General features: G+C 70.7%; 45 protein-coding genes and 1 pseudogene (2 of these 46 cut by a window edge). 21 read left to right on the forward strand and 25 right to left on the reverse strand.

What is annotated here, in order from left to right; genetic code table 11:
* Positions 1-766, reverse strand: the 5' portion of a protein-coding gene (locus IE263_RS26810) for a FecCD family ABC transporter permease (RefSeq protein ID WP_189940345.1). It extends 341 nt beyond the left edge of the window; the window shows 766 of its 1,107 coding nt (coding positions 1-766); it begins with the start codon at positions 764-766; its stop codon lies off the left edge, out of view.
* A gap of 117 nt (positions 767-883) precedes the next feature.
* On the opposite strand from IE263_RS26810, the gene IE263_RS26815 reads away from it, so the two are divergent.
* A complete protein-coding gene (locus IE263_RS26815; RefSeq protein WP_189940346.1) occupies positions 884-1,528 on the forward strand; it encodes a PhzF family phenazine biosynthesis protein in 645 nt (214 codons plus the stop codon).
* A gap of 66 nt (positions 1,529-1,594) precedes the next feature.
* Here IE263_RS26815 and IE263_RS26820 read toward each other — a convergent pair whose 3' ends face one another.
* Both IE263_RS26820 and map read right to left on the reverse strand, forming a co-directional pair.
* Complete coding sequence (locus IE263_RS26820) at positions 1,595-2,242, reverse strand: biliverdin-producing heme oxygenase (protein WP_189940347.1); 648 nt, start codon at positions 2,240-2,242, stop codon at positions 1,595-1,597.
* Between the two features lie 208 nt (positions 2,243-2,450).
* On the reverse strand, positions 2,451-3,308 hold the full coding sequence (map, locus tag IE263_RS26825; protein WP_189940348.1) for a type I methionyl aminopeptidase: 858 nt from the start codon (positions 3,306-3,308) through the stop codon (positions 2,451-2,453).
* Positions 3,309-3,366: 58 nt separating this feature from the next.
* Here map and IE263_RS26830 point away from each other — a divergent pair, with 58 nt between their 5' ends.
* Positions 3,367-3,600: a hypothetical protein gene (locus IE263_RS26830; RefSeq protein ID WP_189940349.1), complete on the forward strand. Its 234-nt coding sequence runs from the start codon at positions 3,367-3,369 to the stop codon at positions 3,598-3,600.
* Positions 3,601-3,608: 8 nt separating this feature from the next.
* Here the strand turns inward: IE263_RS26830 and IE263_RS26835 are convergent, their stop codons facing one another.
* Complete coding sequence (locus IE263_RS26835) at positions 3,609-4,208, reverse strand: hypothetical protein (RefSeq protein WP_189940350.1); 600 nt, start codon at positions 4,206-4,208, stop codon at positions 3,609-3,611.
* A gap of 127 nt (positions 4,209-4,335) precedes the next feature.
* On the opposite strand from IE263_RS26835, the gene npdG reads away from it, so the two are divergent.
* Both npdG and IE263_RS26845 read left to right on the forward strand, forming a co-directional pair.
* Complete coding sequence (gene npdG / locus IE263_RS26840) at positions 4,336-5,052, forward strand: NADPH-dependent F420 reductase (protein WP_189940351.1); 717 nt, start codon at positions 4,336-4,338, stop codon at positions 5,050-5,052.
* A 4-nt stretch (positions 5,053-5,056) separates the two neighbouring features.
* Positions 5,057-5,296: a hypothetical protein gene (locus IE263_RS26845; protein ID WP_229911180.1), complete on the forward strand. Its 240-nt coding sequence runs from the start codon at positions 5,057-5,059 to the stop codon at positions 5,294-5,296.
* Here IE263_RS26845 and IE263_RS26850 read toward each other — a convergent pair.
* Positions 5,286-6,083, reverse strand: a complete 798-nt coding sequence (locus IE263_RS26850; RefSeq protein WP_189940353.1) for a site-2 protease family protein — start codon at positions 6,081-6,083, stop codon at positions 5,286-5,288. The two genes, IE263_RS26845 and IE263_RS26850, sit on opposite strands and share 11 nt — an antisense overlap.
* A gap of 388 nt (positions 6,084-6,471) precedes the next feature.
* Between IE263_RS26850 and IE263_RS26855 the strand changes: the two genes are divergently transcribed.
* Positions 6,472-10,083, forward strand: coding sequence for an AfsR/SARP family transcriptional regulator (locus IE263_RS26855; RefSeq protein ID WP_189940354.1), 3,612 nt, complete (start codon positions 6,472-6,474; stop codon positions 10,081-10,083).
* An 8-nt stretch (positions 10,084-10,091) separates the two neighbouring features.
* On the opposite strand, the gene IE263_RS26860 is transcribed toward IE263_RS26855, so the two are convergent.
* From IE263_RS26860 to panB, 3 genes are all read right to left on the reverse strand, one after another.
* Positions 10,092-10,916: an ABC transporter permease gene (locus IE263_RS26860; protein WP_189940355.1), complete on the reverse strand. Its 825-nt coding sequence runs from the start codon at positions 10,914-10,916 to the stop codon at positions 10,092-10,094.
* Positions 10,913-11,938 carry an ATP-binding cassette domain-containing protein gene (locus IE263_RS26865; protein ID WP_189940356.1) on the reverse strand — a complete coding sequence of 342 codons (1,026 nt, stop codon included), beginning with the start codon at positions 11,936-11,938 and terminating at the stop codon, positions 10,913-10,915. Before IE263_RS26865 ends, IE263_RS26860 begins: the two co-directional genes overlap by 4 nt.
* A 246-nt stretch (positions 11,939-12,184) precedes the next feature.
* On the reverse strand, positions 12,185-13,051 hold the full coding sequence (gene panB / locus IE263_RS26870) for a 3-methyl-2-oxobutanoate hydroxymethyltransferase (protein WP_189940357.1): 867 nt from the start codon (positions 13,049-13,051) through the stop codon (positions 12,185-12,187).
* A 168-nt stretch (positions 13,052-13,219) separates the two neighbouring features.
* Between panB and IE263_RS26875 the strand changes: the two genes are divergently transcribed.
* The 4 genes from IE263_RS26875 to IE263_RS26890 all read left to right on the forward strand — a co-directional run bounded on the left by IE263_RS26875 (position 13,220) and on the right by IE263_RS26890 (position 18,086).
* Positions 13,220-14,812 carry an MFS transporter gene (locus IE263_RS26875; RefSeq protein WP_189940358.1) on the forward strand — a complete coding sequence of 531 codons (1,593 nt, stop codon included), beginning with the start codon at positions 13,220-13,222 and terminating at the stop codon, positions 14,810-14,812.
* 63 nt (positions 14,813-14,875) lie between these two features.
* The gene (locus IE263_RS26880; protein ID WP_189940359.1) at positions 14,876-15,544 is read left to right on the forward strand and encodes a TetR/AcrR family transcriptional regulator; all 669 of its coding nucleotides are present in this window, start codon (positions 14,876-14,878) and stop codon (positions 15,542-15,544) included.
* Positions 15,545-15,688: 144 nt separating this feature from the next.
* Positions 15,689-16,747, forward strand: coding sequence for an endonuclease/exonuclease/phosphatase family protein (locus IE263_RS26885; RefSeq protein WP_189940360.1), 1,059 nt, complete (start codon positions 15,689-15,691; stop codon positions 16,745-16,747).
* Positions 16,748-16,844: 97 nt separating this feature from the next.
* Positions 16,845-18,086, forward strand: coding sequence for an MFS transporter (locus IE263_RS26890; protein WP_189940361.1), 1,242 nt, complete (start codon positions 16,845-16,847; stop codon positions 18,084-18,086).
* An 81-nt stretch (positions 18,087-18,167) separates the two neighbouring features.
* On the opposite strand, the gene IE263_RS26895 is transcribed toward IE263_RS26890, so the two are convergent.
* On the reverse strand, positions 18,168-18,839 hold the full coding sequence (locus IE263_RS26895) for a response regulator (protein WP_189940362.1): 672 nt from the start codon (positions 18,837-18,839) through the stop codon (positions 18,168-18,170).
* Positions 18,836-19,975, reverse strand: coding sequence for a sensor histidine kinase (locus IE263_RS26900; RefSeq protein WP_189940363.1), 1,140 nt, complete (start codon positions 19,973-19,975; stop codon positions 18,836-18,838). Before IE263_RS26900 ends, IE263_RS26895 begins: the two co-directional genes overlap by 4 nt.
* A 228-nt stretch (positions 19,976-20,203) precedes the next feature.
* On the opposite strand from IE263_RS26900, the gene IE263_RS26905 reads away from it, so the two are divergent.
* Complete coding sequence (locus tag IE263_RS26905) at positions 20,204-20,800, forward strand: hypothetical protein (protein ID WP_189940364.1); 597 nt, start codon at positions 20,204-20,206, stop codon at positions 20,798-20,800.
* A 236-nt stretch (positions 20,801-21,036) separates the two neighbouring features.
* Here the strand turns inward: IE263_RS26905 and IE263_RS26910 are convergent, their stop codons facing one another.
* The 4 genes from IE263_RS26910 to IE263_RS26925 form a co-directional block, all read right to left on the reverse strand.
* Positions 21,037-23,082, reverse strand: a complete 2,046-nt coding sequence (locus IE263_RS26910) for an NAD(+) synthase (protein WP_189940423.1) — start codon at positions 23,080-23,082, stop codon at positions 21,037-21,039.
* Positions 23,083-23,174: 92 nt separating this feature from the next.
* On the reverse strand, positions 23,175-25,115 hold the full coding sequence (locus IE263_RS26915) for a S53 family peptidase (RefSeq protein ID WP_189940365.1): 1,941 nt from the start codon (positions 25,113-25,115) through the stop codon (positions 23,175-23,177).
* Between the two features lie 185 nt (positions 25,116-25,300).
* Positions 25,301-25,915 carry a DUF305 domain-containing protein gene (locus IE263_RS26920; RefSeq protein ID WP_189940366.1) on the reverse strand — a complete coding sequence of 205 codons (615 nt, stop codon included), beginning with the start codon at positions 25,913-25,915 and terminating at the stop codon, positions 25,301-25,303.
* Positions 25,912-26,571 (reverse strand): thioredoxin-like domain-containing protein, encoded by a 660-nt coding sequence (locus IE263_RS26925; RefSeq protein ID WP_189940367.1) that lies wholly within the window; start codon positions 26,569-26,571, stop codon positions 25,912-25,914. Before IE263_RS26925 ends, IE263_RS26920 begins: the two co-directional genes overlap by 4 nt.
* Before the next feature lie 194 nt (positions 26,572-26,765).
* Between IE263_RS26925 and IE263_RS26930 the strand changes: the two genes are divergently transcribed.
* A complete protein-coding gene (locus tag IE263_RS26930; protein ID WP_189940368.1) occupies positions 26,766-27,200 on the forward strand; it encodes an RrF2 family transcriptional regulator in 435 nt (144 codons plus the stop codon).
* A gap of 63 nt (positions 27,201-27,263) precedes the next feature.
* Positions 27,264-27,788 carry a hypothetical protein gene (locus tag IE263_RS26935; RefSeq protein ID WP_189940369.1) on the forward strand — a complete coding sequence of 175 codons (525 nt, stop codon included), beginning with the start codon at positions 27,264-27,266 and terminating at the stop codon, positions 27,786-27,788.
* A gap of 15 nt (positions 27,789-27,803) precedes the next feature.
* Here the strand turns inward: IE263_RS26935 and IE263_RS26940 are convergent, their stop codons facing one another.
* On the reverse strand, positions 27,804-28,988 hold the full coding sequence (locus IE263_RS26940; protein WP_189940370.1) for a globin domain-containing protein: 1,185 nt from the start codon (positions 28,986-28,988) through the stop codon (positions 27,804-27,806).
* Between the two features lie 320 nt (positions 28,989-29,308).
* Here IE263_RS26940 and glnA2 point away from each other — a divergent pair, with 320 nt between their 5' ends.
* Positions 29,309-30,670 (forward strand): gamma-glutamylpolyamine synthetase GlnA2, encoded by a 1,362-nt coding sequence (gene glnA2, locus IE263_RS26945; RefSeq protein WP_189940371.1) that lies wholly within the window; start codon positions 29,309-29,311, stop codon positions 30,668-30,670.
* A gap of 105 nt (positions 30,671-30,775) precedes the next feature.
* On the opposite strand, the gene IE263_RS48780 is transcribed toward glnA2, so the two are convergent.
* The 7 genes and pseudogenes from IE263_RS48780 to IE263_RS26975 all read right to left on the reverse strand — a co-directional run bounded on the left by IE263_RS48780 (position 30,776) and on the right by IE263_RS26975 (position 37,381).
* Positions 30,776-31,135 carry a M23 family metallopeptidase gene (locus IE263_RS48780; RefSeq protein ID WP_308430731.1) on the reverse strand — a complete coding sequence of 120 codons (360 nt, stop codon included), beginning with the start codon at positions 31,133-31,135 and terminating at the stop codon, positions 30,776-30,778.
* Positions 31,136-31,165: 30 nt separating this feature from the next.
* Positions 31,166-31,408, reverse strand: a pseudogene (locus tag IE263_RS48785) (peptidoglycan-binding protein); the annotation flags it as partial.
* 50 nt (positions 31,409-31,458) lie between these two features.
* The gene (locus IE263_RS26955; protein WP_229911182.1) at positions 31,459-32,151 is read right to left on the reverse strand and encodes a transglycosylase SLT domain-containing protein; all 693 of its coding nucleotides are present in this window, start codon (positions 32,149-32,151) and stop codon (positions 31,459-31,461) included.
* Positions 32,152-32,298: 147 nt separating this feature from the next.
* On the reverse strand, positions 32,299-35,337 hold the full coding sequence (locus tag IE263_RS26960) for a TIR domain-containing protein (protein ID WP_189940373.1): 3,039 nt from the start codon (positions 35,335-35,337) through the stop codon (positions 32,299-32,301).
* Positions 35,334-36,218, reverse strand: a complete 885-nt coding sequence (locus tag IE263_RS26965; RefSeq protein WP_189940374.1) for a DUF4231 domain-containing protein — start codon at positions 36,216-36,218, stop codon at positions 35,334-35,336. Before IE263_RS26965 ends, IE263_RS26960 begins: the two co-directional genes overlap by 4 nt.
* Before the next feature lie 162 nt (positions 36,219-36,380).
* Entirely contained in the window at positions 36,381-36,824 is a 444-nt protein-coding gene (locus IE263_RS26970; protein ID WP_189940375.1) for a VOC family protein, read from the reverse strand.
* 44 nt (positions 36,825-36,868) lie between these two features.
* Entirely contained in the window at positions 36,869-37,381 is a 513-nt protein-coding gene (locus tag IE263_RS26975) for a pyridoxamine 5'-phosphate oxidase family protein (protein WP_189940376.1), read from the reverse strand.
* Positions 37,382-37,543: 162 nt separating this feature from the next.
* Here IE263_RS26975 and IE263_RS26980 point away from each other — a divergent pair, with 162 nt between their 5' ends.
* Complete coding sequence (locus IE263_RS26980) at positions 37,544-40,549, forward strand: bifunctional [glutamine synthetase] adenylyltransferase/[glutamine synthetase]-adenylyl-L-tyrosine phosphorylase (RefSeq protein ID WP_189940377.1); 3,006 nt, start codon at positions 37,544-37,546, stop codon at positions 40,547-40,549.
* Here IE263_RS26980 and IE263_RS26985 read toward each other — a convergent pair.
* Positions 40,546-41,490 carry a DMT family transporter gene (locus IE263_RS26985; protein WP_189940378.1) on the reverse strand — a complete coding sequence of 315 codons (945 nt, stop codon included), beginning with the start codon at positions 41,488-41,490 and terminating at the stop codon, positions 40,546-40,548. The two genes, IE263_RS26980 and IE263_RS26985, sit on opposite strands and share 4 nt — an antisense overlap.
* A 71-nt stretch (positions 41,491-41,561) precedes the next feature.
* Here IE263_RS26985 and IE263_RS26990 point away from each other — a divergent pair, with 71 nt between their 5' ends.
* Positions 41,562-42,443 carry a LysR family transcriptional regulator gene (locus IE263_RS26990; protein WP_189940379.1) on the forward strand — a complete coding sequence of 294 codons (882 nt, stop codon included), beginning with the start codon at positions 41,562-41,564 and terminating at the stop codon, positions 42,441-42,443.
* Between the two features lie 242 nt (positions 42,444-42,685).
* On the opposite strand, the gene IE263_RS26995 is transcribed toward IE263_RS26990, so the two are convergent.
* Together IE263_RS26995 and IE263_RS27000 are read right to left on the reverse strand one after the other, a co-directional pair.
* Positions 42,686-43,543 (reverse strand): phosphatase PAP2 family protein, encoded by an 858-nt coding sequence (locus IE263_RS26995; RefSeq protein ID WP_189940380.1) that lies wholly within the window; start codon positions 43,541-43,543, stop codon positions 42,686-42,688.
* A gap of 131 nt (positions 43,544-43,674) precedes the next feature.
* Entirely contained in the window at positions 43,675-44,709 is a 1,035-nt protein-coding gene (locus IE263_RS27000; RefSeq protein WP_189940381.1) for a LacI family DNA-binding transcriptional regulator, read from the reverse strand.
* A gap of 392 nt (positions 44,710-45,101) precedes the next feature.
* Between IE263_RS27000 and IE263_RS27005 the strand changes: the two genes are divergently transcribed.
* The 6 genes from IE263_RS27005 to pulA all read left to right on the forward strand — a co-directional run.
* Positions 45,102-46,373: an extracellular solute-binding protein gene (locus tag IE263_RS27005; RefSeq protein ID WP_189940382.1), complete on the forward strand. Its 1,272-nt coding sequence runs from the start codon at positions 45,102-45,104 to the stop codon at positions 46,371-46,373.
* Positions 46,374-46,485: 112 nt separating this feature from the next.
* Entirely contained in the window at positions 46,486-47,487 is a 1,002-nt protein-coding gene (locus tag IE263_RS27010; RefSeq protein WP_189940383.1) for a carbohydrate ABC transporter permease, read from the forward strand.
* A 13-nt stretch (positions 47,488-47,500) separates the two neighbouring features.
* On the forward strand, positions 47,501-48,409 hold the full coding sequence (locus IE263_RS27015) for a sugar ABC transporter permease (RefSeq protein WP_189940384.1): 909 nt from the start codon (positions 47,501-47,503) through the stop codon (positions 48,407-48,409).
* A gap of 387 nt (positions 48,410-48,796) precedes the next feature.
* A complete protein-coding gene (locus tag IE263_RS27020; protein WP_189940385.1) occupies positions 48,797-50,491 on the forward strand; it encodes a glycoside hydrolase family 13 protein in 1,695 nt (564 codons plus the stop codon).
* 133 nt (positions 50,492-50,624) lie between these two features.
* Entirely contained in the window at positions 50,625-52,010 is a 1,386-nt protein-coding gene (locus tag IE263_RS27025) for an alpha-amylase (protein WP_189940386.1), read from the forward strand.
* Positions 52,011-52,297: 287 nt separating this feature from the next.
* Positions 52,298-57,671: the 5' portion of a pullulanase-type alpha-1,6-glucosidase gene (pulA, locus tag IE263_RS27030; protein WP_189940387.1), read on the forward strand. It continues 35 nt past the right edge of the window; the window shows 5,374 of its 5,409 coding nt (coding positions 1-5,374); its start codon is at positions 52,298-52,300; the stop codon falls past the right edge of the window.

Here is a 57,671-nt window from a genome sequence, read left to right on the forward strand (position 1 = left end):
GCCGTTCGCCGAGCGCCAGCAGGTCCAGGCGGCGGGAGTACAGCGGTGCCAGCGCGAGCCCGATCGCCGCGCACGGCAGCACCGCGAGCACCTTCGGCCAGGTCGCCTGGGAGAGCGAGCCGAGCTGCCAGAAGGTGATCTGCTGGATCGCCGCCGTGTCCGCGAAGAACAGACAGAGCCCGATCAGCGCCCCCGCGAAGGCGTTCACGGCGATCCCGGTGAGGATCAGCGTCACCACCTCCGTACGGCCGCCGGAGCGCGACATCACGTACACCAGCAGGACCGTGCCGAGCCCGGCGGCGAACGCGAACGCCGAGACCGTCCAGGTGCCGAGGAAGTCGACGCCGAACGCGATCGCGGAGACGGCGCCGACCGCCGCGCCCGAGGAGATGCCGATGACACCCGGCTCGGCCAGGGGATTGCCGAACACGCCCTGCATCAGCGCCCCCGCGCAGCCCAGCGAGGCGCCGACGAGCAGCGCGAGCACGATGCGCGGGAACCGCACGTTCCACAGCACCGACTCGGCGACCCGGTCCAACTCCGCGCCCCCGAGCCCGATCCGGTGCTGCACGGAGGACAGCACGTCCCCGACAGGCACCGGATACGCACCGAGCCCGGCGGCGACCGGTATTAGGACGAGGAGCCCCAGGATCAGACCCACCATCAGCAGCCAGGCGGCGCCGCCTTTGTGGCGTCGGCCGACTGCGGAGGCGGCGGGGGGCTCAACAGACTGGGCGGCCTCGGCGGACTTGTCCAGGACGGTCATGCGGGAAGCTTAGGTTAGCCTTACCTTTAGTCGCTACCGTCCAGCGGGCGACCCAGCCTGGGGGGACGGCGGGTGCCCACGACCACGCCCCCGCCCGCACGATGTTTCAATTCCCCGGTGACTGATTACGACGTGCTCCGTGTCTTCTGCGCGCCCAACGGCGGATACGGCAACGAACTGGGCGTCGTCCGCGACGGCTCACGCGTGCCCGAGCGGAGCGACCGGCAGGAACTCGCGGCGAAGCTCGGCTTCAGCGAGACCGTGTTCGTCGACGACCCCGAGCGCGGGATCATCGACATCTACACCCCCACCCTGCGCCTGCCCTTCGCCGGCCACCCCTGCGTGGGCACGGCCTGGCTGCTCGACGTGCCCGAACTCGTCACGCCCGCCGGGGTCGTGGGCGCCCGCCTGGACGGCGAGTTCAGCTGGATCGAGGCCCGGGCGGAGTGGGCCCCGCCGCGCACCCTCCGCCAGTACGCCACCGCCGCCGAGGTCGACGACCTGCCCGTGCCGCCGCCCGGCGAGTGGGTCTACGCCTGGGCCTGGGAGGACGAACCGGCCGGCCGGATCCGCGCACGGGCCTTCCCCGGCCGTGACGACGGCATCGAGGAGGACGAGGCGACGGGCGCGGCGGCGCTCCTCCTCACGGACCGGCTGGGCCGGGCCCTCAACATCACGCAGGGCGCGGGCTCCCAGATCCTCACGGCCCCGCAGCCGGGTGGATGGGTGGAGGTGGGCGGAAGGGTGTTTCTCGAGCGCTGACTTCCCGGCGCCGGTCACGCACTCTTGGTGCCGGGGGTCCGGGGGCGACAGCCCCCAGGTCGCCGGTCACGCCGACAGGGGGAATTCCTCACCCAGGGCCCGGAAGACAGCCGTGTTCAAGGCGAACGCCTTCTTGCACTCCGCCACGATCCGCTGCTTCTCCAGGTCGTCCGCGCGCACCGCGTCGAGCAGCTCCCGGTAACCCCGCTTGAACGCCGCGGGGTTGCTGATCCCCTCGAAGACGTAGAAGCGGACGCCGTCGCCCTTCCTCTCGAAGCCCCAGGCCTTCTCCGCCCTGTCGCGGATGATCTGTCCGCCGGAGAGGTCGCCCAGGTACCGCGTGTAGTGGTGGGCGATGTATCCGGCCGGCCACCGCTCGGCGCACTCACGCACCCGCTCCGCGTACGCCCGCGTCGCCGGCAGCGCGGACAGTCCCGCCCGCCACTCGGGACCCCGCAGATGGGCCAGGTCCCGCTCCAGTGCCGTCAGCCGGAACAGTTCAGGCCGGATGAACGGCCCGGCCACCGGATCCGACGCCAGCCGCTCGGCCCCGGCCTCCAGCGCCTCGTACACGAACCACAGCTGCTCGGTGTAGCGCGCGTACGCGTCGACGCCGAGCCGCCCGCCGAGCAGGTCGCTCATGAACGTCGAGGTCTCCGCCTCGGTGTGCTGCTCGTGGGAGGCGGTGCGGATGACTGTCGAGAAGGAGTCCATGGGTCAGATTTTCTATGGTTAGGCTTACCTAAGTCAACGTCTTGCCGACCTTGTGTCGGCAACTTTTCCGACGACCTGTCGGTAAAAACGTAACGCGACAACGAGAAACCCGCCCTCCGAGGAGGGCGGGCTGAGAAGAGCGGGCTGAGGGGAGCGGGTTTTCTGTGGTCGCGGGGCGCTTCTGTGCGCCGGCCGCGAGGCGGGGGAGCTACGGCAGCGTGAGGATCTCCGCGCCCGTCTCCGTCACCACCAGCGTGTGCTCGAACTGGGCCGTCCGCTTCCGGTCCTTGGTCACGACCGTCCAGCCGTCGTCCCACATGTCGTACTCGTGCGTCCCGAGCGTCAGCATCGGCTCGATCGTGAAGGTCATACCGGGCCGGATGACGGTCGTCGCGTGCGGGCTGTCGTAGTGCGGGATGATCAGCCCCGAGTGGAACGACGAGTTGATCCCGTGGCCGGTGAAGTCGCGCACCACCCCGTACCCGAACCGCTTGGCGTACGACTCGATGACCCGGCCGATGATGTTGATCTGCCGGCCCGGCCTGACTGCCTTGATCGCACGGTCGAGGGACTCGCGGGTCCGCTCCACCAGCAGCCGGCTCTCCTCGTCCACGTCCCCGACCAGGTAGGTCGCGTTGTTGTCGCCGTGCACCCCGCCGATGTACGCGGTCACGTCGAGGTTGACGATGTCGCCGTCGCGCAGGACGGTCGAGTCCGGGATGCCGTGGCAGATGACCTCGTTGATCGATGTGCACAGCGACTTGGGGAAGCCGCGGTAGCCGAGCGTCGAGGGGTAGGCGCCGTGGTCGCACAGGTACTCGTGCGCCACCTTGTCCAGCTCGTCGGTGGTGACGCCCGGCGCGATCAGCTTCGCGGCCTCCGCCATGGCCCGCGCGGCGATCCGGCCGGCGGTCCGCATCGCCTCGACCGTCTCGGGCGTCTGCACCTCCGGCCCGGTGTACGGGGTCGGCGCGGGCTTGCCGACGTACTCGGGGCGGCGGATGTTTCCGGGCACGGAACGGGTGGGGGACAGCTCCCCGGGCACGAGCAGCGACTGGCCAGACATGCCAGCGAGTCTAACCAGCGGGCATGGGGGAACATGTCGTTGGCGAGAGGAGCTGGTCATGGCCCTGTTCAAGAAGCGGACGGTCGGCAAGCCCGGCGAGTGGTACTACTGCCTGGAGCACAAGAAGGTCGAGGAGGGGCCGGAGTGCCCGGCCAAGGACCGCTTCGGTCCGTACGCGACCCGCGGCGAGGCCGAACACGCGATGGCGACCGCCCGCGAACGCAACCTCCAGTGGGAGAACGACCCCCGGTGGCACGACGCCCCGACGGGCGGGGGCACGGACGAGGACTGACGTCCCCGTCACCAAGGGGGAGGGGGCGGGGCTGTCAGGGATTCCGCCAGCCTGGAGAGCTTGTCGCGGAAGCGGCGGCGTCCCTTCGGGGAGGGCACCACGTGCTCGCCCGCCGCCGCGCTCACCAGGTGCTGCACGGTGTCCAGGTCCAGCTCCGAGCCGTCCGGCACGGCGAGCGTCTCGTGGGCCAGGGCCGTCAACTCCCCCTCACCGGGACCGAGGGACAGCACGGTGACGCCGGCCCGCCGCGCGTCCGACACCCGCTCCAGCAGCGGCACGTCCCCCTCCGGCGTCACCACCAGCAGGGTCTCGCCCCGACGGGCGGCCTCGATCCGCCCCAGGCCGACCGCGAGGTGCGCCGGATCCGAGGGACGGGCGTCATGCCGTACGAGCGTGGGCGCCAGCTCCGGCGTACCGGACCACGCGGCCTCGTCCACCAGGTGGGCCGCCAGATGCCAGGGTTCGTGGTCCGCGGTGCCCACCAGCAGCAGCCCGCCCCCGTGCGACACCACGGACCCCCGCAGCACCGCGGCGAACCTCCGCGTGGCCCCCAGCCACTCCGTCCCGGCGAGCACTTCGCGCAGCAGCGCGACCCGTACGGCGTCCATGCGACCGCATCCTGCACCACCGGCCCGCCCCCGGCCCGGCGTTCGCCGTGGATTCGCCCGACCCGGGGAAAGGTGACCGCCGCCACCCGGCCCGGCCGGGCCGTCCACGCGCACGTAAAGTCGGCCCATGACCTCTTCCGACAGTGCACAGAACGCCCCCGCGAAGGCCCCCGCCAAGGACCCGTGGGACCTCCCCGACGTCTCCGGGCTCGTCGTCGGCGTGCTCGGCGGGACCGGGCCGCAGGGCAAGGGCCTCGCCTACCGGCTCGCCCAGGCCGGCCAGAAGGTGATCATCGGCTCGCGGGCCGCCGACCGCGCCCAGGCCGCCGCCGACGAGCTCGGCCACGGTGTCGAGGGCGCCGACAACGCCGAGACCGCGCGCCGCAGCGACATCGTGATCGTCGCCGTGCCCTGGGACGGTCACGGCAAGACCCTGGAGTCCCTGCGCGGGGAACTGGCGGGCAAGCTCGTCGTCGACTGCGTCAACCCGCTCGGCTTCGACAAGAAGGGCGCCTACGCGCTGAAGCCGGAGGAGGGCAGCGCCGCCGAACAGGCCGCCGCCCTGCTGCCGGACTCCCGGGTCACCGCCGCCTTCCACCACCTGTCGGCCGTGCTGTTGCAGGACCCGGAGATCGACGAGATCGACACGGACGTCATGGTCCTCGGCGAGGAGCGCGCCGATGTCGAGATCGTGCAGGCGCTGGCCGGCCGTATCCCCGGCATGCGCGGCATCTTCGCGGGACGGCTGCGCAACGCCCACCAGGTGGAGTCGCTGGTCGCCAACCTGATCTCGGTGAACCGCCGGTACAAGGCGCACGCGGGGCTCCGCATCACCGACGTGTGAGGGGATGGGGGACACTGTTCGGCACAAGCAGTGCGCCAGTGTCCCCCGACAGGAGAAACGCCCCATGCCCCGCCTCGCCCTCTACACCCTCGTCGTCTGCCTGCTCGCCGTGGCCGCCGCGGTCGTCTCCTTCACCCAGGGCAGCTGGCTGGGCGTCGTGTGGGTGCTGCTGGCCGGCCTGTCGTCCAACATGACCTGGTACTACGTCAAGCGCGAGAAGGCCCGCAGGTCCGTCACGGGCTGACCGAGCAGATCTCCGGCGTCCCCTCCCAGAAGCGGTACAGACCGTCACCGCAGTACGTCTCCAGGTCGCCGATCCCGAGACCGCGCAGTGCCGCGTCGACCACGTCGAAGAACGCGCCGTTGATCGACGGCACGAACAGCAGCGCGAACACGAACAACAGCCCGAACGGAGCGAACGGCTCCACCTGCCGTCGCACGCTGTACGGCAGCCAGGGCTCGATCACGCCGTAGCCGTCCAGGCCGGGCACCGGCAGGAAGTTCAGGATCGCCGCCGAGACCTGCAGGAGGGCGAGGAAGGCGAGCGCGTACCGGAAGTCGGCGGGCACGCCGTCCAGCGCGTCCAGCCAGAACGGCGCCGTGCACACCGCGGCGAACAGCACGTTCGTCAGCGGACCGGCCGCCGAGATCAGACTGTGCCGCCACCGGCCCCGGATCCGCCCGTTCTCGATGAACACGGCACCGCCCGGCAGACCGATCCCGCCCATGATCACGAACAGCACCGGCAGCACGATGCTGAGCAGCGCGTGCGTATAGGCGAGCGGATTGAGGCTCAGGTAGCCCTTGGCTCCCACGGTGATATCGCCTGAGTGCAGTGCGGTACGAGCGTGTGCGTACTCATGCAGACACAGAGACACCACCCAGGCCGAGGTGACGAAGAGGAAGACGGCGAGGCCTGGCGACGCAGCGAAGTCCGTCCACACCGCCCAACCGGTGACTGCCATGACAGCAGTGATTCCTAGGAAGACAGGGCTGATCCGCTGTTCGCTCGTGCGAGAGGCGGTCGTCATGGGCGGGGCTCCTGGTACGTGGCGGCCGGGCTGAGGGAACCTCGACCATAATGGTGATGGCGCGGAAACGACTCGCCCGTGAGTTTCGCAGAGCGGACAAGTGCGGGAGAGGGCGGAGCCCGGTAGGCGTATGGGTTCGCACTGACTCAAGAGCTTCGCGAGACGCTCCGAGAAGTCTTCGGGGATCTCCAGAACGCGGCCGCCGCGGTCTCGTGGGTGGCATCGGACCGTGATGCCGGCGTGGACCAGATCCTCTCCGCTCTCCGATTTCGGTGATCCCCATGCTCTGCCACCGCTCGGCGAAGGTGATACCGAGGGACACGAACCGCCAGCCCTTCCGCGCCGCACCGCCGAAACCCCGTGACCGGCCCAGAAGACAGCGGAGACAATGGCCCCCATGCGCTACCGCATCCTCGGCACCACCCAGGCACTCCGCCCCGACGGGGCCCCCGTCGCCGTCGGCGGCGCGCGGCTGCGTGCGCTGCTGACCGTGCTCGCCTTGCGGGCCGGGCGGACCGTGCCCGCGGGGCTGCTGGTGGAGGAGGTGTGGGCCGGGGAGCCCCCCGCCGACGCGACGGGCGCACTGCAGGCGCTGGTCGGGCGCTTGCGCCGGGCCCTCGGTGCCGACGCGGTGGCCTCGGTGGAGGGCGGCGGCTACCGGCTCACCGCCCCGCCCGACGCCGTCGACCTGCACCGCTTCGAGCGGCTGACCGGCGACGGGCTGCGCGCCCTCGCCGACGGTGACCCCGCCAAGGCGGCCGCCCTCCTCGACGACGCCCTCGCCCTGTGGCAGGGCCCGGCCCTCGCCGACCTGCCCGACCGCACCGCCGAGGCCGCCCGCCGGGAGGCCCGCCGCCTCGACGCCGTACGCGCCCGGCACACCGCCGCCCTCGCCCTCGGACACGCCGAGCAGTCCCTGCCCGAGCTGACCGCCCTGTGCGACGCCCACCCCCTCGACGAGCCCCTCCAAGCCCTGCGCCTGCGCGGCCTGCGCGACGCCGGCCGCACCGCCGAGGCCCTCGCCGCCTACGAGGACGTACGCCGACTCCTGGCCGACCGGCTGGGCTCCGATCCCGGCCCCGAACTGCGCTCCCTGCACGCCGAGTTACTGGCTCCGACCGAGCTGCCGAGCCTGGGCCGGGACCACTTGGGCCCGGCCTGGGACCGTTCGGGTCCAGGCCAGGAGCGTCCGGGCCCGCGCCAGGAACCTCCGGGCCCGACCGCCTTCACCGGTTCGGGCCGGTCGTCGGGCGGTCCCACCTGGCCGTCGAGCGATCCCTCCTGGTCGTCGGACGGTTCTGCCCGGCCGTGGGGCGATCCCGCCCGGTCGTCGGGCGGTCCCTCCTGGTCGTCGGACGGTTCTGCCCGGCCGTGGGGCGGTCCCGCCCGGTCGTCGGGCGACCGCACCGGGCCGTCTGGCGGTCCTGCCCACACCCCCGACAGCTCCGTCCGCCCAGCCGACTCCGCCCCCCTCCCCGACGGCTCCGCCCCGCCCCGCGGCAACCTCCGCGCCCGGCTCACCTCCTTCGTCGGCCGGGAGGCCGACATCGATGCCATCCGGGGGGATCTCGCCGCCGCCCGGCTCGTCACGCTGCTCGGGCCCGGCGGCGCCGGCAAGACCCGGCTGTCGCAGGAGGCCGCCGAGACCGTGGGGGACACGGCACGCGACGGGGTGTGGCTGGCCGAGCTCGCGCCGGTCGTCGACCCGGACGCCGTACCGCAGGCCGTCCTCACCGCCCTGGGAGCCCGCGAGACCGTGCTGTACGGCGCCGGCGCAGAGGAGATGCGGGCCGCCGGCGAGCGTCACGACGACCCCGTGGAACGTCTCGTCGAGCACTGCGCCCGGCGCCGCATGCTGATCGTCCTCGACAACTGCGAGCACGTCGTCGAGGCCGCCGCCCGGCTCGTCGACGAGCTGCTCAAGCGCTGCCCCGAGCTGACGGTCCTGGCCACCAGCCGCGAACCCCTGGGTGTGCCCGGCGAGGTGCTGCGGCCCGTGGAGCCGCTGCCGGAGCCGGTCGCGCTGCGGCTGCTCGCCGACCGGGGAGCGGCCGCCCGGCCCGGCTTCCGGGTCGACGACGACCCCGAGGCCTGCGCCGAGATCTGCGGCCGTCTGGACGGCCTGCCCCTGGCCATCGAGCTGGCCGCCGCCCGGCTGCGGATATTGACACCCCGCCAGATCGCCGACCGGCTCGACGACCGCTTCCGGCTGCTGACCTCCGGCAGCCGCACCGTCCTGCCCCGCCAGCAGACCCTGCGCGCCGTCGTCGACTGGTCCTGGGACCTGCTCGACGAGGACGAACGCGAGGTCCTCGGCCGGCTGTCGGTCTTCGCCCGCGGCTGCGACCTCGCCGCCGCCGAGGCCGTGTGCGGCCCGGCCGCCCTCGACGCGCTCGGCTCCCTCGTCGACAAGTCGCTGGTCGTGGCCGCCCCGGCGCCCGACGGCGCGATGCGCTACCGGCTGCTGGAGACCGTCGCCGAGTACGCCGCCGAACGCCTCGACGAGTCCGGCGGCCGCCCCTCTGCCGAGCGCGCGCACCTCACGTACTACCGCGAACTCGCCCGCACCACCGAGCCGTTGCTGCGGGGCCCCGAGCAGCGCGCCGCCATCGACCGGTTCCAGCTCGAGTACGAGAACGTACGCACCGCGCTGCGCCGGGCCGTCGCCGCACGCGACGAGCAGGAGGCGCTCTGCCTCGTCCTCTCCCTCGTCTGGTACTGGACGATGCGCGATCTGCGCATCGAGGCACGCACCTGGTGCAGGGCCGTCATGGCCCTCGGCCCCGACCCCTTCACCGAGCCCGTCCGCCCCGCCGCCCCGGTGTGGAAGCCCTGCATCGACGCCCCGCCGCCGATGACCGGCGAGGTCCTCGCCGAGGCCCGTCGCGGTGTCCATCTGGCCCATCTCTCCACCATGGACACCGAGTTGGAAGCCTGGCAGGGCAGCCCGGCGGCCCGGGCCAAGCTGCGCGCCATCACCGAGACCTACGAGGCCGGCCTCCCGCAGACCTGCCGTGTCCCCGGCCTGCTCTGGTTCTATGCCGTGATGCTCATCGGCGACGTGGACCGCGTCCGCTCCATCGCCGACGCCAACGTCCGCACCTGCCGCGAGACGCCCGGCTACGAGTGGGAGCTCGCCTCCTGCCTGCAGCTGCGCGCCAACCTGCTGGCCAACCGCTCCGAGTGGGCGGACGACGCGGCCCGGGACGCCGACGAGTCCCTGGAGATCTTCCGCCGCCGGGGCGACGCCTGGGGCACCGCCGAAGCCCTCTCCGCACGCGCGGAGGCCAACGAACGGCTGGGCTCCTACCGTGCGGCCGCCGCCGACTACGAGGACGCCATGGCCTACGCCGAACGGCTCGGCGCCCGCACGCAGTGGGCGGTCCTCGGTGCCCGGCTGGGCAGTGCCCTGCTGGAGGCGGGCGACGAGGAGCGCGGTGAGCGCATCCTGCGCGAGGTGATCTCCCTCGCCGAGGGCACGCTCAACGAGGCGATGCCCGCCGCCCGGCTCTTCCTCTCGGGCCACCTCGGCATGACCGGCCGCACCGCCGAGGCCCGCGAACAGCTGAGGCTGCTGCGCGAGGAGTTCGGCATCGCGAACTTCGTCGTCTTCAACGCCTTCATCCTCGGCGCGGAGGCCTGGCTGGACACGGCCACGGGACGGTACGAGGAGGCGCTGACGGCCGTCCGCAAGGCCCTGGGACAGGCGGGCGACCCGCTGTCCATGGCCGTCGCCCCGTACATGCGCTCCTTCTTCCTGTCCATCGCCGCGACCGCCATGGCCGGCCTGGGGGACGGCACCCGAGCCGAGGCGGCCGCCCGCTGCCTCGGTGCCGCCGACGCCCTGCTGCCGTCTCCCCATGTGCCCCCTCGCCTGGAGCGCGTGTCACGCGAGCTGGCCGTCACCCGGGTCCGGGCCGCGCTCGGCGACGAGGCGTACGAGGCCGCGTACGCCTCGGGCGGCGGCCTCTCCTACGAGGAGGCCGCCGCCCTGGTGTGAGCCATGGCTCAGCTCTTCGTACGGAACTTGTGGATCGCGACCGGCGCCATCACCGCCGTGATGGCCACCGACCAGCCCAGGGTCACCCACAGGTCGTGGGCGACCGGGCCGCCCACCATCAGTCCGCGCGAGGCGTCCGCGAGCGTGGAGAGCGGGTTGTAGTCGGTGAAGGCCTGCAGCCAGCCCGGCATCGAGTTCGTCGGCGCGAAGATCGACGAGCCGAACTGCAGCGGGAACAGCACCAGGAAGCCCATCGCCTGCACGGACTGCGCGTTCTTCAGCACCACGCCCAGGGTGAGGAACACCCACATGATCGACGAGGCGAACACCGCCGACAGGCCGACAGTCGCGAACAGACCGGGCCAGCTGGTGATGTCGAAGCCGACCAGGACGGCGACGATCATCAGCACGGTGGTCGCGAAGAGCATCCGCGCCAGCTCGACCGAGATCTTCGCGAACAGCACCGAGCCGCGCCCGATCGGCAGGGACCGGAAACGGTCCATGACACCGGAGTTGAAGTCCTGGCTGAAGCCGGTGCCGACGCCCTGGGACAGCGACATGCTCATCATCGCGATCATGCCGGGGATCACGTACTGCACGTACCCGTCCTGCCCGCCGCCCAGGGCCTGCCCGATCGAGCCGCCGAAGACGTACACGAACAGCAGGGTGAAGACGACCGGCATCAGCAGCGCGTCGAACATCGACTCGGGGTCCTGCTTGATCCACAGCAGGTTGCGGCGGATCAGGGCGCCGGTGTGGCGGAGGTGGCCGCGCAGCGGGATACGGGCGTCGGCGGTGGTGACGGCAGCGGTCGTGGCGGTCGTGGCACTCATACGGCGACCTCCTCGCGGGTGTCGGCGGGCGTGGTGTCCTGCGGGGCACTGGCGCGGTGCCCGGTGAGGGACAGGAACACCTCGTCCAGGCTGGGCAGTTCGGTGGTGATGGAGCTGATGGTGATGCCACGCGCGGTGACGGCGCCGACCACGGCGGTCAGCTGCTCGTCGCTGAGGATCGGCACGAGCACGGCACCGCTGTCGGTGTCGACGGTCGTGGCGGCGAGCCCGGTGATGCCGAGCTCGTCGAGCGTGGAGGCGAGCGGCCGCAGCTGCGTCGGATCGACAGGCCGCACCCGCAGAGTCCGCCCCCCGACCTTGGCCTTGAGCTCGTCGATGGCACCCCCGGCAATGACCTTGCCGCGGTCGACGACGGTCAGCTCGGAGGCGAGCTGCTCGGCCTCCTCCATGTACTGCGTCGTCAGCAGGACGGTCACCCCGTCGCCGACCATCGTCTTGACCTCGTCCCACACCTCGTTGCGGGTGCGGGGGTCGAGCCCGGTGGTCGGCTCGTCGAGGAAGAGCACCTCGGGCCGCCCGATCATCGAGGCGGCCAGGTCGAGCCGCCGCCGCATACCGCCGGAGTAGGTGCTCGCGGGCCGCTTGGCGGCGTCCGTCAGCGAGAACCGCTCCAGCAGCTCGTCGGCGCGGGCGCGTGCGTCCTTCCGCGGCAGGTCGAGCAGTCGCCCGATCATGTAGAGGTTCTCCCAGCCCGGGAGCTTCTCGTCGACGGAGGCGTACTGCCCGGTGAGCCCGATCACCCGGCGCAGCTGCCGGGGCTGGCGTACGACGTCGTGTCCGGCGACGGTCGCCTGGCCGGCGTCGGGGGAGAGCAGGGTGGACAGGATCCGCACGAGGGTGGTCTTCCCGGCCCCGTTCGGCCCGAGGACCCCCATCACGGTGCCCTCCCGCACGTCCAGATCGACGCCGTCCAGCGCCTTGGTCTCCCCGTAGTGCTTCACCAGCCCCCGCACGGTGACGGCGCTGTCGGCGCCCCTGGGGTTCTTGTCGATTCGCGTCATGCCGATGACGGTGTCAGGGGCCACCGACAAACCACCGACAGCCCACCGACAGCCGCCGACACGCGACCGACCCCTGCCGACACGCGACCGACAGCACCGACTGCTTCCCCGACGACGGCAGAACCATCAATTGAGAAACCACGACGGCGAGCAACCAACTCCGCGAGAGCGGCGCCGGTTTAGGCGCAAAAACCAGCAGCCCGCCGACGGGGGACGATCGGCGGGCTGCCATGGTGCGGAGTTGGCTCAGTGGACGGAGTGCTCCTCCTGCGGGAACGTTCCGCCGACGACGTCCTCCGCGAACGCCTTCGCCGCGTTGCCCATGACCTCCCGCAGGTTCGCGTACTGCTTGACGAACTTCGGGACACGACCACCGGTCAGCCCCAGCATGTCCGTCCACACCAGCACCTGCGCGTCCGTCTCCGGCCCGGCGCCGATCCCGACGGTCGGGATGTGCAGGACACGCGTGACCTCGGCGGCCAGCTCCGCCGGCACCAGCTCCAGCACGACGGCGAACGCCCCCGCGTCCTGGACGGCCTTCGCGTCCCGCAGCAGCTGCGCGGCCGCCTCCTCGCCGCGCCCCTGGACGCGGTAGCCCATGGCGTTCACGGACTGCGGGGTCAGGCCGATGTGCGCCATGACCGGGATGCCGGACTCCACCAGCAGCTCGATCTGCCGGTGCGAGCGCTCGCCGCCCTCCAGCTTCACGGCTCCCACCCCGGCCTCCTTGACCAGCCGGGTCGCGCTGCGCAGTGCCTGCACGGGGCCCTCCTGGTAGGACCCGAAGGGCAGGTCGCCGACGATCAGGGCGCGCTGGGTGCCCCGTACGACCGCGGCGGACAGCATGGTCATCTCGTCGAGGGTGACGGGCACGGTCGTCTCGTACCCGAGGTGGCAGTTGCCCGCCGAGTCGCCGACGAGCATCACCGGGATCCCGGCCTCGTCGAAGACGGACGCGGTCATCGCGTCGTACGCGGTGAGCATGGGCCACTTCTCGCCGCGCTCCTTGGCGGCGGCGAGGTCGCGAACGGTGATGCGGCGCGTGCCCTTGCCCCCGTACAGCGCCTTGCTGCCGTCGGAGGGCTTCGTCTGGGCAGCCGAAAGCTGCGTCATTGCAACGGCTCCTTACGTCATCTCGAGGCGCCCTCACGGCGTCCCCGGACCATCTCCATGGTGGCACCTCGTGCCAGGGAGGACCAGAGCACCCCCTGTGGGTAAAACCTCAGTAAGAGGTTCCGATACGAGACGGTCTCGTATCGGAATGGTCGTAGCCTCGGCGGCATGACTTCTGCTGACGTCCCCTCCGCCCCCCGAATACCGGAAGCGGTGCACCGCCGCCGCTGGGCGATCCTCGGCGTGCTGATGCTGAGCCTGCTGATCGTCGTCCTCGACAACTCGATCCTGAACGTGGCGGTCAAGACCATCTCCACCCCCGCCCCCGTCGGCCTGGGCGCCACCCAGAGCGAGCTGGAGTGGGCGATCAACTCCTACACCCTCGTCTTCGCCGGCCTGCTCTTCTCCGCCGGCCTCCTCGGCGACCGCGTCGGCCGCAAGAAGGTCCTGCTCGGCGGCCTCGCGGTCTTCGGCATCGGCTCCGCGCTCGCCGCCGAGTCCGGCTCGCCCGCCCAGCTCATCGCCTTCCGCGCGGTGATGGCCCTCGGTGCCGCGTTCGTGATGCCTGCGACCCTCGCCGTCCTCATGAACGTCTTCGAACGCGAGGAGCAGCCCAAGGCCATCGGGATCTGGGCGGGCGGCGTCGGGCTCGCCATCGCCATCGGACCCGTCACCGGCGGCCTTCTCCTCGACCACTTCTGGTGGGGCTCGGTCTTCCTCGTCAACGTGCCGATCGTGCTGCTCGCCATCGCGCTGATGCTGTGGCTGGTGCCCGACTCCCGCGACCCCGACCCCGGCCGGATCGACCCCGTCGGCGTCGTCCTGTCCGTCGTCGGCCTGGTCCTGCTCGTCTACGGCATCATCAGGGGCGGCGAGCTCGCCGACTTCACCGACCCGACCGTGCTCGGGACGATCGCCGCGGGTCTCGTCGTCCTCGTCGCGTTCGTCGTCTTCGAGAAGCGCAGCGACCATCCGTCCCTCGACGTCAGCTACTTCAAGAGCCCGGTGTTCTCGGCCGCGATCGCCGTCATCGCGCTGGTCTTCTTCGCGCTGATGGGCGTGACCTTCTTCTCGGTCTTCTACACCCAGAGCGTGCGCGGCTACTCGCCGCTGCAGACCGGCCTGCTGATGCTGCCGCTGGCCGCCGCCCAGCTGATCTTCGCGCCGCGGGCCCGGCTGGTCGTCGACCGCTTCGGCAACAAGGCCACGACGACGGCCGGCATGCTCGTCATCGCGGCCACGCTGGTCGCGTTCGCCACGCTGGACGCGGACACGCCGATCTGGGTCCTGGAGGTCGTTTTCTTCTTCATGGGCGCCGGGATGGCCCACATCATGACGCCGACCAGTGTCGTCATCATGCAGGCCCTGCCCCGCGAGAAGGCCGGCTCCGCCTCCGCCCTCAGCAACACCTTCCGCCAGGTCGGCGGCGCGCTCGGCATCGCCGTGCTCGGCTCCGTGCTGTCGACCGCGTACCGGGGCGGCATCGAGGACAAGCTGGGCGTCGTGCCGGCGGGTCTGCGCGAGACGGCGGGCGAGTCCATCGAGGCCACCCTGGGCGTCGCCGCGAAGCTCGGCCCGCAGGGCAGGACGCTGGTCGAGCCGGCCTACGACGCGTTCCTGCACGCGATGCACGTCACCGCGCTGTGCGGGGCCGGGGTGGCCGTCGTGGGCGCCGTGGTCGTGGGGCTCTTCCTGCCCGGCAAGCCGAAGACGCCTCAGGGCGCGCAGGAGGAGGGGGAGTTGGTGCGGACGGAGTCGTAGCACCGTCCGGCGACGCTTTCCCTGAGTGACAATCTCCCCAGTGCGAAGAAGGGACGGACGGACGTGAGCCTCGCGGAGAGTGGCACCGGTGTGGAGCAGCCCGGGCGGGGGCGGCCCCGTAGTGAGGCGGTGGAGCGGGCCATCATCGAAGGGACGATGAAGCTGCTGGAGGAGGGGGTTCCGCTCGGTGAGGTGTCCATCGAGCGGATCGCCCGTACCGCCGGTGTCGGCAAGGCGGCCATCTACCGCCGCTGGAGCGGCAAGGAGGAGCTCTTCGTCGACGTCGTGCGGGCCGCCGAGCCGGAGGACCCCGAGCTGCCCGGCACCTCCATGCGGGACGACCTGGTCGTGCTGCTGGAGTCGCTGCGGCAGCGCGGGCTGGCCAACAGGGCCTCGGCGATCCTGCACACCGTCCACGCCCAGATGAAGACCAGCCCCAGGATCTGGGCGGCCTACCACAACACGGTCATAGCGCCCCGCCGCCGTCTGGGCCTGGACGTGCTGCGCCGTGGCCAGGAGAACGGCGAACTGCGCGCCGACGTCGACCTCGAACTGGTCAACGACCTCTTCACCGGCCCCATGCTCGTCCGTTCCCTCCTGCGCCCCGACGCCGATCTCACGGAGGGCCTCGCGGAGCAGATCGTCGATACGCTACTGGCCGGTCTACGGCCCGTCAGTTCCCCGGCGAGTCCGCCCGAATGTGCGCGTTTCGTCACAGACCGGTCCTTGTGAGCCGCGACCGGAACCCCTGACACCGACCCGTTCGTCCTCGCCCCCGTACGGCCGTCATGGGACGGCAGGATCCCAGCCGATCATCCCCTAGGGTCGTACCCGCGGGGGATGAACGGTGTGCACGGCAGGCAGTGAGGCGACGGTATGGCGCAGCAGGCGTACATGACGGAGACGGACAACGGCGGCTCGGGGCCCGAGCCGCGGGGAACCCGGCTTCGGCGCCTGCTCGGACGCCTGGCCGAGCGACTGCCGGCGAGCTGGCGCGGGGACCCGAGGATCTGGCGCCGCGGCGCCGTCGTCGCCGTACTCGCCCTGTCGCTGGCCCTGGTGATGGTGCTGCACTCGCGCATCCCCAACCGCTTCGGCAACCTCGGCAGCCTCACGGAGACGTTCCTGCCCTGGCTCGGCCTCTTCGTCCCGCTGCTGCTTGTGCTGGCGCTGGTGCGCAGGTCGGCGACGGCGCTGATCGCGGTGGTCGTCCCGGCCGTGGTCTGGCTGAACCTCTTCGGCGGGCTGCTCACCGACAAGACCGCCAGTGGCGGCAACCTCACCGTGGCCACGCACAACGTCAACGCCGACAACGCCGATCCGTCCGGCACCGCTCGTGACGTGGCCGCGTCCGGCGCGGACGTGCTGGCCCTGGAGGAGCTGACCGCCTCGGCGGTGCCGGTGTACGAGAAGGCGCTGGCGGCGACGTACAAGTACCACTCGGTGCAGGGCACGGTCGGGCTGTGGAGCAAGTACCCGATGAGCGATGTCGCCGACGTCGACATCAAGCTGGGCTGGGTCCGCGCGATGCGGGCGACCGTGACCACCCCGGAGGGGCCGGTCGCGTTCTACGTCGCCCATCTGCCTTCCGTACGCGTCAAGCTCCAGGCCGGGTTCACAGCCCGGCAGCGCGACAAGAGCGCGGACGCGCTGGGCGAGGCGATCGCCGCCGACCCGCTGAGCCGGAAGGTCCTGCTCGGCGACCTGAACGGCACGATGAACGACCGCTCCCTCAACGCCGTCACCTCCCAGATGCGTTCGGCGCAGGGCGCGGCCGGCAGCGGCTTCGGCTTCAGCTGGCCGGCGTCGTTCCCGATGGCGCGCATCGACCAGATCATGGTGACGGGCGTGGAGCCGGTCACCTCATGGACCCTGCCGGAGACCGGCAGCGACCACCTGCCGGTGGCGGCGCGTGTGAAGGTCACCACATCGTGACCGGGTGACCTGCCGGAATACCGGGCCGGAGCGGGTTTGTTCCGTACTTGAACATACGATGGAACAGAACCCCTCTTCGGAAAGGCACAGACGCTCCATGCCCCTGGCCCTGCTCGCCCTCGCCGTGGGTGCCTTCGGCATCGGCACCACCGAGTTCGTGATGATGGGACTGCTGCCCGACGTCGCGGACGACCTGCACATCTCGATCCCGACGGCCGGCCATCTGGTCTCCGCGTACGCGCTCGGCGTCGTCATCGGCGCCCCGCTGCTGGCGGCGGCGACGGCACGGCTGTCCCGGCGCACGGTCCTGATCGCCCTGATGGGCCTGTTCGTGGTGGGCAACGCGCTGTCCGCGTTCGCTCCGGGCTACGACTCCCTCCTGGCCGCCCGCTTCCTCAGCGGCCTCCCGCACGGTGCCTTTTTCGGCGTCGGCGCGGTGGTCGCCACCGGCCTGGTCGCGCCGGAACGCAAGGCCCGCTCCGTGTCGCTGATGTTCCTCGGCCTCACGGTCGCCAACATCGCGGGCGTCCCGGTCGCCACGCTCGTAGGCCAGCACCTGGGCTGGCGGGTCACCTTCCTCGGCGTGAGCGTGATCGGGCTGGCGGCGATAGCCTTCCTGGCCGTACTGATCCCGCGCTCCCGCCCGCAGGCGGCACCCGCCACGGGCCTGCGCGGCGAACTGGCGGCGCTGAAGTCGCTCCCGGTCTGGCTGGCACTCGGTACGACGGTCGCGGGCTTCGGCGCGCTCTTCGCCGCGTACAGCTACGTCACGCCGATGCTGACGGACGCCGCCGGATACGCCGACTCCAGCGTGACGCTGCTGCTCGCGCTGTTCGGCGTGGGCGCGACGATCGGCAACCTGCTCGGCGGACGACTGGCGGACCACGCGATGCGGCGCACGCTGTTCGGGGGCCTGACCTCCCTGGCGGCCGTCCTGGCCCTCTTCCCGCTGCTGATGCGCGCGCAGTGGAGCGGCGCCCTGGCGGTCGTCCTCCTCGGCGTCGCGGCCTTCGTCGCCGGCACCCCGCTCAACATGATGGTCATGGAGAAGGCGTCTTCGGCCCCCTCCCTGGCCTCCTCCGCCAACCAGGCGGCCTTCAACCTCGCGAACGCCGGCGGCGCCTGGATCGGCGGCCTGGCCCTGGCGGCGGGCTTCGGCGTGACGTCGCCGGCGGTGGCCGGGGCGGGGCTGGCGGTGCTGGGGCTGGCGGTCGCGGGCGTGGCGTACGGGGTCGACGCACGGCGGGCCGCAGCCGCACGCCCAGCTCCGAACACGGCCCGCGAGCGCGTCGTCGCCGTGAACACGCCCCGGCGGACGAAGGCGGAGGCACGCCGCTGACGCCGGCGACCGGAGCGACGCCTCGGGCACAAGGCACGCGGCACTGTTCGCACGCACTCCGGCGGCAGCAGCTCCACACCCCTAGAGCAGCCCCAGGTCGCGGGCGCGCAGGGCGGCCTGGGTGCGGTCGCGCAGGGCGAGGCGGCCGAGGATGCGGGAGACGTGGTTCTTGACCGTGCCCTCGCTGAGGTAGAGCCGTGCCGCGATCTCCCGATTGGTGTGGCCGCGGGCCACCAGCCGCAGGATGTCGATCTCCCTCGGGCTCAGGGCGACGGAGGGACCGGGTGGGCCCGGGGCGGGGCCCGGGGTGGGGAGCGCGGCGGTGAGGCGGCGGGCCACCGAGGAGTCGAGCTGGGTGACGCCCGCGTGGGCCAGGCGCACCGCATGCGCGAGTTCCTCGGCCGGCAGGTCCTTGAGCAGGTAACCGCTCGCACCGGCGCGCAGCGCCTGGACGACGTACTCCTCGTCGTCGAACGTCGTCAGCATCACGACCCGGCACTCGGGCGCCCTGGCACGCAGGACGACGACCGCCTCGACGCCGTCCAGCTCGGGCATCCGGACGTCCATCAGGACGACGTCCGGGCGTAGTTCGAGCGCCTTCGCCACCGCGTCCCGGCCGTCCACCGCCGTGCCGACGACCGTGATCCCGGGCCGCACCGAGAGCAGCGAGGCGATGCCGTCCCGGATGAGCCGCTGGTCGTCCACGACCAGCACCCTGACTCCCGGCTCATCGGTCACGTCCTCGTCGTTCATGCCGCCCCTCCCCGCGGAACGGTCACCGTCAGCCGCGTACCGGCGCCCGGACCGCTTTCGACGTCCACTCTCCCCGCCACCAGGTGCACCCGTTCCCGCATGCCCGGCAGCCCGAACCCGCCGGTCGCCTCCCGCGGTGCGAATCCGCAGCCGTCGTCGGCCACCACGAGCCGCGCCTCGTCCTCGGCCAGGCGGAGCACCACCCTCACCCGGGACGCCCCCGCGTGTCGGCGCGCGTTCGTGACGCCCTCCTGCGCGGCCCGGTAGAGGGCGGTCAGTTCCGCGGTGCCGTAGCCGTCCTCGGCGCCGCTCACCTCGACCGTGACGCGCGGCCCGGCTCCGTCGCCCCGCGCCAGCGCGGCGAGTTCCTCGGCCAGCGTGGGCCGTGCCGCCTCTCCGCGCAACGCCCGCACGGACCGCCGTACATCGGCGAGCGCGAGCGTGACCGAGCGCCGTGCCTCGCCCAGCGCCCGCTGGGCCGCGTCGGGGTCCAGCGCGCGAAACTCCGCGGCCATCTCCAACTGCACGGACATCGCGGTGAGATGGTGGCCGAGGCTGTCGTGGATGTCGCGGGCCAGTCGGTTGCGCTCGCCGGCGGCGGACAGCTCCGCGACGCGCGCTGCGTACTCCTCCAGGGCCCGCCGCGCCCGCTGTTCGCCGACGGCCACCGCCGCCATCGCGATCGCCAGCACCAGGCCGACGAAGAGCATCAGCGCGTCGGACACGTGCTCCAGGTCCCGGTACCAGCCGGGGATGGTCAGCACGTACCTGGCGAGCAGCCCTGCCAGGCACAGCCCGCCCAACGCCAGCGCGGTCATGCGGCCGTAGGAGAAGTAGGCGGTGAACGGCAACAGCACGAACAGCACCTGGGCCAGCCCCGAGGCGTCGAGCAGCACCACCGCGACGACCAGCGCGCCGCGCGCGAGCAACAGCGGCAGCCGGGCCGCGGGGCGGGCACGCTCCACTGCTTCCAGAGCGAACAGCCCCCCGAGCGCCGCGACGAAGCCCGCCGTGCGCCAGGCCGTCGGCCGCCCGGCCCCGTCGCCCAGGTCGGCGGCCACGTAGTAGAGCCCGCCGGCCAGCACCGCCCCGTACAGCAGCGGCGCCACCCACCGCACCGGCACGTGGTCCGCCATACGCACCACCCCCTGACCCCGTCGCCGCCAGGCTAGCCCGGCCGCGCCGGGAGCCGTGCGGAACCGCGTCGGGTCCGGCCGTACGACACATGCCGAACGGCCGTACGGCGCCCCTGGGATGGTGACCTCCGGCCGCCGAAGTCGCCGTCCCTCACCTCCCGGCGACGGCCGCCCGCCGCCTACGTTTCCAGCGCCGACCTGTCGTCCGAGCACCCGGAGGTGCCCGTCATGCCCTCACCGTCCGTACGCGCCGGCGCCCTGTGCGGGGCCCTGTCCGGCCTGCTGATCGCGCTGCCCGGCCTGATCGAGGCGTTCACGGGGGAGACCGCCGCGACCAGCCTGCTCCTCGCGCTCTCCCCGGCGCTCGCCCTGCCCCTGCTCGCCGCGCTGCACCTGCGGCAGGCCCCGGCCGCCGGCCGCTTCGGGGACACCGCCCACACCCTCAACCTGATCGGCCTCGGGCTGTTCGGCGGTGCCGCGTTCGCGTCGAACCTGGTGCTGTTCTACTTCGACGACGACGTGATCGAGGACACGCTGACCGGCCCCACGATCCCGGCGCTGATCGGCTCGGCAGCCGTCTTCGCCGCGGGCTGCGCCCTGTTCGGCGCGGCGATGCTGCGCGCCCGCGTGTTCCCGAGGATCCCGTCGTGGGGGTACGCGGTCGTCCTCCCGGTGTTCGCGTTCGTGACCGCGCTGCCGGACTCCCTGCTCAGCAGCGCGCTGCACGTGGCGGTGGGCGTCATCCTCATCTGGCTCGCCGCCGCGCTGTACCGGAGCCCGGACAGCGCCGCCGCTTCCCGGGCGATCACACGGACCGCGGCCTAGTGCTCCGGCCGGGAAGGTCCGGTGGTCGGCGTGGACGAGCACCGGCACGGTCGCGGTGGTGTCCGGCGGTGTCCGCGGGCTTTCCGGGCCAGTACCGGATCGCGACCGTACTGGGCCAGGGCGTCGCTACACCGACTCCCGCCAGCCGTTCGTGATCGGCAGCCGCCGGTCCTTGCCGGAGCCCGTCGCCGAGATCTTCGTGCCCGGGGGACGGGGCGCGCCGTACCACCTAGTGGTCACCGTTCCGTCTCCGGGGTGTCGAAGCGGGCCAGGTCGCGCAGCCAGGCGCGTGCCGAGCTGTCGGACGGTGCCCGCCAGTCGCCGCGCGGGGAGAGCGAACCGCCCGCCGAGACCTTCGGCCCGTTCGGCATGGCCGAGCGCTTGAACTGCGCGAACGCGAAGAAACGACGGCAGAAGACCTCCAGCCACCGCCGGATCTCGGGCAGGTCGTAGGCGACCCGCTTGGCCTCCGGGAAGTTCGGCGGCCAGGCGCCGGCCTCCCGGTCGTGCCAGGCGTGCCAGGCCAGGAAGGCGATCTTCGACGGCCTGAAGCCGTAGCGCAGCACCTGGAAGAGGGTGAAGTCGTGCAGCGCGTACGGGCCGATCTTGGACTCGGTGGACTGCATCTCCTCGCCCGGTACGAGCTCAGGGCTGATCTCCGTGTCGAGGATCGCGGCGAGGACCTTGCTGGTCTCGTCGTCGAACTGGCCGCTGCTGATGACCCAGCGGATCAGATGCTGGATCAGCGTCTTCGGCACGCCGGAGTTGACGTTGTAGTGGCTCATCTGGTCGCCCACGCCGTACGTGGACCAGCCGAGCGCCAGCTCCGACAGGTCACCGGTGCCGAGCACGATGCCGCCGCGCTGGTTGGCGAGCCGGAACAGGTAGTCGGTGCGCAGACCCGCCTGCACGTTCTCGAAGGTGACGTCGTACACCGGCTCGCCGGAGGCGAACGGGTGGCCCATCTCCTTGAGCATCAGCCGCGCGGTCGGCGTGATGTCCAGCTCGGCCGCGGTGACGCCGATCGCGCGCATCAGCCGGTGGGCGTTGTCCTTGGTGTGGTCGCTGGTGGCGAAGCCGGGCAGCGTGAAGGCCAGGATGTCGCTGCGCGGGCGGCCCGCCCGGTCCATCGCACGGGCGGCGACGATCAGCGCGTGCGTGGAGTCGAGGCCGCCGGACACCCCGATGACCACCTTCGGGCCGCCGATCGCCGCCAGCCGCTGCTGCAGGCCCTCGACCTGGATGTTGTACGCCTCGTAGCAGTCCAGGGCGAGGCGGTCGGGGTCGGCCGGCACGAACGGGAAGCGCTCCACGCGACGACGCAGTCCGAGGTCGGTGAGCGGTGGATCGAGCTCGAACGCGACCGTACGGAAGTCGCCGGTCCGCGCGCGGTGCGTACGGCGGTTGTCGTCGAACGTGCCCATCCGCTGCCGCTCCTGCCGCAGCAGGTCGAGGTCCACGTCGGCCACCGCGTACTCGTCGCCGAGCGGGAACCGTTCGGTCTCCGCCAGCAGCACGCCGTTCTCGTAGATCATGGTCTGGCCGTCCCAGGACAGGTCGGTGGTCGACTCGCCCAGTCCGGCCGCCGCGTAGACGTACGCGGCGAGGCAGCGGGAGGACGCCGAGCGGCACAGCAGCTTGCGGTCCTCGGCCCGCCCGACCGTGATCGGGCTGCCCGAGAGATTGACGAGGACGGTCGCACCGGCGAGGGCCGCCTCCGCGCTGGGCGGCACCGGCACCCACATGTCCTCGCAGATCTCCGCGTACAGCACGAGACCCGGGATGTCGTCCGCCGCGAATAGCAGATCCACACCGAACGGCACGGCCTCACCGCCCACGCGGATGGACCCGCCACGCTCGTCGGCCCCGTCGGCGATCTGCCGGCGCTCGTAGAACTCCCGGTAGTTCGGCGGGTACGACTTGGGCACGACACCCAGGACGCGGCCGCGGTGCACGATCACCGCGCAGTTGTAGATCCGGTTGCGGTGGCGCAGCGGAGCACCGACGACCAGCACCGGCAGCAGCTGAGCCGACCCGGCCACCACCTCCTGGAGCGCCTCCTCGACCTGGTCGAGCAGCGCGTCCTGGAGCAGCAGGTCCTCGATCGAGTAGCCGCACAGCACCAGCTCCGGGAAGACGGCGACGGCGACCCCCTCCTCCGCGCACCGGCGCGCGTGACGCAGGACCGCCTCCGCGTTGGCGTGCGGGTCCGCGATGACGGTGTGGCCCGTGCACGCGGCGACGCGTGCGAAGCCGTGCTGATAGATCGACCAGAAGTTCAAGTGAGGCACGGCGTCAGTGTAATCGTCAAAGCGACGCGATTGATCGTGCGCCCGTCCACCGACGGGAACGGGCGCACGACTACCGCAGGGCCTCAGCGGCGCCGGTACGACTCGACGTAGCCCTTCGCGGGCGTGCCCACGCCGGTGACGTCGTCGTAGCCCTTCACGGCGGACAGCGAGCTGTCCTTGCCAAGGCTGCGCACGGAGGTCAGCAGACCGTCCGCCGCGTCGTAGCTGTTGGCGTAGTCGACGCGCGCGACCGCGAGGCCGGAGCCCGTCGGGTCGTCGGTGACGTCGTGATAGACCCGCGTCCCGTACTGGGAGTAGATCGACGGGTTGGCGAACCCGATCGCGTGGCCGCCGCGCGCCTGCTGGGCGAGGGCCTGTACGGCGGCGATGACCGGCGCGGCCAGCGAGGTGCCGCCGATGCGGTACTCGCTGTACTGCTGCGAGCCGTCCGGGAAGGTCTGCGTCTGCCCGACCTTGAAACCGGTGTTCGGGTCGGCGATGGCCGCGATGTCGGGGACGACACGGTTGCCGGCGGCGCTGTTGGCCGTGGCGAGCGCGTCCGGGACGACACCCTTCTGGTAGTACGGCTCGGCGACCGTCCGGCTCGTCCCGCCGCCCGCGCCCGAGGTGAACGCGCCCGGGAAGTCCGTCCAGCTCCTGCCGTCGGCCGACAGGGACGCCTTCTCCGTGCCCCAGCCGGTCTCCCACAGGTACGTGTCGCCCTTGCCGACCGCCAGCGAGGTACCGCCGACCGCCGTCACCCACGCCGAGTTGGCCGGGGTGTCGACCTGCTTCGTGCCGGTGTGGGCGACCTCGTCGCCGTTGTCGCCGGAGGAGAAGTAGAAGCCGATGCCCTCGACCGCGCCGAGCTGGAAGACCTGGTCGTAGGCGGCCGCGAGGTCCGGCGTCTGGTTGGCCTCGATGTCGCCCCAGGAGTTGGAGACGAGGTCGGCCAGATGGTTGTCGACGATCTTGCCGAGCGAGTCGAGCAGGTCGTCGTCGTAGCAGGAGGCGGCGCCGACGTAGGTGACGTTCGCGGCGGGCGCGACCGCGTGCACGGCCTCGACGTCGAGGGTCTCCTCGCCGTACCAGCCGGAGGCGTCGCACTCCTTGGTCTTCGTGTAGTTCTCGGGCAGCACCTGGGTGAGCTGCCCGGCCTTCCAGGCCGCGTCCCCGTGCTTCTTCGCGTAGGTGGCCGCGTCGTAGGCGATGGTCGGCGAGGCGTACGCGTCGGTGATGGCGACGCGCACCCCCTTGCCGGTGTACGTGCCCGCGCCGTACGCGGCCCGCAGCTGCTTGCCGGTGTACCCCTGCACGGCGTACGGGATCTTCGTGCCGTACGCCTCCGGCAGCGCGGTCGCGATGTTCGAGCCGTAGTACGACGAGAACGGCCCGGCGTTCCTGAACACCGCTGCGGGCGCCGGGAGTTGGTCCTTGGCGCTCGCCCTGTGCGGCGCGTTGTCCAGGCCGGTGACGGTCAGGACCGCGCCGTCCAGGCTCGCGGGTGCCGAAGCCGTCGCCGCGGGCGCACGGTAGGCCGTCGAGCCCTTGGTGTAGTTGTGCAGCTGGGTGCCGAAGGCCTTCTCGGCGGCGGCCACGTCACCGGTGACGGAGACGTAGTGCCGGGTGACGCCCGTGACCTTCAGACCGGCCGACGTCAGCCATGCCCTGACCGCGGAGACCTGTGCCGCGGTCGCGCCGAAGCGGGCCTGCGCCTGCTGTGCGCCGAGGTACTTGCCGTAGTCGGGCGAGCTCGGGTCGGACACGGCCTTCGCGTACCGGGCGAGGCCGGCGGCGTCCCGGCCGGCGAGGTAGACCCGCGCGGTGACCGGGGCGCTGTCCGGGGTGGCGCCCCGGTCCGCCTTGGCCGTGGCCCACGCGGGCCTGGTCCCGGCCAGCGGATCACGGGCCGGGCCGTCCGCGGCGTGCGCCGCGGGGATGCCGAGCGCCAGCGCACCGGCGATCATGGGCAGTGTCGCTGCCATGCTCGCCCCGGCGCGCAGCGCGGCGCGTGTGGATCTCATGGGACCCCCTGTGGGTGGTTCGTCGCGAGTGGATCACTCGACGCTCGCCACTCTGTCGATGAACCGTTCATGCCAGGGGAATACGGAGACCAAGAAGAACCCTGCCCGGGCCAAGAAGAGCCCAAGTGATCGGAATGCAGGGTGATTTGAGGCTTACGCCCGTCGCGTCGGGCGCCGCGCGGGCGCTACGGCCGGGGTTTCGCGCCCCGCTCCTTCAGCAGGTCCGCCATGAGCCGCAGCTCCGACTCCTGCCCTTCGACCATGCCCTGCGCGAGCCGCTTCTCCACACCGACCGTGCACTTGGCGACACAGCCCTCGGCCATGTGGATGCCGCCCTTGTGGTGGTCCGTCATGAGCTGCAGGAAGAACACCTCGGCCTGCTTGCCGTTGAGGGTCCCCAGCTTCTTCATCTCGGCGTTGGTGGCCATGCCCGGCATCAGCGCGCCGTCCTCGCCGGAGGCCATGCCGCTCATGCCCATCCAGGCCATCGGCTCCTGCGAGGACACCTTCGGCAGCCCCCACAGATCGAGCCAGCCGATCAGCATGCCGCGCTGGTTGGCCTGCGTCTGGGCGATGTCGTAGGCGAGCCGCCGTACGTCCTCGTCCTGGGTGCGGTCGCGCACGATGTACGACATCTCGACGGCCTGCTGATGGTGCACCGCCATGTCGCGGGCGAAGCCGGCGTCCGCCGAGTCGGCGGACGGGACGCCGGCGCCGTTGTCCCCGGCGACGGAGTAACTGATCGCCCCGGCCGCGACCAGCACCCCGGCCACGGCCACGGCGATCCCCGCATACCTCACTGCGACAGACCGCCCGTGCACGCGGCACCCGGCTCGGGCGTCTGCTCGCCCTGCACGAACTTCTCGAGGAACTTGTCCACGTTCGGATCACTCGCGCCGGTCACCGTCCGCTGGTGCCCCCACGCGGTCAGCATGATCGGATCGGCCTGCTGGTCGTCCGGGCTCATCAGCGTGTACGGCGTCTTCTTCACCTTCGCCGCGAGCGCGTCGACGTCCGTCTTCGAGGCCTTGCTGTTGTACGTCACCCAGACCGCGCCGTGCTCCAGGGAGTGCACGGCGTTCATGTTGTTCAGCGCCTTGGTGTAGACGTCGCCGTTGCAGTTCATCCAGGCCTGGTGGTGGTCCCCGCCGACCGGGGGCTCGGTCGGGTACTTCACGGTCTTGGTGACGTGGGTCCGACCGAGCGTCCCCTTCCACGTCTTCACGCCGTCCGAGCCGGTGACGAACTTCCCCGCGGTCGCCTTCGCGTCGGTGGAGGAGTCGTCCGACTGCGACTGCACCAGGAACACGGTCCCCGCGACGAGCCCGGCGACCACGACGAAGCTCGCCGTGACCGTGAGGATCCGGTTGCGCCGCTCACGCGCCTGCTCGGCTTTCCGCATCTCCTCTATGCGCGCCTTGCGCGCCGCGCTGGTGCTGTTCTTGGCGGAACCCATGGGGCCTGTCCTTCGGGGGAAAGGGGCGGGACGGTGAGGCGTACGGGGTGTTCGGGGCTTACGGGTCCGCTGATCGTAATAGGGGAGGGAGGGGATCTCGTAGGCAGGTCACAGCCAACTGTGGACCGGGCGGACGCCGAGACTGCCCCCGGGATAATTTGAAGCCGAGATGCGTATTATCTACCCTTCCCCTCATGCGGCTCTTGCGATCCACCGACCTGGCGCTGCGCGTCCTGATGCGGCTCGCGGTGGCGGGCGAGACCACCCCCACGACCCGTGACGTGGCGGCCGCCATGGAGGTCCCCTACACCCACACGGCCAAGGTCGTGGCCGAACTCCAGCACATGGGCCTGCTGGAGGCCCGCCGCGGCCGTGGCGGCGGCCTCGCGCTGACCGAGAAGGGCCGTACGGCGTCGGTGGGCGCCGTGGTCCGCGCCTTCGAGGGCGACGGCGACGTCGTGGAGTGCGAGGGCGCGACCCCCTGCCCCCTGAACTCCGGCTGCCGGCTGCGAGGAGCGCTGCGCCGGGCCCAGGAGGCCTTCTTCGCGTCCCTCGACCCGGTGACGGTGTCGGACATGGTGGCGGAGCCGACGGGTCCGTTGCTGCTGGGGATCTCCCGGCCGGGCTGAGCCCGCCCTTCCGCACGGTGCTTGTCGTCGCCCCTGTCAGTGGTCGTCGCTACCGTCCCGTGCATGCGATCACTGATCACGGCCGTCCGCGCACACGAAGGGGCCGCCCGCTTCCTCGCCTGGCCGGGCGACTTCGACCTGGACCGGGGCGACCACGCCGAGGAAGTCCACCTCGCCTCGGGCGCCGCGCTGGAGGCGTTCGCGGGCGACGGCGCCGGAGGCACGTACTTCTTCTGCGGCGACGGCGGCGAGGAGCGACCGGTTCTGTACGCGGACCTCGACGGCCGCGCCACGCTCGTCGCGATCGGCCTTGCCGAACTCCTGCACCTCCTCCTGGTCGCCCCGTGGTGGCGGGACTGCACGGCGTTCACCACGGAGCAGAGCCGGGAGCTCGCCGCCGAGTACCTCGCGGACCTGCCCGGCCTGCCGGCCGACCGTGACCGCGCCGCCGCGGCCCTCGGCCTGGACCTTCCGGACGAGGCGGAGGTACTGGCCCGGCTGCGGGAGGTCGCCCTCGGCCTGGGCAAGGACTTCGTCCTCGTCTTCACGCCGGAGGGGGAGCCCTACGATCCCCTGTTCACCGGCTGAACCGCGCCGCGGCCCTCAGGCCCCCGCCAGCCACAGATCCGGCCCGAACACCTCGTAGTGCACGTCCGCCGGAGCCACTCCCTTCTCGATCAGCTGGGCCCTGACGGCGCGCATGAAGGGGAGCGGGCCGCACAGGTACGCGCGCGTGCCGGGGTGGACGGGGACGTCCGTGAGGTCGGCGAGGCCGGTGTGGGCGCCCTCGGGGGCGTCCTGCTCGTACCAGAGGTGGACGGTCGCCTCGGGGAGCTTGGCCGCGTAGGTCTCGTGGTCCGTGCGCAGGGCGTGGTCGGCGGGGGAGCGGTCGGCGTGGACGACGGTGACGGGGGCGTCGTGGCCGGTCGCCGCCAGACGGGCCAGCATCGGGATCATCGGGGTGACGCCGATGCCGGCCGAGGCCAGGAGCAGGGGGGTGCCGGGGGCGTCGGCGAGGACGAGGTCGCCGTACGGCTCGGACAGTTCGAGCACGTCGCCCTCGTGCACGCGCGCGTGCAGGTGGTTCGAGACCTCGCCCTCCGGGGTCTCACCGCCGGGCACCCGCTTCACGCTGATCTGGCGTACGGCCGCGTCGGGGGCGGCGGAGAGGCTGTACTGGCGGATCTGGTGGGCGCCGTCGGCGAGTCCGGTGCGGACGGAGACGTACTGGCCGGGGAGGAAGTCGCGGACCGGGGCGTCGTCGAGGGGGCGCAGGCGGAACGTGACGACGTCCGGGGTCTCCGCGACGCGCTCCACGACCTCCCACGTCCGCCAGGTGTGGCCGCCGCGCTCCTCGTACAGCCGCTTCTCGATCGCGATCAGCGCGTTCGCCATCAGCCAGTAGACCTCGTCCCAGGCGGCCGCGACCTCGGGGGTGACCGCCTCACCGAGGACGTCGACGATGGCCGCGAAGAGGTGTTCGTGGACCACCTGGTACTGCTCGGGGGCGATGCCCAGGGACGCGTGTTTGTGGGCGATGCGGGTCAGCATCGCGTCGGGGCGGGTGTCCGGGTGCTCGACGAGGTGTGTGGCGAAGGCGGCGATCGAGCCGGCCAGGGCCTGGCGCTGGGTGCCGGCGGCCTGGTTGCCGCGGTTGAACAGATCGCGCAGCAGCTCGGGGTGGGCGGCGAACAGGCCCGAGTAGAAGCGTTCGGTGATCTCGCCGATGGCCGCTCCGACGACGGGGAGCGTGGCGCGGACGGTGGCTGCGGACTGGGCGGACAGCATCAGGCCTCCTGGGACTCGCTTGCCGGGGCCCTGTTCGGCGGCCGGCGGTCGGCACCGTAATAAAACTTGCATCTGAGATGCAAATTAAGGAGGTGGGGTGGGACGGAGGGGCCGGGCATTACGGATGTCAGTCCGAGCAGGCAAGATGGGCGGCAGAGCAGTACATCTGCCGTACGCGAGGCGTTCAGGCCCGGGTCGCCGTCACGATCAAGGTCCGCAACGCGCACGAAATGCGGTTGTGGTGGGATGCTCAGGTGCCCGACCGCCTCCCGTGGGACGGGGGACAGGCGGCCTGACCAGCAAGGATGGGGAAGCGGAAGATGGACAAGCAGCAGGAGTTCGTGCTCCGGACCTTGGAGGAGCGCGACATCCGGTTCGTACGCCTGTGGTTCACGGACGTGCTGGGCTTCCTCAAGTCCGTCGCCGTGGCCCCGGCGGAGCTCGAGCAGGCGTTCGACGAGGGCATTGGTTTCGACGGCTCCGCCATCGAGGGCTTCGCCCGCGTGTACGAGTCCGACATGATCGCCAAGCCGGACCCCTCCACCTTCCAGGTCCTGCCCTGGCGCGCCGAGGCCCCCGGCACCGCCCGCATGTTCTGCGACATCCTCATGCCGGACGGCTCCCCGTCCTTCGCCGACCCGCGGTACGTGCTCAAGCGCGCCCTGGCCCGCGCCTCCGACCTGGGCTTCACCTTCTACACCCACCCCGAGATCGAGTTCTTCCTGCTGAAGGACCGCCCGCTGGACGGCTCACGCCCGACCCCGGCCGACAACTCGGGTTACTTCGACCACACCCCGCAGAACATCGGCATGGACTTCCGCCGCCAGGCGATCACCATGCTGGAGTCGATGGGCATCTCGGTCGAGTTCTCCCACCACGAGGGCGCCCCCGGCCAGCAGGAGATCGACCTCCGCTACGCCGACGCGCTCTCCACGGCCGACAACATCATGACGTTCCGCCTGGTCATGAAGCAGGTGGCGCTGGAGCAGGGCGTCCAGGCGACCTTCATGCCGAAGCCGTTCTCCGAGCACCCCGGCAGCGGCATGCACACCCACCTCTCCCTCTTCGAGGGCGACCGCAACGCCTTCTACGAGTCCGGCGCCGAGTACCAGCTGTCCAAGGTCGGCCGGTCCTTCATCGCCGGTCTGCTCAAGCACGCCGCCGAGATCTCCGCCGTCACCAACCAGTGGGTCAACTCCTACAAGCGCATCTGGGGCGGCTCCGAGCGCACCGCCGGCGCCGGCGGCGAGGCCCCCTCCTACATCTGCTGGGGCCACAACAACCGCTCCGCCCTCGTCCGCGTCCCGATGTACAAGCCCGGCAAGACGGGCTCGGCGCGCGTCGAGGTCCGCTCCCTGGACTCCGGCGCCAACCCGTACCTGGCCTACGCCATGCTCCTGGCCGCCGGCCTCAAGGGCGTCGAGGAGGGCTACGAGCTCCCGCCGGGCGCCGAGGACGACGTCTGGGCGCTGTCCGACGCGGAGCGCCGCGCCATGGGGATCGAGCCGCTGCCGCAGAACCTGGGCGAGGCACTCACCCTCATGGAGCGGAGCGACCTCGTGGCCGAGACGCTCGGTGAGCACGTCTTCGACTTCTTCCTCCGCAACAAGCGGCAGGAGTGGGAGGAGTACCGCTCCGAGGTCACCGCGTTCGAGCTGCGGAAGAACCTGCCGGTGCTGTAGGCGCGGGGCAGGTTGCGTTTCCGCCAGAGCGACATGCAAGGCCGGCGACATGCAGGGCCGACGGTCAGGACACCGTCGGCCCTGTCTCGTCTCCCGCCGGCCCGGCTACCAGTTGGGTGTCACGTCGGATCCGAAGCCGCCACCGGCCGGGCGCTTTTCGAAATGGAGATGGGGGCCGGTGGAGTTTCCGGTGGAGCCGACTTCTCCGATCTTCTGGCCGGCCTTGACTGAACCCCCCTTCACGATCCGCTTGACGAGGTGGCAGTACCAGAAGTCGAATCCGTCCGCGCGTAGCACGAGGAACCTGCCGAAACTCCTGTCGTATCCGCTGCGGGCTATGGAGCCGCTGCGCACCGCGACGCACGGCTTGCCCGTGGGAGCGGCGTAGTCCGCGCCGGTGTGATAGCCCAGGGACCAGTGAGGCCCCTTCTTCCGGTGGGGGGTCGTGACCCCGTGTCCCGGCACAGGAGACGTGGCGCGGGCACCAGGAGCTTTGGGGACGCGGAGTCGGTCCCAAGAGGTCTTGCCGGGAATGCCGTTGGCGTCAGCTCCCTTGAACCCGAGCTTGCGCTGCCAGGCGGCGTACGACTGTTGATCGGCATCGGTCCACTCGGGACCAGGACCTGTTTGGTACTTCCCGCACCCTTCCGCCACCAGGCGTTTGCCCATCGCGGCGATCACGGCACTGCGTCGTCCTTTGCGGAAGAATGCCGCTCCTGGGAACGGTGCCAGCGCAGGCATGGTCCTCCCTCCTTTCAGTAAGGGGACGGTCAGTAAGGGACCGGATCTCAGTAAGGGGCCGGATCACGATGCGGGTTCGCCTGCTGAACGCGTGAAATGTCACCGTACCGGCGCCAGATGTAGTTGATGGCCGCCGCGATATTCGCCACCGGATCGTAGATTCGGTCGGATGTGCCCGCCTGGTGGTTCTCCGCGAACGTATCGGGAATCACCTGGGCGTAGCCGCGTGAGCAGTTGAGCCTGGCACCGTCCGATTGAATGGGGCCTGTTGCGTTCACATCGTCCCGGTTCACAGCGTTCGGCCTGAAGGATGACTCACGGAACACGAGAGTCAACAGGTTCGCTCCGTTGCTGACGCCCGTCACCCAACTCCTCGGTGCACCGGTCCTGTCGCATGCCTGCTCGGCGAACGCGCGGGCCGTGGCCTCGTCCACGGCCACTCCCGAGTTCCTCGAGAAGCGCACGGAACTCTTGGTGATGGCCCCGGGATTGCGGCAGTCCACGACGAACCCGGCTCGGGCGCCGAGCTCTGCCAGTGAGGAACAGCCGGGAAATCCATCAGCGGCCGAGCCGGTGAATCCCAGTACGCGCTGCCACGCCGCGTAGGCCGATCTCGTCTGCTCGCCGAAGAAGCCGGTGGCGCCCGCGGGGATGTTCATTCCGACTGCGATGAGCCCGGCTTGAATGGCCTTGACCTCATCGTTGCGCTTGCCGAACCGCACATTGGAAAGAGCAACCATCGTGCCTCCTCGACCGTCGGAGGCCGGTAAGGAGTGAGCCTGCTGGTCGGCACAGTCGCCCCTGGTTCCACCATGCGCCCCAGGGGAGGCGCGCGCAAACGCGGCAACGTGCAGGTATGCAACCGGTGATGTAGGCGCAGCTCCCCGCTACGGGCAGGTGGCCGCATACGGCAGACCCGGCGCGTACTGCTGCCACTCCTCGCGGGACAGGCCGGTTCCGGTGATGCCGCAGGCCACGCCGGTCGGGTCGGCGGCGATGGCCGGCAGGTCACCCAGGTCCCACAGTTCCACCGTGCCGGTGTCCACGGTGACGGCCAGCGTCCTGCGGTCACCGCTGAACCGGACATCCACCACGTCGGCCATGACATCCGTGAGCGTCGTCGCGAACGTCGGGGGCGTCGAGCCCGTCACGGACCACAGCCCCGCCCGGCCCGTGCGGCCTCCGGTCGCGATCAGGTGACCCGCCGGGTGGAGATCGAGCTGCGAGACTCTGTCGGGAACCTCCGTCGAGGAGAGGAAGCGGCGCTCCTTGCCGTCCACCGACCACACGGCCAGGGCGAGCTCATCGGTGGTCACCAGGTGACGTCCGTCGCCGCTGAAGGCCGCGGAATCGTAGCTCTCGAAGCCCATCGACCGCAGACGCGACCCCGGATCCGAACTGCGCCGCGGAGGCAGCAGGGCCGGGGCGGACGGCTTCGTGACGTCCCACAGGGCGCCGGGGAGGGCCAGGGTCGTGCCGTCCGGCCCGAAGACCGCCGGGGTGGTGCCCATGAAGGGGAAGGACGGCAGGCCGGGGTCCGGGGAGGCGGAGGTCCGCGCACGGGGCGTGTAGGGGTTCAGCAGCTTGGTGGGCACCGGGTGGCGCGGGTCGCGGACGTCCCACAGGCCGGCCCAGGGCTCGCCGAAGAGTTCGGCGCCGACTGCCGCGAGCATCGGCCGGCGCGGGCTGAGCGCGACCGCCGTCACCCCGGACTGCGCGGAGATCGCGGCCAGTTGACGCGGCGCGCCCAGATCGGAGGTGTCCCACAACGTGATCCTGCCGTCGGGGGTCCCGTCGCCGGCCTGACTGCCGACGGCCAGCACGGAGCCGTCGCCGTTGAAGGAGACCGTCTCAGCGGTCTGGAGCTGGCCGGTCAGCGGTGTCTTCCTGCGCGGGCGGGCAGGATCGGAGGTGTCCCAGAGCCACACCTTGCCACCGGTGCCCGCGACCGCCAGTTTGCGGCCGTCGGGGCTGAACGCCGACGCCGTGAGCCGGAAGGCGTCCATGGTCAGGGTGGCGGCACGCACCGGGGCGCGGCTGCCCGTCAGCCAGCGGGTGAGGACACCCTCCTGGTCCGCCAGACTGATGGTCCGGCCGTCGCGGCTGAAGCCGGCGGCGTAGACCGGCCTGGTGTGCTGGCCCAGCATGACCGGCCGGCCGGGGCGTGCGGGATCACTGACATCGCGGAGAAAGACCGTCCTGTCCAGCACGGAGACGACCAGGGAACGGCCGTCCGGACTGAACACGGCCGACTCCACCTGGTCCTTGTGGTCCAACCGGGCCAGCTGCCGGGGCGTCCTCGGACTGCGGAGGTCCCACAGCGTGAGCGTCCTGTAGTCCCCGACGGCGAGGACGGGGGCCGCCCGGCTGAACACGGCGATGCCGAAGGAGGGGCGCCGTGCCACCGCCCGGGGGCGCCGCACGTCCCGGATGTCCCACACCGTCCACCCGGTGGTGTGGGTGACGCTCTCCGGTTCGAGGGAGCCGTCCTTGGCGGTGAGGACGCCGGAGCCGGTGACGAGGGTGCGCCCGTCGGGGCTGAACATGGCCGTTTCCGAGTCGTGGGCGGGAAGCGCTGCGGTCAGCCGCCGTGGCGCGGACGGTTTGGTCACGTCCCACAGCTGCAGCGTGCCGTCGGCCCCGCCCGTGACCACGGCCATGGTGGTGCCGTCGGGGCTGAAGGCCGCCGATTCGGCGTCCTGCACGGCCTGGCGCAGCACCCGGCGTGGACGGGCGCGGTCGGTGAGGTCCCACAGCATCAGGCTGCTGGTGCCCGGCTTGCCGCCGTCGGACGGGTTCACACCGACGTTGCCGACGGTCGCCAGCAAGCGCCCGTCGGCGCGGAACGTCATGCTCCGCACGGTCTCCTCGTGACCGGTGAGCGGGGCGAGCCGCCTCGGGTGGACGGCGTCGTGCGTGTCCCACAGCGTGACATCGGTGTCGGACGCGGTGGCCAACAGGGTGCCGTCGGCGCCGTAGGACGCCAGGTCGTGTTTCCCGGCACCTGTCACGGACCGGCCGGCCAGGCGTGTGCGGTGCAGCGTGGTGATCAGCCCCTCCCGCGCCTCCGCCGTCGGCTTGACGCGCCCGGCGGCCATGCTGAGACGCAGGGAGAGAAGAGGGTCGCTGTCCCGCAGGTTCTCGGCCTCCGCCTGCAGCGCCCGCACGGTGGCCAGGCGGCGTTGCTCCTCGGCCAGCTGCCGCTGCTTCTCGGCCTCCCGGCGCCGCTCGTTGGCGAGGTTCGCCATGATCAGCGCGATCACCAGCAGCACCGCCAGGGCGGCGACGCCGGCGCGACGCAGCCGTACGGTGCGGGCGTGCTGACGTACCTCCTCGCTGTCCAGTTCGTCCTTGGAGACACCGTGAACGGCGGCCGCCAGCATGCCGACGGCCTCCCGGAACCTGCCGTGGCTCAGGGAGAGGTCCGGCTCGGCGGCGGCCCAGCGCAGGTCCACCCAGAGCGGCTCCCCCTGGAACCAGCCCCGCAGATCGTCGGGCAGGGCGGTGGTCTGCTCCCACTGGAAGTCGCCCTGGTCGTGGTCCCAGACGATCTCACCGCCGGTGAGGACGATCAGCAGCGTGCCGGGGCCGCGGTGCGCCTTCCAGAAGGAGATCTCCCGCCGCACCCAGGGAGACCGGGCCGACTCCGGCGAGGCCAGCAGAATGAAGTAGCGAGAGCTCTCCAGGGCCCCCTCGATGGTGGTCCACAGGTCCGGATTGGCCGCCAGACTGGCCTGGTCGCGGAAGACCCGCAGGGCGCGCGGCCGGTTCCAGGGCTTGGCCAGCCGGTGCAGTCCATGCTGCAGAGCGGGGGCGAGCGCGCTGTCCGCCGCATGGCTGTAGGACACGAAGGCGTCGTAGGAGCCCCGGACCGCGGGGGAGGGCTTGCCCGCCGGGGACGGCTCGGGCGTGGGGGACGGCGTCATGAGTGCGACGCCCTCCACAGCGTGTGCTCACGCGAGATGGCGTCCTCCGATCCCGCGACGAAGCCCGCCCACTCCTCCTCGGTCCGCGCATGCCGTATCCGCGCACCGATGGTGGCCAGCTCGTGGTGGGCCATCGCATAGGCGGTCGCGAGGTTCTGGTGCTGCTTGGTCTGCACCCACGCCACTCCGGCCGCGGCCAGCGCGGCCACGAGACCGGGGAGATCGATGTCGATCAGACCGCCGGCCTTCAGCACTCCGGCGGTCAGACCGAGGAGTTCCAGTACGGCGAGGAGGACCGACCACTGCGTGGCCCTGCGCTCGTTCCAGCGGGCCTTCGTCCCGTACCACTCCTGCTGGTTCCTGATCCGCGACCGCAGATACAGCTCACGGCGCTGCTCCAACGGCAGCGCACGGACGCGGCGCATGCCCTCGGTCACCTGCTCCGGACTGCCGTGATCGGGGATCAGCAGGATGGGTTCGACATCGGACTCGATCTCGGTGAACCGCGCGAGCAGCAGGTCCGCGGCCTGCTCCTCGTCGAGGTCCGTGATCCCGAGCGGACTGCCGCCCACCATGTACCGCCAGGTCAGGGTCTTCGTCGACTCGGCGACCGCGCGCCCCGCGTACCACTGCCGGTCAGGACGCTCCCTCAGCATGTACACATCGCTGACGAGAGCCGCCCCGAAGGCCACCGACGCGACGACGGCGGCCACGTCGGTGCCCCCGGCCCGTAAGGCCACCACACCGAAGGCCGCGGCGGTCACCAAAGCGCCGAGCCGGAACCGCGTGACGAGGAGATGGCGGCGCTGCCCCTTGATCGAGTTTCCGTCGGCCGAACGGTACAGCGCCGGGAAGTCCTCGAAGCCGACCGTCACCGCCATGCGCTCCCCCTCCCCGGGACCTGACCCCAGGATGCCCGAACTCCTTTGTCCCATGGGTCAGTTCATCCCGGTGATGGTGCCCGGTGCTCCCCGCGGGCAATCAGCACAAGTGGCAGGAGAAGGTGCAGCGGCGCGCCCCCCGGCGGACGGAGCCCGGGTGCGCTACTGCTGCCGGGCCACTTCCGCCAGCACCTGGTGCAGCGGCTCCGTGGTGCGGCGGCGGTACTCCTGGATGGACCAGCCGTTGCCGTCCGGGTCGGTGAAGTACATGAAGGTGGCGCCGTCGTCGGGGGCGTACTGGATCGGCTCGGAGACGTCCAGGCCGCGCTCCAGGAGTTCCGCGCGGGCGGTCTTGATGTCGGCCACGCACAGCTGGAGGCCCTGGTAGGAGCCGGGGGCCGGGCGCGGGCCCTTCGCCATCTCCCAGATGCTGTCGCCCAGGGCGATCGAGCAGCCCGAGCCGGGTGGTGTCAGCTGGACGATCCGCATGCCCGGCATGACCTCCTGGTCGATGTCCACGTGGAACCCGACCTTGTCGCGGTAGAAGTCCCGGGCCCGGTCGATGTCGCTGACCGGCAGCGGAATCACTTCGAGCGTGTACTGCATCGCTGGTCCTCCCAGTCGCCTCTGACGAAGTCGTGCCGGCGGTGTCAGCCGAACCGCCACCGTGTCTGGCCGAACGGCTCCCCCTTACCGAAGCCGAAAACCGTGCGCGGCGCCACCGCGAAGACGAGGGCATTTCCGGAGCCGTGGTGGAAGTGACCGTTCCGCACCTCGAAGTGCCAGACGGCGCCGTACTTGGCCTCCCAGGCCGCGGCCAGCTCGCGCAGCCGGCGGTCGTCGGTCACCCGTACCGCCTCGCCCTCGACCACCAGGTCGTAGCCCTTGTCCCAGGTGTTGGTGCCGGTGGTCAGCGTGACGTGCGCGTTCCGTTCGAGGTTCCGCGCCTTGCGTTCCCCGGGGCCGGTGCAGAAGTGCAGAGCCCCCGAGGACCAGACCGCGAGCAGCGGGGTGACGTGCGGCCGCCCGTCCGGCCGTACCGTCGAGATCCAGAACAGCTCCGCCTCGGCGAGCAGGGCCTCGGCCCGCGGCCAGGGGGTCGCGGTGGCCGTCTCGTCGCTGTAGCGCGTGTCGAGACGCGTGTGGGGTTCGTGGTCGGTCATCGGGCGCCTCCTGGCATCGTCCCTCCCCGGTTGGTATCGCCCCCTCTCCAGGACAGACCCGCCGTACCACCGGAACTCATCGCTCTGAGCCCCGGCGCTTCCCCCAGGCTCTCCGGTTAGGCTCAAGTCGTACGACCTTGATCGGAGTCGAGGAGGCCGGGGATGACGGCGGCACCGGGGCGTAGGAGCAGTACCTTCACACGGCTGCTGCGGCACGGTTTCATCGACCCGTCCGCCGCGGAGCGGCTGCTCGAGAGTGCCGAGCTCTCGCCCGTGCGCAATGATCCCGTTCTGCTCGAGGCCCTGGGGCGGACCCCGGACCCCGACCTCGCCCTGCACGGGCTGGTGCGGCTGCTGGAGGCGCAGCCGGGGGCCACCGCGCGGCGGGGGCTGCTCGACATGGTCATAGCCGCCAAGCCGTTGCGGGACCGGTTGCTGGGCGTGCTGGGGGCGTCCGCCGCGCTCGCCGATCATCTGGCCCGGCACCCGCGGGACTGGGAGGCGCTCGTCACCTACGAGCCGCGTGACCTGCATCCCGGGGTGGAGGAGTTCGAACGGGGGCTCGCCGAGGCGAGTGATCCGGTGTCCTTGCGGATCGCCTATCGGCGGTGTCTGCTGGCCATCGCCGCTCGGGATGTCTGCGGGACCACGGACGTGGCCGAGACCGCCGCCGAGCTGGCCGACCTGGCCACCGCCACGTTGCGGGCCGCGCTCGGTCTCGCGTGTGCCGCGGCGCCGGACGATGCCGCGTTGTGCCGGCTCGCCGTCATCGCGATGGGCAAGTGCGGCGGGCACGAGCTGAACTACGTGTCCGACGTCGATGTCATCTTCGTGGGCGAGGCCGTCGACGGGGCCGATGAGGGCAAGGCCCTGCGAGCCGCCACCAAGCTCGCCTCGCACATGATGCGGATCTGCTCGGAGACCACCGTCGAGGGGTCCATCTGGCCCGTCGACGCCAACCTGCGGCCCGAGGGGCGCAACGGGCCGCTGGTACGGACACTCAGCAGTCATGTCGCCTACTACCAGCGGTGGGCCAAGACCTGGGAGTTCCAGGCACTGCTCAAGGCCCGGCCCGTCGCCGGGGACCTCGCGCTGGGCGAGGAGTACGTCGCCGCCGTCGAACCACTCGTGTGGCAGGCCGCCGAGCGGGAGAACTTCGTCGCCGACGTGCAGAAGATGCGGCGGAGGGTCGTCGAGAACATTCCCGTCGCCGAGGTCGAGCGGGAGCTGAAGCTCGGGCCGGGGGGACTGCGGGACGTCGAGTTCGCCGTGCAGTTGCTGCAGTTGGTGCACGGCCGGGCCGATGCGTCGCTGAGGAGCGGTACGACGCTCGATGCGTTGCAGGCGCTGGCCGCGGGCGGGTACGTCGGGCGCGCCGACGCCGTGCAGCTCGATGAGGCGTATCGGTTCCTGCGGTCCATGGAGCACCGGATCCAGCTGTACCGGCTGCGGCGGACCCATCTCGTTCCGGAGGGGGAGGCCGACCAGCGGCGGCTCGGGCGGTCGTTGGGGTTGCGTACCGATCCCGTGGGCGAGCTGAACCGGGAGTGGAAGCGGCATGCCGCCGTGGTGCGGCGGTTGCACGAGAAGCTGTTCTACCGGCCGTTGCTGGACGCGGTGGCGCAACTGCCCTCCGGTGAGGCGCGGTTGAGCAGTGAGGCGGCTCGGGAGCGGTTGGTGGCGCTCGGGTACGCCGATCCCGCGGCGGCGTTGCGGCATCTGGAGGCACTGGCCTCCGGGGTGACGCGTAAGGCGGCGATTCAGCGCACCCTGTTGCCCGTGCTGCTGGGGTGGTTCGCCGATTCCGCGGATCCCGACGCAGGTCTGCTCAACTTCCGCAAGGTGTCGGACGCGTTGGGGAGGACGCCCTGGTACCTGCGGTTGCTGCGGGACGAGGGCGCCGCCGCGGAGAACCTGGCCCGGGTGCTGTCCGCCGGGCGGCTCGCGCCGGACCTGCTGATGCGGGCGCCCGAGGCGGTCGCGTTGCTGGGGGACGGGGACGGCGGCGTGGGTGGGCTGGAGCCGCGGGGGCGGGCCCATCTGGAACAGGAGATCCTCGCGGCGGTCGGGCGGGCGGAGGGCGCCGCCCAGGCGGTCACCGCTGCGCGGGGGGTGCGGCGCAGGGAGCTGTTCCGTACGGCTGCCGCGGACATCGTCGGGTCGTACGGGACGGAGGCCCAGCCCGCCGAGGCCGACCAGGGTGCGCTGGTGGATCTGGTCGGCGGGGCGGTGTCGGACCTGACGGCCGCGACGCTGGCCGGCACCTTGCGGGCCGTGGTGCGGGAAGGGTGGGGAGACACTCTGCCCACCCGGTTCGCGATCATCGGCATGGGGCGGTTCGGGGGGCACGAGCTGGGCTACGGGTCCGATGCGGATGTGCTGTTCGTGCATGAGCCGTGGGAGGGTGCCGACGAACAGGAGGCCGCTCGGGCGGCCAACGCCGTGGTGGCCGAGGTGCGGCGGCTGTTGCAGATTCCCAGTGCCGATCCGCCGTTGTTGATCGACGCGGACCTGCGGCCCGAGGGGAAGTCCGGGCCGCTGGTGCGCACCCTGAAGTCCTACGAGGCCTACTACCGGCGGTGGTCGCTGGTGTGGGAGTCACAGGCGTTGTTGCGGGCCGAACCCGTCGCGGGCGACGAGGACCTGGGGCGGCGGTTCGTCGAGCTGATCGATCCCCTGCGGTATCCGAAGGCGGGGCTGGGTGCCGATGCCGTGCGGGAGATCCGGCGGCTGAAGGCGCGGATGGAGTCGGAGCGGTTGCCTCGCGGGTCGGATCCCAAGCTGCACACCAAGCTGGGGCCCGGAGGACTGTCCGACGTCGAGTGGACTGCGCAGTTGCTGCAGATGCGGCACGGGGCCGAGGTGGCGGGGCTGCGGACCACCCGTACCCGGGCCGCGCTCGCTGCCGCGCGGGCCGCCGGGCTGCTGGCGCAGGAGGACGCGGCGACCCTTGACGAGGCCTGGGTGCTGGCCACTCGGGTGCGTAATGCGGTGATGCTCGTGCGGGGGCGGGCCGGGGACACCTTCCCTTCGGACGCGCGCGAGCTGGCTGCCGTGGGGCGGTACCTGGGATACGGACCCGGGCAGGTGGGGGCCATGCTGGACGACTATCGGCGTACTGCTCGGCGGGCCCGGGGGGTTGTGGAAGCCCTGTTCTACGGCGGCTAGGCACGGGCGCGCGGCGTGACCCGGTGGGGCGCGTCGGGTGGAGTGCGGTGGCGGCCCGCTCCCGCCGTCCCGCGGGCGCGGACCGTCCTTCCACGGGTCATTCCCACGCCCACGAGGATCACCGCCATGCCCGTGAGGGTGCGGGCGTCGACCTTCTCGTCGAGGAGCAGTGCGCCCAAGGTCACCGATACGACCGGGAGCAGATAGCCGACCGTTGCTGCCGTTGTCGGGCCCTCGTCCGCGATCAGGCGGTAGTTGAGGTAGAAGGTCACGCCCGTGCCCAGGATGCCCAGCGCCGTGACGGCCAGGAGCCCGGTGGTGTCGGGGGTCAGGGGGCCGGCTGTCGGGAGGGCGAGGGTCGTCCACGCTGTCGCCACGAGGAGCTGGGCTGCCGACGTGGCCAGTGGGGCGTCCTGGGCGGTGAGGTAGCGGGCCATGTAGGCGAAGGCCACCGCGTAGCTGGCCGCTGCGGCCAGGAGGGCCAGGGCGCCCCAGGTCAGCAGCCCCGCTTCGTGCCAGGGGGCGAAGATCAGCAGCGTGCCGGCGAAGCCCAGGAGCAGGCCGGTCAGGCGGCTCGGGCGCAGGTTCCTCTCCGTGCCCAGGAGGATGCCTGTGAGGAGGGACCAGAGCGGGGTGGTGGCGTTCAGGACGCCTGCTGTGCCCGAGTCGACCGTTTGCTCGCCCACGCTGAACAGGGCGAAGGGGAGTGCGTTGCAGAAGAGGGCGGCGACGGCGAGGTGGGCCCAGGTGGTGCGGTTGCGGGGGAGGCGTTGGCCCGCCCGGCGGGCCAGGAGGAGCAGGACCGCTGTGCCCAGGGCACACCGGGTGATGGTGATCTGGGTGGGCGTGAGGCCGTGGGTGAGGGCCAGCTTGATCCAGAGGAAACCCGAGCCCCAGAGGAGGGCCAGAACCGCCATGCGGAGGGTGGAGGAGAGGGGCATGCCTCCACGGTGGTGTTCTTGTCCTGTGAGGACAAGTGAAATGTTCTGCATCGACAATTAAGCTGAGCTGCATGCTTGATGTGCGTCGAATGCAGGTTCTGCGGGCTGTGGTGGGGAGCGGGTCGGTCACCGCTGCCGCGGCCCGCCTGGGGTACACACCGTCCGCTGTCAGCCAGTCGGTTGCCGCCCTGGAGAAGGAGACCGGGGTCGAACTGCTGGAGCGGGTGGGGCGGGGCGTGCGGCCCACGGCTGCCGGGTTGCTGCTCACCCAGTACGCCGATGCCATCGGACGGCAGGTCGCCGAGGCGGAGGCCGCTCTGGCGGATCTGGTAGCGGGGCGTACCGGGCGGCTGGGTGTGCGGTACTTCGCCACGGCGGGGGCCGGGCTCGTCGCACCCGCTGTGGCGCGGGTGCGGGCGGAGCATCCGGGGGTGCAGGTCGAGCTGAAGCTCGCCGAGCCCGGGGAGGCACTGGCGGACGTGCGGGAGGGGCGGGCCGATCTCGCCCTGCTGGTGCGGGCGGGGGAGGGGGAGGGCGTACGGCTGGTGCCGTTGCTGGACGATCCGTATCTCGCCGTGCTGCCTCGGGGGCATCGGCTTGCCTCGCGGCGGAGTGTGCGGCTGGGGGAGCTGGCCGACGAGGCGTGGGTCGGGAGCGAGTGGCCCGGGCCCTGTCTCGACGCCCAGCTGGACGCCTGTGCCGTCGCCGGGTTTCGGCCGCGGTTCGTCGTCGAGAGCGAGGACTACGTGACCGCTCAGGGGTTCGTCGCCGCCGGGCTGGGCGTGGCTCTCGTTCCGCGGCTGGGCCTGGGGAGCCGGCATCCCGGCGTGGTCGTGCGGGAAGTCCGGGATCCTGTGCCGGTGCGCACCATTCAGGCCGGTGTGCGGGAGAGCGCGCCCGCGCAGCCCGCGGTGGAGTTCTTCATCGAGGCGCTGCGGGGAGCCGCCGAGTGAGGCCTTCGCCCCCGCTCACCTGCGCTCATGAGGCGCCGTCGCTTTCCTGCGACCCCTAGGGCCTGTCCGGCGGATCATGCCGCAGACGCGGGGCTTGGCACGCCCGTCTGCGGCGTTGTCGTCGGTTGCCGACGCTCCGCGTCGACGCCCTCCTCCGCCTTGCAGCTGGACGCACCAAGCCCCGCTCACCTGTGTTGATGAGTCATCGCCGGTTTCCTGCGACCTGATCCGCCGGACAGGCCCTAGGCGTTCGTCGGCAGAAGGGCGGCCGGTGCTCGGGCCGGTACCAGCTTCGGCAGGGCGTACGGCAGGGCTCCGTACCAGACTCGTGCCACCGTGAACCCGAAGGTGAGGCAGAGGATGCCGCCCACCGCGTCCAGCCAGAAGTGGTTGGCCGTGGCGACGATGACCACCAGCGTGGCCGCCGGGTAGAGGAGACCCAGGATCCGGACCCAGGGAACGGTCGCCAGGGCGAAGATCGTCAGACCGCACCAGAGGGACCAGCCGATGTGCATGGACGGCATCGCGGCGTACTGGTTCGACATGTTCTTCAGGTCGCCGGAGGCCATCGAACCCCAGGTCTGGTGGACCAGGACCGTGTCGACGAAGGCGCCGCCGTTCATGAGCCGTGGGGGAGCGAGGGGATACAGGTAGTAACCGACCAGAGCCACACCGGTGGTGGCGAAGAGGACCATGCGGGTCGCCGCGTAGCGGCCGGGGTGGCTTCGGTAGAGCCACACCAGGACGCCCAGGGTGACGACGAAGTGCAGGGTCGCGTAGTAGTAGTTCATGCCGATGATGAGCCAAGTCACCGAGTTCACGGCGTGGTTGACCGACTCCTCCACGGCGATGCCCAGGTGGTGTTCGGCCTTCCAGATCCAGTCGGCGTTGCGCAGCGCCTCGGCCTTCTGCTCCGGGACCGCGTTGCGGACCAGCGAGTACGTCCAGTAACTCACCGCGATCAGCAGGACCTCGAACCACAGGCGGGGGCGGCGGGGCGTGCGCAGGCGTTGCAGAGGTCCCGGACGCGCTTCGGCCGTGACGGGGTGTGGAACGGCCTCTTCCCGGCCTTCCAGTGACGTCACGGTCGCTTCACCCATGGACACAGAGTTTGCCAGAAAAGCCTTCTCACCCGATCATCCCGGGGGCCGGTCCGAGCCGCATGTTCTCCTACCGGGAGACCCCCTTCGGGTACTCCTGGAGAACTGCCCGAAACCGACGATTCTCCGCCCTACGGACGATTACGGTCTCCCGGGGCCGAGGCCGTGGAGCCGCGGACCACCAGTTCCGGCATGAACACGAACTCGCTGTGGGGGGCCGGTGTGCCGCCGATCTCCTCCAGGAGCGTGCGGACCGCCGCCTGGCCCATCGCCGGGACCGGCTTGCGGATGGTGGTCAGCGGCGGGTCGGTGAAGGCGATCAGGGGCGAGTCGTCGAAGCCGACCACCGAGATGTCCCGGGGGACCGCCAGGCCGCGCTGCCGAGCCGCCCGTATCGCGCCCAGGGCCATCATGTCGCTGGCGCAGACCACCGCCGTGCAGTCGCGGTCGATGAGGGCGGTGGCGGCTGCCTGGCCGCCCTCCAGCGTGTACAGGGAGTGCTGGACCAGGTCCGACTCGATGGTTTCCGGGCTCAGCCGCAGCTGGTCCTGCATCGCGCGGACGAAGCCCTCGATCTTGCGCTGCACCGGGACGAAGCGCTTCGGGCCGAGAGCCAGGCCTATGCGGGTGTGGCCCAGCGAGACGAGGTGAGTGACGGCCAGGGTCATCGCAGCCCGGTCGTCGGGGGAGATGAAGGGGGCCTGGACCTTCGGGGAGAAGCCGTCGACGAGGACGAAGGGAACGCCCTGGGCCCGCAGCTGCTCGTAGCGCTGCATGTCGGCCGTGGTGTCCGCGTGCAGTCCGGAGACGTAGATGATGCCGGCGACCCCGCGGTCGACCAGCATCTCGGTCAGCTCGTCCTCCGTGGAGCCGCCCGGGGTCTGGGTGGCGAGGACCGGGGTGTAGCCCTGGCGGGTCAGCGCCTGGCCGATGACCTGGGCCAGGGCCGGGAATATCGGGTTCTCCAGCTCGGGCGTGATGAGACCGACCAGACCCGCGCTGCGCTGGCGCAGTCGGACCGGGCGCTCGTAGCCCAGGACGTCCAGAGCGGCGAGCACGGACTCGCGGGTGGTGGCGGCGACGCCCGGCTTCCCGTTGAGGACGCGGCTGACGGTCGCTTCGCTCACCCCCGCCTGCGCAGCAATGTCGGCAAGCCGTGTGGTCACAGGAGTGGACTGTACCGGCCAGGTGTCACCTTGCACACCAATCGGACGTCGTGGGCGACCGATCGAACGGCCCGGCCGGGGCTGCTGCGTCATCGCGCTCCCTCGTGAAAGTGATGGCAAGAGCTTGCAGAGTCTTGCACAACAGCCACGTGCCCCGCTGTGGAGCCTCTCAACCGGCTCAAGAACGGTCTCGTGGCGGTTGTCATCAGGTCACGCCCGGATAACTTCGGAGAGGCCTTGCACTTTTTTTCTGCAAGGTCTTTCGTAACGCTTGCATCGCTGTTACGTTCACGTCGCCCGGCGGCCGCAACGGCGCAGTCGGCAAGTCGACAGGGACGGCGGACGGGACCGCTCCCTGTAGCTACACGGGCTTTCACCCTCAAGGAGAACTCATGCGGCGTGGCATAGCGGCCACCGCGCTGGTGGCGTCCCTCGCCCTCGCGGCGACGGCCTGCGGCGGAAGCGACAGCGGCGACTCGGCCGACGGCCCGGTCACCATCACCTGGTGGGACACCTCCAACGCCACCAACGAGGCGCCGACGTACCAGGCCTTGGTCAAGGAGTTCGAGGCCGCCAACAAGGACATCAAGGTCAAGTACGTCAACGTCCAGTTCGACCAGGCGCAGAACAAGTTCGACACCGCCGCCGGCTCCAAGGGCGCCCCGGACGTGCTGCGCTCCGAGGTCGGCTGGACCCCCGCCTTCGCCAAGAAGGGCTTCTTCCTGCCGCTGGACGGCACCGAGGCCCTCGCCGAGCAGGACAAGTTCAAGTCCAACCTGATCGAGCAGGCCAAGTACGAGGGCAAGACCTACGGCGTGCCGTTCGTCACCGACACGCTCGCGCTCGTCTACAACAAGGAGCTCTTCGAGAAGGCCGGCATCACCGCCGCCCCGAAGACCTGGGACGAGCTGAAGACGGCCGCCGCCACCATCAAGGACAAGACCGGCGTCGACGGCTACTGGGGCTCCACCCAGGCCTACTACGCCCAGTCCTTCCTCTTCGGCGAGGGCACCGACACCGTCGACGCCGACGCCAAGAAGATCACCGTCAACTCGGCGGAGGCGAAGAAGGCGTACGGCACCTGGCTCGGCCTGTTCGACGGCAAGGGCCTGCACAAGGCCGACACCACCGCCGACGCCTACGCCCACATCCAGGACGCCTTCGTCAACGGCAAGGTCGCCGCGATCATCCAGGGCCCCTGGGAGATCACGAACTTCTACAAGGGCACGGCGTTCAAGGACAAGGCCAACCTCGGCATCGCCACCGTCCCGGCCGGCTCCACCGGCAAGGCGGGCGCCCCGACCGGCGGCCACAACCTGTCGGTCTACGCCGGCTCGGACGAGGCGCACCAGAAGGCCGCGCTGAAGTTCGTGAACTTCATGACCTCCGCGAAGTCCCAGGCGACCATCGCCCTGAAGAACTCCACCCTGCCGACCCGCGACGACGCCTACACCGACCAGGTCAAGGCCGACCCGGGCATCGCCGGCTACCAGACCGTCCTGTCCGCCGCCCAGCCGCGCCCGGCGCTGCCGGAGTACAGCTCGCTGTGGGGTCCCCTGGACACCGAGCTGCCCAAGATCGCGGGTGGCAAGGAGTCCCTCGACAAGGGCCTGAGCAGCGCTGAGACCGCCATCGCCAAGCTGGTGCCGGACTTCAGCAAGTGAGCCCCGCGTGGCCGTCGGATCACCCTGCTCATGGGGGGAGTGATCCGGCGGCCACCGGCCTGTGCCCAGCCCGCCCCCCTGATCCGCTGATCTCCGAGAAGGTTGTCGAACCATGACAGTCGCCATCGACCGCGCGACCGGCAAGCGCCGCGGTGACGCGCCGCGGCCCGGGCTGGGTCAGCGCCTGAAGCACGGATACCAGAAGCACTGGTACGCCTACGTGATGATCGCCCCGGTGGTGATCGTCCTCGGCGTCCTCGTGCTGTATCCGCTGGCGTACGGCTTCTACCTCACCCTCACCGACGCCAACAGCCTCAACACGGCCCGCACCATCGGCGTCAACGAGATCGAGGCCACCTACAAGTTCATCGGCCTGGACAACTACGCCGACATCCTGTGGGGCGAGACCGCCTACGACCGCTTCTGGTCCCACTTCCTCTGGACGATCGTGTGGACGGCCGCCTGCGTGGCCCTGCACTACACCATCGGCCTCGGCCTCGCCCTGCTGCTCAACCAGAAGCTGCGCGGCCGCACCTTCTACCGGCTGATCCTGGTCCTGCCCTGGGCCGTCCCCACCTTCGTCACCGTCTTCGGCTGGCGGTTCATGCTCGCCGACGGCGGCATCATCAACTCCGGACTCGAGGCGCTGCACCTGCCGACGCCGCTGTGGCTGGAGGACACCTTCTGGCAGCGGTTCGCCGCGATCATGGTCAACACCTGGTGCGGTGTGCCGTTCATGATGGTCTCCCTGCTCGGCGGCCTGCAGTCCATCGACGCCTCCCTGTACGAGGCCGCCGAGATGGACGGCGCGGGCGCCTGGCAGCGCTTCCGGTACGTCACCCTGCCGGGCCTGCGGTCCGTCAGCTCCACCGTCGTCCTCCTCGGCGTCATCTGGACCTTCAACCAGTTCGCCGTGATCTTCCTGCTGTTCGGCAACACCGCCCCCGACGCCCAGATCCTTGTCACCTGGGCGTACTACCTCGGCTTCGGACAGCAGCCGCGTGACTTCGCTCAGTCGGCCGCCTACGGCATCCTGCTGCTGGCCATCCTGATCGTCTTCACCTCGTTCTACCGCCGCTGGCTGAACCGCAACGAGCAGCAGCTCGCGATCTGAGGCAGGAGTTTCCATGAGCACGACCACCGTCGAGACCTCCGCCGACGTGACCGAGCAGCGCTCCGCGGGCCGGCCCGGCAGGGCCCGGGGACGCGGGGAGCGCGGTCCTCTCGCCTCCCTCGTCTCCCACGGTGTCCTGATCGGCGCCGGCCTCATCGCGCTCTTCCCGATCGCCTGGCTGGTCTTCCTCTCCCTCGGCCCCGACAAGGACGACTACCTCCACCCCGGACGCATCTGGTCCAAGATGACGTTCGACAACTACGCGTTCGTCCTGCAGGACACGAACTTCTTCGACTGGCTGAAGAGCTCGCTGATCGTCTCGCTGGGCACCACGGTCATCGGTGTGCTGATCGCCGCCACCACCGGCTACGCGGTCTCCCGCATGCGCTTCCCCGGCTACCGGAAGTTCATGTGGGTGCTGCTGGTCACCCAGATGTTCCCGGTCGCCGTCCTGATGGTGCCGATGTACCAGATCCTGTCGGAGCTGCAGCTCATCGACACCTACCTCGGTCTGATCCTCGTCTACTGCTCGACCGCGGTGCCCTACTGCGCCTGGCTGCTCAAGGGCTACTTCGACACCATCCCCTTCGAGATCGACGAGGCCGGACGGGTCGACGGCCTGACCCCCTTCGGCACCTTCGCGCGGCTGATCCTTCCGCTCGCCAAGCCGGGCCTCGCGGTCGCCGCGTTCTACAGCTTCATCACGGCCTTCGGCGAGGTCGCCTTCGCCACCACGTTCCTGCTGGACGACGAGAAGTACACGCTCGCCGTCGGTCTGCAGAGCTTCGTCAGCGAGCACGACGCCCAGCGCAACCTCATGGCCGCCACCGCGGTGCTGATCGCGATACCCGTGTCCGCGTTCTTCTACCTCGTGCAGAAGAACCTGGTGACGGGCCTGACTGCGGGCGGCACGAAGGGGTGACGCTCCGCAGAGCCGCGATGGGCCGTCAGTTGTCTGCGGCGCCGTCCTGGCCGGTCGCTCCCCCACTCTCGGCTTCTCCCCCGCTCTCGGCTTCTCCCCCACTCTCGGCTTCGCTCGAGCGGGAGGGGCCCCCATGAGCGGGAGGGGCCCATGAGCGGGAGGGGCCCCCATGAGCGGGAGGGATCCCACCGCGGCGGAGCCGCACAGCGACACAGCCCCGCGCCCCTCTGGGGCGCTGCACACTCCCGCGTGCTTTGCCACGCGGGTGGCGGCCGCGGTGTCCATCCGACCCCGCCGGCACCGCGGCCGCCTCATCACCTCGTCACCCGCCCTCCGAATCCAAGACCCCCCATGACCGCAACTCCGTTACGTACCACCAAGGACGCCATGAGCCAGCAGCACTCTGCCGCACCGGCCCCGACCTCCCGGCCCGCCTCGGCCGTCGCCACCGTCGCCCAGCGCCGTGACTGGTGGCGGGACGCGGTGATCTACCAGGTGTATCCGCGCAGCTTCGCCGACAGCAACGGCGACGGCATGGGCGACCTGGAAGGCGTACGCTCCCGCCTCCCGTACCTGCGCGACCTCGGCGTGGACGCCGTGTGGCTCAGCCCCTTCTACGCCTCCCCGCAGGCCGACGCCGGCTACGACGTAGCCGACTACCGGGCCGTCGACCCCATGTTCGGCAACCTCCTCGACGCCGACGCGCTCATCCGCGACGCCCACGAACTGGGCCTGCGGATCATCGTCGACCTCGTCCCCAACCACTCCTCCGACCAGCACGAGTGGTTCAAGCGGGCGGTCGCCGAGGGCTCCGGATCGCCCCTGCGCGAGCGCTACCACTTCCGGCCCGGCAAGGGCCGCGAGGGCGAACTGCCGCCCAACGACTGGGAGTCCATCTTCGGCGGGCCCGCGTGGACGCGGGTCACCGAGCCCGACGGCACCCCCGGCGAGTGGTACCTCCACCTCTTCGCCCCCGAGCAGCCCGACTTCAACTGGGAACACCCGGCGGTGGGGGACGAGTTCCGCTCGATCCTGCGCTTCTGGCTCGACATGGGCGTCGACGGCTTCCGTATCGACGTGGCGCACGGCCTGGTGAAGGCGGAGGGGCTCCCGGACCTCGGATCCCACGATCAACTCAAGCTGCTGGGCAACGATGTCATGCCGTTCTTCGACCAGGACGGTGTCCACGAGATCTACCGGCAGTGGCGCACGATCCTCGACGAGTACTCGGGTGAGCGCATCTTCGTCGCCGAGGCGTGGACGCCGACCGTCGAGCGCACCGCCAACTACGTTCGCCCCGACGAGCTCCACCAAGCCTTCAACTTCCAGTACCTGAGCACCGAGTGGGACGCGGAGGAGCTGCGTACGGTCGTCGACCGCACCCTGGAGGCGATGCGTCCCGTCGGCGCCCCCGCCACCTGGGTCCTCTCCAACCACGACGTGACGCGGCACGCCACCCGCTTCGCCAACCCGCCCGGCCTCGGCACCCAGATCCGCACCGCCGGCGACCGCGAGCTGGGCCTGAGGCGCGCCCGGGCGGCCACCCTCCTCATGCTGGCGCTGCCCGGTTCGGCGTACGTCTACCAGGGCGAGGAGCTGGGCCTGCCGGACGTCGTCGACCTCCCGGACGAGGTGCGCCAGGACCCCGCGTACTTCCGGGGCGCCGGCCAGGACGGCTTCCGCGACGGCTGCCGTGTCCCGATCCCGTGGACGCGCGAGGGCTCGTCGTACGGCTTCGGCAGTGGGGGCAGCTGGCTGCCGCAGCCGGAGAGCTGGGGCGAACTGAGCGTGGAGGCGCAGGACGGCGTGCCGGGCTCGACGCTGGAGCTGTACCGCGCGGCGCTGGCCGTCCGCCGCTCCCAGCCCGACCTGGGCGCGGGCGAGTCGGTGGAGTGGCTGCGCGCCCCCGAGGGCGTCCTCGCCTTCCGGCGCGGCGAGTTCGTCTGCGTCGCCAACACCACGGGCGAGTCGGTGACGACTCCGGCGTACGGTCGTGTGCTGCTCGCGAGCGGTGATCTGACGGAGGCGGACGGCGAGGCGAAGGTTCCGGCGGACACGACGGTGTGGTTCACGACGGCCTGACGGCTCCTCGAAAGTTCTTGCATCAACTTCACACGGCCCGCTGCCTTTTCAGGCGGCGGGCCTTTAACATCTGCGTCACCGCAAGTTTGCTGAAAGATTTCAGCAAGTGCCTTCAGTGTCGAAGGAACCCCACATGGTCAGCAGCAGAACCGTTTCCACGAGTGCCCTCGCCGTCGCGTTCGCCACCGCGGCAGCCCTCCTCGCCCCCGGCACCGCCCAGGCCTCCCCGCCCGGCACCAAGGACGTCACCGCCGTCCTCTTCGAGTGGAACTTCGCCTCCGTCGCCAAGGAGTGCACCAACACCCTCGGCCCGGCCGGCTACGGATACGTCCAGGTCTCCCCGCCCGCCGAGCACATACAGGGCGCGCAGTGGTGGACGTCGTACCAGCCGGTCAGCTACAAGATCGCCAGTCGGCTCGGAGACCGTACGGCCTTCCAGAACATGGTGAACACCTGCCACGCGGCGGGTGTGAAGGTCGTCGTCGACACGGTGATCAACCACATGTCGGCGGGCAGCGGCACGGGGACCGGCGGCTCGTCGTACACGAAGTACAACTACCCGGGCCTGTACTCGTCGTACGACTTCGACGACTGCACCAGCCAGATCAGCAACTACCAGGACCGCTGGAACGTCCAGCGCTGCGAACTGGTCGGCCTCGCCGACCTGGACACCGGGGAGTCCTACGTCCGCGGCGCTGTCGCCGGGTACATGAACGACCTGCTCTCGCTCGGCGTCGACGGCTTCCGCATCGACGCGGCCAAGCACATGGACGCGGCCGACCTGGCCAACATCAAGTCGCGCCTGAACAACCCGTCGGTGTACTGGAAGCAGGAGGTCATCTACGGCAGCGGAGAGGCCGTCCAGCCCACCGAGTACAAGGGCAACGGGGACGTCCAGGAGTTCCGCTACGCCTACGACGTCAAGCGGGTCTTTAATAACGAGAATCTCGCCTACCTCAAGAACTACGGCGAGGGCTGGGGCTACATGAGTAGCTCCGTCGCCGGTGTCTTCGTCGACAACCATGACACCGAGCGCAACGGCTCCACCCTGAACTACAAGGACGGCGCGAACTACACGCTGGCCAACGTCTTCATGCTCGCCTGGCCCTACGGCGCCCCCGACATCAACTCCGGCTACGAGTGGTCCGACGCGGACGCGGGCCCGCCCAACGGCGGGGCGGTGAGCGCCTGCTGGCAGAACGGCTGGAAGTGCCAGCACGCCTGGCCGGAGATCAAGTCGATGGTCGCCTTCCGCAACGCCACGCGCGGTGAGTCCGTCACCAACTGGTGGGACAACGGCGCCGACGCGATCGCGTTCGGGCGCGGCAGCAAGGGCTACGTCGCGATCAACCACGAGTCGGGCTCGCTGAGCCGGACGTACCAGACGTCGTTGCCTGCCGGGACGTATTGCAATGTGCAGAACAACATGACCGTGACGGTTAACTCCAGCGGGCAGTTCACGGCCACCTTGGGCTCGAACACGGCCCTGGCGATCTACGCAGGGAAGTCGAGTTGCTGAGTCCCCTGCTGCGGTGTGGGTCTGCCACGCCCTACGGCGGCCGAGTTGCAGAAGCGGGATCTGCCCATCGACCAGTGCCGTCTGCAGTACCTGTACCAGGCATGGACCCCCTCGCATCCGGTCCGTACAACACCCTCCCCTGGCGGCTCGCCCTGCTGACGCAGGCCAACCCCAGCTGCTGAAAGGCCTTTCCCTTACTTTCAGGACTCTTGCTGTAAGCCTTACGGCGGCGATACGGTCGCGCGGGGTCGGACCCATGTAGAGCCGCAATCGCAAGGAGCCCATCTGTGATACCGAGATGGCCGACGCCGTGGAGGCGCCGAACCGCCCACGTCGGACGGATCGCTGCGGTCACCGCGACCGCGCTGGCCGCAGCGCTCGTCCAACCCGTCGCCGCGCAGGCCGCCACCCCGCCCGCGCCCCCGTCCGACGCGACGCTGGCGAAAGCCGCGGCCCGTCACGACCTGACCCGCGAGCAGTTCTACTTCGTCCTGCCGGACCGTTTCGCCAACGGTGACACCGCCAACGACCGGGGCGGTCTCACCGGTTCACGCCTGACCACCGGCTACGACCCGACCGACAAGGGCTTCTACCAGGGCGGTGATCTCAAGGGCCTGACCAAGAAGCTCGACTACATCAAGGGCCTCGGCACCACGGCCATCTGGATGGCCCCGATCTTCAAGAACCGGCCCGTGCAGGGGGAGGGCTCCAACGCCTCCGCCGGCTACCACGGTTACTGGATCACCGACTTCACCCAGGTCGACCCGCACTTCGGGACCAACAAGGACCTGGAGACCCTCATCTCCAAGGCCCACGCCAAGGGCATGAAGGTCTTCTTCGACGTCATCACCAACCACACCGCCGACGTCGTCGACTACGAGGAGAAGTCCTACGACTACCTCGCCAAGGGCGCGTTCCCGTATCTGACGAAGGACGGCGAGCCCTTCGACGACGCCGACTACGCCGACGGGAAGTCCGAGTTCCCCGCGGTCGACACCGACTCCTTCCCGCGCACCCCTACCGTCCCCGCCGCCAAGAAGAACATCAAGGTCCCGTCGTGGCTCAACGACCCGACGATGTACCACAACCGCGGCGACTCCACCTTCGCCGGCGAGAGCTCCACCCACGGCGACTTCTCCGGCCTCGACGACCTGTGGACCGAGCGTCCCGAGGTCGTCAGCGGCATGGAGAAGATCTATCAGCGGTGGGTGCGGGACTTCGACATCGACGGCTTCCGCATCGACACCGTGAAGCACGTCAACATGGAGTTCTGGACCCAGTGGGCCACCGCCCTCGACTCCTACGCCGCCAAGCGGGGCCGTGACGACTTCTTCATGTTCGGCGAGGTCTACTCGGCGGACACGTCCATCACTGCGCCGTACGTCACCCAGGGCCGCCTCGACGCCACCCTCGACTTCCCCTTCCAGGAGGCGGCCCGCCAGTACGCCTCCCAGGGCGGCAGCGCGAAGAAGCTCGCGTCCGTCTTCGGCGACGACTACAAGTACACGACCGACAAGGCCAACGCGTACGAGCAGGTCACCTTCCTCGGCAACCACGACATGGGCCGCATCGGGTACTTCCTGAAGCAGGACGACCCGAAGGCGACCGACGCCGAGCTGCTGGCCAAGGACCGGCTCGCCAACGAGCTGATGTTCCTCAGCCGCGGCAACCCGGTCGTCTACTACGGCGACGAGCAGGGGTTCACCGGCTCCGGCGGCGACAAGGACGCCCGCCAGACCCTGTTCGCCTCCAGGACCGCCGACTACCTCGACGACGACCGGATCGGCACCGACCGCACCCACGCGAGCGACGCCTACGACACGGACGCCCCGCTCTACCGGCAGATCAGCGCCCTCTCCCAGCTCCGCAAGGCCAACCCGGCCCTCGCCGACGGTGTCCAGACCGAGCGGTACGCGGCGGACGGCGCCGGGATCTACGCCTTCTCCCGCACCGACGCGAAGACCGGCACCGAGTACGTCGTCGCCTTCAACAACGCCGACGAGGCGAGGACGGCGACCTTCGCGACCGGTTCGGCCGGCAGGGCGTTCAAGGGGATCTACGGCACCGGTGACTCGGTCAGGAGCGACGGCGACAAGAAGCTCACCGTCACCGTCCCGGCCGGCTCGGCGATCGTCCTCAAGGCGGCCGGCAAGCTCGCCGAGCCGTCCACCGCGCCCACCCTCACCCTCAGGGCCCCGGCCGCCGGAGCCACCGGCACCGTCGAGCTGAGCGCCGACGTCGACGGCGGGCAGCTCAACCGCGTCGTCTTCGCCGCCCAGGTCGGCAACGGCAAGTGGACGACCCTCGGCTCCGCCGACCACGCCCCGTACAAGGTCACGCAGACCATCGGGAAGGACGTACCGGCCGGAACCGCCCTGCGCTACAAGGCGGTCGTGGTCGACTCGGCGGGCCGCACGGCGAGCACCACGGCGGCATCCACCACCGGCACCCCGCCCGCCCCCGAGACGCCCACCGCCTCCTCCCGCGACTACGCGATCGTCCACTACAAGCGCACGGACGGCGACTACGACGACTGGGGTCTGTACGCCTGGGGCGACCTCGCCGACGGCGAGGCGACGAACTGGCCGGACAGCCACCCGTTCGTCGGCCGTGACGCGTACGGTGCCTTCGCCTACGTCAAGCTGAAGCCCGGCGCCTCGAACGTCGGCTTCCTCGTCATCGACAAGCAGGGCAACAAGGACGTCTCCGCCGACCGCACGATCGACGTCACCAAGACCGGCGAGATCTGGGTCGAGCAGGGCAAGGAGGCCGTCCGCACCGAGAAGCCCGCGGCCGACTACCCGGCCCCGGACAAGACCAAGGCGGTCCTCCACTACCACCGCGCCGACGGGAACTACGACGGCTGGGGCCTGCACGTCTGGACGGGTGCCGCGCACCCCACCGAGTGGTCGAATCCCCTCGAACCGGTCAAGACTGATTCCTATGGCGCAGTCTTCGAGGTACCGCTCACCGACGGTGCCACCAGCCTCAGCTACATCATCCACAAGGGCGACGAGAAGGACTTGCCCGCCGACCAGTCGCTGGACCTCAGCGGCAACGGTCACGAGGTGTGGCTGTTGAGCGGCCAGGAGAAGTACCTGCTCCCGCAGCCCGCCGGCTCCGCGGCCGCGCTCGACCTGACCACCTCCAAGGCGGTCTGGATCGACCGGAACACGGTCGCCTGGAACGGCTCCGAGGCTGCCGCCTCCACCCAGCTGCTGTACTCCCGTGACGGCTCGATCGAGGTGAAGGACGGCGCGCTGACCAGCGACGACGAGCGCTGGCTCCGCCTGTCGAGGACCTCCCTCTCCGACGCCCAGAAGGCGAAGTTCCCGCACCTGAAGGACTACGCTGCCTGGTCCGTCGACCCACGCGACCGCGACCGGGTCCGCGAGGCCCTGCGCGGCCAGCTCGTGGCTTCCCAGCGCGCTGCCAACGGCGCCGTCCTGGCCGCGACCGGCGTACAGATCGCCGGCGTGCTCGACGACCTGTACGACGCGACGAAGGCCGACCTCGGGCCGACGTTCCACAAGGGCCGTCCGACGCTGGCCGTCTGGGCACCCACGGCACAGTCCGTCCAGCTCGAACTCGACGGCTCGACCGTCGCCATGAAGCGGACCGACACCACCGGCGTCTGGTCCGTCACCGGCCCCGGCTCCTGGAAGAACAAGCCCTACCGGTACGTCGTGAAGGTCTGGGCGCCCAGCGTCCGCAAGGTCGTCACCAACAAGGTCACCGACCCCTACTCGGTCGCCCTCACCGCCGACTCCGAGCGCAGCCTGGTCGTCGACCTGAACGACAAGTCCCTCGCCCCGAGCGGCTGGTCGAGCCTGACCAAGCCCAAGGCGGTGCCGCTCAAGGACGCCCAGATCCAGGAGCTGCACATCCGGGACTTCTCGGTCGAGGACCGGACCGCCAGGAACCCGGGCACCTACCTCGCCTTCACCGACAAGGACAGCGACGGCTCGAAGCACCTGCGCGAGCTGGCCGAGGCGGGCACCTCGTACGTCCATCTCCTGCCGGCGTTCGACATCGCCACGATCCCCGAGAAGAAGGCCGACCAGGCGAGCGTCGACTGCGACCTCGCCTCCTACCCGGCCGACTCCGACCAGCAGCAGGAGTGCCTGGCGAAGGTCGCCGCGAAGGACGCCTACAACTGGGGCTACGACCCGTACCACTACACGGTGCCCGAGGGCTCGTACGCCACCGACCCGGACGGCACCGGCCGTACCGTCGAGTTCCGCAAGATGGTCAAGGCGCTGAACGAGGACGGCCTGCGGGTCGTCATGGACGTCGTCTACAACCACACCGCGGCCGCCGGACAGGCGGACACCAGCGTCCTCGACAAGGTCGTGCCCGGCTACTACCAGCGGCTCCTGGCCGACGGCTCCGTCGCCAACAGCACGTGCTGCGCCAACACCGCGACCGAGAACGCCATGATGGGCAAGCTGGTCGTCGACTCGGTCGTCACCTGGGCCAGGGAGTACAAGGTCGACGGCTTCCGCTTCGACCTCATGGGCCACCACCCGAAGGCCAACATCCTGGCCGTCCGCAAGGCCCTCGACGCGCTGACCGTGGAGAAGGACGGCGTCGACGGCAAGCGGATCATCCTGTACGGCGAGGGCTGGAACTTCGGCGAGGTCGCCGACGACGCCCGCTTCGTGCAGGCCACGCAGAAGAACATGGCGGGGACGGGCATCGCGACCTTCTCCGACCGCGCCCGTGACGCCGTGCGCGGCGGTGGCCCCTTCGACGCCGACCCCGGCGTCCAGGGCTTCGCCTCCGGCCTGTACACCGACCCCAACTCCTCTACGAGCAACGGCACTCCGAACGAGCAGAAGGCCCGGCTGCTGCACTACCAGGACCTGATCAAGGTGGGGCTGAGCGGCAACCTCGCGCGGTACCGCTTCACCGACACCAGCGGCAAGGAGGTCACCGGCGCCGAGGTCGACTACAACGGCAGCCCCGCAGGCTACGCGGACGCCCCCGGCGACGCCCTCGCCTACGCCGACGCCCACGACAACGAGACGCTGTTCGACGCCCTCGCCTTCAAGCTCCCCGCGGACACGACGGCACAGGACCGCGCCCGGATGCAGGTCCTCGCCCTGGCCACGGCCACCCTCTCCCAGGGCCCGGCCCTCTCCCAGGCCGGCACCGACCTGCTGCGCTCCAAGTCCCTGGACCGCAACTCCTACGACAGCGGCGACTGGTTCAACGCGATCCACTGGAGCTGCGCCGACGGCAACGGCTTCGGCCGCGGGCTGCCACCGGCCGCCGACAACGCGTCCAAGTGGCCCTACGGCAAGCCCCTGTTGAGCCGGATCGAGGTGGGCTGCCCGCAGATCGAGGGCACCTCCGCCGCCTACCGGGACCTGCTGAAGATCCGTACGACGGAGAAGGCGTTCTCCCTCGACACGGCCGCGCAGGTGCAGTCGGCGCTGTCCTTCCCGCTGTCCGGCAAGGACGAGACGCCCGGTGTGATCACCATGGAACTCGGTGACCTGGTCGTGGTGTTCAACGCGACCCCGCAGGCCCAGGAGCAGCGGATCGCCGCCCTCGCCGGCCAGGGCTACCGGCTGCACCCGGTGCAGGCGGCGGGCGCGGACCCCGTCGTCAGGTCCGCGGCGTACGAAGCGGAATCGGGGACGTTCTCCGTTCCCG

This window comes from Streptomyces aurantiogriseus (assembly GCF_014649375.1).
GTDB lineage: Bacteria > Actinomycetota > Actinomycetes > Streptomycetales > Streptomycetaceae > Streptomyces > Streptomyces aurantiogriseus.

What these genes read in the sequence shown, in the direction of transcription:
- IE263_RS26820 (WP_189940347.1), bottom strand. Translation starts at nt 2,242, where the DNA reads ATGGACTCCTTCTCGACAGTCATCCGCACCGCCTCCCACGAGCAGCAC.
- map (WP_189940348.1), bottom strand. Translation starts at nt 3,308, where the DNA reads ATGTCTGGCCAGTCGCTGCTCGTGCCCGGGGAGCTGTCCCCCACCCGT.
- IE263_RS26830 (WP_189940349.1), top strand. Translation starts at nt 3,367, where the DNA reads ATGGCCCTGTTCAAGAAGCGGACGGTCGGCAAGCCCGGCGAGTGGTAC.
- IE263_RS26835 (WP_189940350.1), bottom strand. Translation starts at nt 4,208, where the DNA reads ATGGACGCCGTACGGGTCGCGCTGCTGCGCGAAGTGCTCGCCGGGACG.
- npdG (WP_189940351.1), top strand. Translation starts at nt 4,336, where the DNA reads ATGACCTCTTCCGACAGTGCACAGAACGCCCCCGCGAAGGCCCCCGCC.
- IE263_RS26845 (WP_229911180.1), top strand. Translation starts at nt 5,057, where the DNA reads ATGGGGGACACTGTTCGGCACAAGCAGTGCGCCAGTGTCCCCCGACAG.
- IE263_RS26850 (WP_189940353.1), bottom strand. Translation starts at nt 6,083, where the DNA reads ATGACGACCGCCTCTCGCACGAGCGAACAGCGGATCAGCCCTGTCTTC.
- IE263_RS26855 (WP_189940354.1), top strand. Translation starts at nt 6,472, where the DNA reads ATGGCCCCCATGCGCTACCGCATCCTCGGCACCACCCAGGCACTCCGC.
- IE263_RS26860 (WP_189940355.1), bottom strand. Translation starts at nt 10,916, where the DNA reads ATGAGTGCCACGACCGCCACGACCGCTGCCGTCACCACCGCCGACGCC.
- IE263_RS26865 (WP_189940356.1), bottom strand. Translation starts at nt 11,938, where the DNA reads ATGACGCGAATCGACAAGAACCCCAGGGGCGCCGACAGCGCCGTCACC.
- panB (WP_189940357.1), bottom strand. Translation starts at nt 13,051, where the DNA reads ATGACGCAGCTTTCGGCTGCCCAGACGAAGCCCTCCGACGGCAGCAAG.
- IE263_RS26875 (WP_189940358.1), top strand. Translation starts at nt 13,220, where the DNA reads ATGACTTCTGCTGACGTCCCCTCCGCCCCCCGAATACCGGAAGCGGTG.
- IE263_RS26885 (WP_189940360.1), top strand. Translation starts at nt 15,689, where the DNA reads ATGGCGCAGCAGGCGTACATGACGGAGACGGACAACGGCGGCTCGGGG.
- IE263_RS26890 (WP_189940361.1), top strand. Translation starts at nt 16,845, where the DNA reads ATGCCCCTGGCCCTGCTCGCCCTCGCCGTGGGTGCCTTCGGCATCGGC.
- IE263_RS26895 (WP_189940362.1), bottom strand. Translation starts at nt 18,839, where the DNA reads ATGAACGACGAGGACGTGACCGATGAGCCGGGAGTCAGGGTGCTGGTC.
- IE263_RS26900 (WP_189940363.1), bottom strand. Translation starts at nt 19,975, where the DNA reads ATGGCGGACCACGTGCCGGTGCGGTGGGTGGCGCCGCTGCTGTACGGG.
- IE263_RS26905 (WP_189940364.1), top strand. Translation starts at nt 20,204, where the DNA reads ATGCCCTCACCGTCCGTACGCGCCGGCGCCCTGTGCGGGGCCCTGTCC.
- IE263_RS26915 (WP_189940365.1), bottom strand. Translation starts at nt 25,115, where the DNA reads ATGAGATCCACACGCGCCGCGCTGCGCGCCGGGGCGAGCATGGCAGCG.
- IE263_RS26925 (WP_189940367.1), bottom strand. Translation starts at nt 26,571, where the DNA reads ATGGGTTCCGCCAAGAACAGCACCAGCGCGGCGCGCAAGGCGCGCATA.
- IE263_RS26930 (WP_189940368.1), top strand. Translation starts at nt 26,766, where the DNA reads ATGCGGCTCTTGCGATCCACCGACCTGGCGCTGCGCGTCCTGATGCGG.
- IE263_RS26935 (WP_189940369.1), top strand. Translation starts at nt 27,264, where the DNA reads ATGCGATCACTGATCACGGCCGTCCGCGCACACGAAGGGGCCGCCCGC.
- IE263_RS26940 (WP_189940370.1), bottom strand. Translation starts at nt 28,988, where the DNA reads ATGCTGTCCGCCCAGTCCGCAGCCACCGTCCGCGCCACGCTCCCCGTC.
- glnA2 (WP_189940371.1), top strand. Translation starts at nt 29,309, where the DNA reads ATGGACAAGCAGCAGGAGTTCGTGCTCCGGACCTTGGAGGAGCGCGAC.
- IE263_RS26955 (WP_229911182.1), bottom strand. Translation starts at nt 32,151, where the DNA reads ATGGTTGCTCTTTCCAATGTGCGGTTCGGCAAGCGCAACGATGAGGTC.
- IE263_RS26960 (WP_189940373.1), bottom strand. Translation starts at nt 35,337, where the DNA reads ATGACGCCGTCCCCCACGCCCGAGCCGTCCCCGGCGGGCAAGCCCTCC.
- IE263_RS26965 (WP_189940374.1), bottom strand. Translation starts at nt 36,218, where the DNA reads ATGGCGGTGACGGTCGGCTTCGAGGACTTCCCGGCGCTGTACCGTTCG.
- IE263_RS26970 (WP_189940375.1), bottom strand. Translation starts at nt 36,824, where the DNA reads ATGCAGTACACGCTCGAAGTGATTCCGCTGCCGGTCAGCGACATCGAC.
- IE263_RS26975 (WP_189940376.1), bottom strand. Translation starts at nt 37,381, where the DNA reads ATGACCGACCACGAACCCCACACGCGTCTCGACACGCGCTACAGCGAC.
- IE263_RS26980 (WP_189940377.1), top strand. Translation starts at nt 37,544, where the DNA reads ATGACGGCGGCACCGGGGCGTAGGAGCAGTACCTTCACACGGCTGCTG.
- IE263_RS26985 (WP_189940378.1), bottom strand. Translation starts at nt 41,490, where the DNA reads ATGCCCCTCTCCTCCACCCTCCGCATGGCGGTTCTGGCCCTCCTCTGG.
- IE263_RS26990 (WP_189940379.1), top strand. Translation starts at nt 41,562, where the DNA reads ATGCTTGATGTGCGTCGAATGCAGGTTCTGCGGGCTGTGGTGGGGAGC.
- IE263_RS26995 (WP_189940380.1), bottom strand. Translation starts at nt 43,543, where the DNA reads ATGGGTGAAGCGACCGTGACGTCACTGGAAGGCCGGGAAGAGGCCGTT.
- IE263_RS27005 (WP_189940382.1), top strand. Translation starts at nt 45,102, where the DNA reads ATGCGGCGTGGCATAGCGGCCACCGCGCTGGTGGCGTCCCTCGCCCTC.
- IE263_RS27010 (WP_189940383.1), top strand. Translation starts at nt 46,486, where the DNA reads ATGACAGTCGCCATCGACCGCGCGACCGGCAAGCGCCGCGGTGACGCG.
- IE263_RS27015 (WP_189940384.1), top strand. Translation starts at nt 47,501, where the DNA reads ATGAGCACGACCACCGTCGAGACCTCCGCCGACGTGACCGAGCAGCGC.
- IE263_RS27020 (WP_189940385.1), top strand. Translation starts at nt 48,797, where the DNA reads ATGAGCCAGCAGCACTCTGCCGCACCGGCCCCGACCTCCCGGCCCGCC.
- IE263_RS27025 (WP_189940386.1), top strand. Translation starts at nt 50,625, where the DNA reads ATGGTCAGCAGCAGAACCGTTTCCACGAGTGCCCTCGCCGTCGCGTTC.